At 71.0% G+C, this 57671-nt stretch carries 34 protein-coding genes and 4 pseudogenes (2 of these 38 cut by a window edge); 5 read left to right on the top strand and 33 right to left on the bottom strand.

From position 1 onward, the window contains the following. Nucleotides 1–97, top strand: a pseudogene (locus JNW87_RS00375) (IS481 family transposase) (its annotated part extends 50 nt beyond the left edge of the window); the annotation flags it as partial. A 115-nt stretch (nucleotides 98–212) separates the two neighbouring features. On the opposite strand, the gene JNW87_RS00370 reads toward JNW87_RS00375, so the two are convergent. The 4 genes from JNW87_RS00370 to JNW87_RS00355 form a co-directional block, all read right to left on the bottom strand. Beyond that, nucleotides 213–1343, bottom strand: a complete 1131-nt coding sequence (locus tag JNW87_RS00370; RefSeq protein ID WP_238452683.1) for an epoxide hydrolase family protein — start codon at nucleotides 1341–1343, stop codon at nucleotides 213–215. A gap of 346 nt (nucleotides 1344–1689) precedes the next feature. Further along, the gene (locus JNW87_RS00365) at nucleotides 1690–2703 is read right to left on the bottom strand and encodes a DUF5937 family protein (protein WP_109803380.1); all 1014 of its coding nucleotides are present in this window, start codon (nucleotides 2701–2703) and stop codon (nucleotides 1690–1692) included. A gap of 304 nt (nucleotides 2704–3007) precedes the next feature. Continuing rightward, entirely contained in the window at nucleotides 3008–3997 is a 990-nt protein-coding gene (locus JNW87_RS00360) for a family 16 glycoside hydrolase (protein ID WP_201749783.1), read from the bottom strand. A gap of 407 nt (nucleotides 3998–4404) precedes the next feature. Next, entirely contained in the window at nucleotides 4405–6831 is a 2427-nt protein-coding gene (locus JNW87_RS00355) for a M14 family metallopeptidase (protein ID WP_109803379.1), read from the bottom strand. A gap of 472 nt (nucleotides 6832–7303) precedes the next feature. Here JNW87_RS00355 and JNW87_RS00350 point away from each other — a divergent pair, with 472 nt between their 5' ends. Continuing rightward, entirely contained in the window at nucleotides 7304–9238 is a 1935-nt protein-coding gene (locus JNW87_RS00350; RefSeq protein WP_109803378.1) for a Na+/H+ antiporter NhaA, read from the top strand. A gap of 56 nt (nucleotides 9239–9294) precedes the next feature. Here JNW87_RS00350 and JNW87_RS00345 read toward each other — a convergent pair. From JNW87_RS00345 to JNW87_RS40170, 6 genes and pseudogenes are all read right to left on the bottom strand, one after another. Beyond that, nucleotides 9295–9831, bottom strand: a pseudogene (locus JNW87_RS00345) (aminotransferase class III-fold pyridoxal phosphate-dependent enzyme); the annotation flags it as partial. Nucleotides 9832–9859: 28 nt separating this feature from the next. Next, entirely contained in the window at nucleotides 9860–10303 is a 444-nt protein-coding gene (locus JNW87_RS00340) for an SRPBCC domain-containing protein (protein ID WP_109802201.1), read from the bottom strand. 14 nt (nucleotides 10304–10317) lie between these two features. Continuing rightward, nucleotides 10318–10680 (bottom strand): winged helix-turn-helix domain-containing protein, encoded by a 363-nt coding sequence (locus tag JNW87_RS00335; protein ID WP_109802202.1) that lies wholly within the window; start codon nucleotides 10678–10680, stop codon nucleotides 10318–10320. Then, nucleotides 10677–11138, bottom strand: a complete 462-nt coding sequence (locus JNW87_RS00330; protein ID WP_109802203.1) for an SRPBCC domain-containing protein — start codon at nucleotides 11136–11138, stop codon at nucleotides 10677–10679. Before JNW87_RS00330 ends, JNW87_RS00335 begins: the two co-directional genes overlap by 4 nt. A gap of 647 nt (nucleotides 11139–11785) precedes the next feature. Beyond that, entirely contained in the window at nucleotides 11786–12442 is a 657-nt protein-coding gene (locus tag JNW87_RS40175) for an HAD-IC family P-type ATPase (protein WP_309233868.1), read from the bottom strand. 26 nt (nucleotides 12443–12468) lie between these two features. Beyond that, complete coding sequence (locus tag JNW87_RS40170) at nucleotides 12469–13761, bottom strand: heavy metal translocating P-type ATPase (protein WP_309233867.1); 1293 nt, start codon at nucleotides 13759–13761, stop codon at nucleotides 12469–12471. Nucleotides 13762–13870: 109 nt separating this feature from the next. Here JNW87_RS40170 and JNW87_RS00320 point away from each other — a divergent pair, with 109 nt between their 5' ends. Beyond that, on the top strand, nucleotides 13871–14230 hold the full coding sequence (locus JNW87_RS00320) for a metalloregulator ArsR/SmtB family transcription factor (RefSeq protein ID WP_255543239.1): 360 nt from the start codon (nucleotides 13871–13873) through the stop codon (nucleotides 14228–14230). Between the two features lie 494 nt (nucleotides 14231–14724). Here the strand turns inward: JNW87_RS00320 and JNW87_RS00315 are convergent, their stop codons facing one another. From JNW87_RS00315 to JNW87_RS00270, 11 genes and pseudogenes are all read right to left on the bottom strand, one after another. Beyond that, nucleotides 14725–15894 (bottom strand): LVIVD repeat-containing protein, encoded by a 1170-nt coding sequence (locus JNW87_RS00315; protein ID WP_161557845.1) that lies wholly within the window; start codon nucleotides 15892–15894, stop codon nucleotides 14725–14727. Between the two features lie 640 nt (nucleotides 15895–16534). After that, the gene (locus tag JNW87_RS00310; RefSeq protein WP_109802207.1) at nucleotides 16535–17158 is read right to left on the bottom strand and encodes an LUD domain-containing protein; all 624 of its coding nucleotides are present in this window, start codon (nucleotides 17156–17158) and stop codon (nucleotides 16535–16537) included. Beyond that, entirely contained in the window at nucleotides 17155–18597 is a 1443-nt protein-coding gene (locus JNW87_RS00305) for a LutB/LldF family L-lactate oxidation iron-sulfur protein (protein ID WP_238452681.1), read from the bottom strand. Before JNW87_RS00305 ends, JNW87_RS00310 begins: the two co-directional genes overlap by 4 nt. Continuing rightward, nucleotides 18594–19327: pseudogene (locus tag JNW87_RS00300) on the bottom strand ((Fe-S)-binding protein). The gene JNW87_RS00305 and the pseudogene JNW87_RS00300 overlap by 4 nt, the downstream one beginning before the upstream one ends. Nucleotides 19328–19329: 2 nt before the next feature. Beyond that, nucleotides 19330–20808: a rhamnulokinase family protein gene (locus JNW87_RS00295; protein ID WP_236647933.1), complete on the bottom strand. Its 1479-nt coding sequence runs from the start codon at nucleotides 20806–20808 to the stop codon at nucleotides 19330–19332. A gap of 94 nt (nucleotides 20809–20902) precedes the next feature. Beyond that, nucleotides 20903–25033 (bottom strand): glycosylhydrolase-like jelly roll fold domain-containing protein, encoded by a 4131-nt coding sequence (locus JNW87_RS00290; protein WP_109802210.1) that lies wholly within the window; start codon nucleotides 25031–25033, stop codon nucleotides 20903–20905. Nucleotides 25034–25037: 4 nt separating this feature from the next. Continuing rightward, on the bottom strand, nucleotides 25038–27338 hold the full coding sequence (locus JNW87_RS00285; protein ID WP_238452680.1) for an alpha-L-rhamnosidase C-terminal domain-containing protein: 2301 nt from the start codon (nucleotides 27336–27338) through the stop codon (nucleotides 25038–25040). Beyond that, nucleotides 27335–27574: a hypothetical protein gene (locus JNW87_RS00280; RefSeq protein ID WP_238452679.1), complete on the bottom strand. Its 240-nt coding sequence runs from the start codon at nucleotides 27572–27574 to the stop codon at nucleotides 27335–27337. The genes JNW87_RS00285 and JNW87_RS00280 overlap by 4 nt, the downstream gene beginning before the upstream one ends. Nucleotides 27575–27618: 44 nt before the next feature. Continuing rightward, nucleotides 27619–30807 (bottom strand): family 78 glycoside hydrolase catalytic domain, encoded by a 3189-nt coding sequence (locus JNW87_RS00275; RefSeq protein ID WP_109802212.1) that lies wholly within the window; start codon nucleotides 30805–30807, stop codon nucleotides 27619–27621. After that, nucleotides 30804–32204, bottom strand: a complete 1401-nt coding sequence (locus tag JNW87_RS41155; protein ID WP_375373441.1) for a glycosylhydrolase-like jelly roll fold domain-containing protein — start codon at nucleotides 32202–32204, stop codon at nucleotides 30804–30806. Before JNW87_RS41155 ends, JNW87_RS00275 begins: the two co-directional genes overlap by 4 nt. Nucleotides 32205–32437: 233 nt before the next feature. Beyond that, the gene (locus tag JNW87_RS00270) at nucleotides 32438–35125 is read right to left on the bottom strand and encodes a glycosyl hydrolase (RefSeq protein ID WP_238452678.1); all 2688 of its coding nucleotides are present in this window, start codon (nucleotides 35123–35125) and stop codon (nucleotides 32438–32440) included. 108 nt (nucleotides 35126–35233) lie between these two features. On the opposite strand from JNW87_RS00270, the gene JNW87_RS00265 reads away from it, so the two are divergent. Both JNW87_RS00265 and JNW87_RS00260 read left to right on the top strand, forming a co-directional pair. Then, nucleotides 35234–35581 carry a transposase gene (locus JNW87_RS00265; RefSeq protein ID WP_236647934.1) on the top strand — a complete coding sequence of 116 codons (348 nt, stop codon included), beginning with the start codon at nucleotides 35234–35236 and terminating at the stop codon, nucleotides 35579–35581. Further along, on the top strand, nucleotides 35578–36756 hold the full coding sequence (locus JNW87_RS00260; protein ID WP_109802215.1) for an RNA-guided endonuclease TnpB family protein: 1179 nt from the start codon (nucleotides 35578–35580) through the stop codon (nucleotides 36754–36756). Before JNW87_RS00265 ends, JNW87_RS00260 begins: the two co-directional genes overlap by 4 nt. Before the next feature lie 134 nt (nucleotides 36757–36890). Here JNW87_RS00260 and JNW87_RS00255 read toward each other — a convergent pair whose 3' ends face one another. From JNW87_RS00255 to rhaI, 12 genes and pseudogenes are all read right to left on the bottom strand, one after another. Further along, on the bottom strand, nucleotides 36891–40748 hold the full coding sequence (locus JNW87_RS00255; protein WP_238452677.1) for a family 78 glycoside hydrolase catalytic domain: 3858 nt from the start codon (nucleotides 40746–40748) through the stop codon (nucleotides 36891–36893). Continuing rightward, nucleotides 40670–41620: an alpha-L-rhamnosidase N-terminal domain-containing protein gene (locus JNW87_RS00250; protein WP_238452676.1), complete on the bottom strand. Its 951-nt coding sequence runs from the start codon at nucleotides 41618–41620 to the stop codon at nucleotides 40670–40672. The genes JNW87_RS00255 and JNW87_RS00250 overlap by 79 nt, the downstream gene beginning before the upstream one ends. Continuing rightward, a complete protein-coding gene (locus JNW87_RS00245) occupies nucleotides 41617–45675 on the bottom strand; it encodes a family 78 glycoside hydrolase catalytic domain (protein ID WP_109802217.1) in 4059 nt (1352 codons plus the stop codon). Before JNW87_RS00245 ends, JNW87_RS00250 begins: the two co-directional genes overlap by 4 nt. Before the next feature lie 65 nt (nucleotides 45676–45740). After that, nucleotides 45741–46850, bottom strand: coding sequence for an alpha-L-rhamnosidase C-terminal domain-containing protein (locus JNW87_RS00240; protein WP_238452696.1), 1110 nt, complete (start codon nucleotides 46848–46850; stop codon nucleotides 45741–45743). 24 nt (nucleotides 46851–46874) lie between these two features. Beyond that, nucleotides 46875–48688, bottom strand: a pseudogene (locus JNW87_RS00235) (family 78 glycoside hydrolase catalytic domain); the annotation flags it as partial. A gap of 1137 nt (nucleotides 48689–49825) precedes the next feature. Beyond that, the gene (locus JNW87_RS00230) at nucleotides 49826–50956 is read right to left on the bottom strand and encodes a hypothetical protein (protein WP_238452675.1); all 1131 of its coding nucleotides are present in this window, start codon (nucleotides 50954–50956) and stop codon (nucleotides 49826–49828) included. A gap of 11 nt (nucleotides 50957–50967) precedes the next feature. Continuing rightward, entirely contained in the window at nucleotides 50968–51705 is a 738-nt protein-coding gene (locus JNW87_RS00225) for a LamG-like jellyroll fold domain-containing protein (protein ID WP_238452674.1), read from the bottom strand. Beyond that, nucleotides 51702–52679 (bottom strand): family 43 glycosylhydrolase, encoded by a 978-nt coding sequence (locus tag JNW87_RS00220; RefSeq protein ID WP_146231090.1) that lies wholly within the window; start codon nucleotides 52677–52679, stop codon nucleotides 51702–51704. Before JNW87_RS00220 ends, JNW87_RS00225 begins: the two co-directional genes overlap by 4 nt. 118 nt (nucleotides 52680–52797) lie before the next feature. Beyond that, nucleotides 52798–53013: a helix-turn-helix domain-containing protein gene (locus JNW87_RS00215; RefSeq protein ID WP_109802221.1), complete on the bottom strand. Its 216-nt coding sequence runs from the start codon at nucleotides 53011–53013 to the stop codon at nucleotides 52798–52800. Nucleotides 53014–53031: 18 nt separating this feature from the next. After that, nucleotides 53032–54486: an L-fucose/L-arabinose isomerase family protein gene (locus tag JNW87_RS00210; RefSeq protein WP_109802222.1), complete on the bottom strand. Its 1455-nt coding sequence runs from the start codon at nucleotides 54484–54486 to the stop codon at nucleotides 53032–53034. Nucleotides 54487–54620: 134 nt separating this feature from the next. Beyond that, nucleotides 54621–56672 (bottom strand): bifunctional aldolase/short-chain dehydrogenase, encoded by a 2052-nt coding sequence (locus JNW87_RS00205; RefSeq protein ID WP_109802223.1) that lies wholly within the window; start codon nucleotides 56670–56672, stop codon nucleotides 54621–54623. 61 nt (nucleotides 56673–56733) lie between these two features. Further along, nucleotides 56734–57671 carry the 3' portion of an L-rhamnose isomerase gene (gene rhaI / locus JNW87_RS00200; protein ID WP_109802224.1) on the bottom strand. It continues 229 nt past the right edge of the window, so the window shows 938 of its 1167 coding nt (coding positions 230–1167); its start codon lies beyond the right edge, outside the window; it ends in the stop codon at nucleotides 56734–56736.

Raw genomic sequence — 57671 nt, 5'->3', positions numbered from 1 at the left:
CTGGCTACACACCTACAATCACCACCGCAGCCACACCTCACCCGGCGGCCAACCACCCATCAGCCGCATCAACAACGGTGCTGGGCAATACACCTAGCCAAACACCTACATCATGATCAGGTGCAGCAGCCGAAACACCATCACCCGATCGTCCACCACCAGACAACACCGCAGTTCACAACCCCTGCGACCAGTTATGGCACGGCACAGGGTCAACGGACCAAGCGAGCGAACCTCCGCAGCTCCTCGGCAAGAATTTCTGGTTGTTCAAACGCGGCGAAATGGCCACCACGGGGGACCGTGTTGAAGTAGATGAGCTTGGACTTGTAGACGCGTTCGGCCCAGATTCTCGGAGTTGGGATGATCTCGCGGGGAAAGACCGTGAATCCGACCGGGACCTTGAAGTCGTCGGCTGTGCCAGTGGCCCGCGCGTCCTCCCAATAGATTCGCGCCGAGGAGGCCGCGGTGCCAGGCAGCCAGTACAGCATGATGTCGTCGAGCATCCGGTCGACGCCGAGGACCCGTTCGGGATTGCCGTCGCTGTCGGTCCACTCCATGAACTTCTCGTAGATCCACGCCGCCTGCCCCACCGGGGAGTCGGTCAACGCATACCCCACCGTCTGGGGGCGCGTGGACTGCTCGTAGATGAAGCCGGCGCCGTCGTTGAAGAACCGCTGCAGCTTGTCCAGCGCCTCCTGCTCCTCCGGCGTGGGCGGGTCGCTGATCGGGGGCTGGAATACGGGGAAGAAGTTGAGGTGGATCCCGGCGAGTCCGGCGGGCCCGAGCTTGGCGAGTTCGTGCGTCACGGAGCCGCCCAGGTCGCCGCCCTGAGCGAGCCAGCGACGGTAGCCGAGACGGGACATGAGTTCCGCCCAGGCTCCCGCGATGCGCTGGATGTTCCACCCGGCCGTGGCCGGCTTGTCGGAGAATCCGAAGCCCGGTAGGGACGGCACCACGACATGGAACGCGTCCACAGCGCTCCCGCCGAAGGCCGTGGGATCCGTCAACGGCCCGATCACGTCGAGGAACTCCACCACCGAACCCGGCCAGCCATGGGTCAACACCACCGGTACGGCGTTGGCGTGCCGGGAACGTACGTGCAGAAAATGGATTCCCATCCCGTCGATCTGGGTGCGGAACTGGCCGAACCCGTTCAGCCGCGCCTCGACCTGACGCCAGTCATACCGCGTCCGCCAGTGCTCGACCAGGCCGCGTACCCGCTCCAGCGGCACGCCCTGGGACCCGTCGGGAACGGGTTCCCGCTCCGGCAGCCGGGCCGCCGCCAACCGCCGCTGCAGATCGCGCAGCGTGGTGTCCGACACCGACAGCCGGAACGGTGTCACGTCCGTTGTGGCCGCCGGCAACGTCACCCCGGGCTCGGCAAACGCCGGCGAGGTCGTTGTTCCCGCCAACCCGAAGGGGCCTGCGACGGCGCCGACCGTGACGGCCGCCCGCAGGGCCCCGCGACGAGTCAGGCCACGAGTGTCTTCGTTCCGCACGATTCCTGCCTTCCCTGTCCGAATGATCGACGACATTCGACGCTTGCGGCGGTGGTCGTGATGAACGCCAGGTTGCGAATCAACCGGGCACCGTAGCGCGTCGAATGCGTGCGTCCGCTCACGGTCGCAGGCCTCCTAGGAGGTCACCAACGATTCGATGGCGCTGGAATCCAGCGTCGCCGTCGGAACCTCACGCGGGATCCGGACAGTCCCGCTCGAACCCCGAACCACTAGCCCCGAGCAGTCCGCTGGCCAGCGGCGTGTGCCGGTACAACACCCGGCGCCCGGAACGCCACGACGTCACCAAGCCATTGCGGCGCAGCACCGACAGGTGGAAGCTGACCGACGGCGCGCTTTGACCGAGCTCACGGGCGAGGTCGGTGGTCGACTTCGGCAGCGCCAGACAGCTGAGGATCGCCGCGCGGCTGTGACCCAGCAGCGCACCCAGCGCGTCGTCGGCGTAGTCGGCGTCTCGGGAGTCGCCTCCCCACATCGTGCCGACTCCTCGGCAGGCATAGATGAGGCTCGCGGGTCGATCGGGGCCCTTGTCCACCACCAGGTTCGGCCACGCGAACACCGACGGCACCAGCACGAGTCCGTCACCGGCCAGGTCATGGTCCACCGAGTGCCGGGGCATGTCGATCCGCAGGATCTCACCCCGCACGCTGACCTCCGGGTGCAAGCTCGACAACAGCGCATCGACACCACCGCCGGTCAGCCGGCCAGCCCGATACGCGACGTCATCCTCCAGCACCGCGCGTAGCTCCCGCCAGTGCGGCTCGATCGCCACCGACCAGTACCGCCACAGCGCGTCGGCCAACCGCCGAGCACCAGCCGCCCCTTCGGAAGCCAACGCCCGTGCCGGCGCCGGCATCGGCTCCCGACCCCACACCGCCGCCAGGTCGGCACGGATTCCCGCCACGGGCGACTCGGCAACCAACCGCAGCTGGTCGTCGATGGTGCCGGCGTCGGTGGCCGCCACGAACAGGAAATCCGCCACGTACGCGCTCGCAGGCACCACCGCGCCCAGCAGCGCCATGTCCACACCACGCAGGCCGTCCCGCGTCGCCTCCAACCAGCCCTGGTGCAGCGGCGACACCCGCCCCGACGACAATTGGTACAGGCTCTCAATCACCTCGGCGAGAGGCGATAACGCAAACCGCATCCTCGCCACATCAGCCAGACCCATCCGGAGCCGGATCACCCCGCCATCCTACGCAGTCGCGGACGCTGAACCTTCGCCCTTGACCACCTCACGGGCCGGGGCGAACGCGGGCGTCATCGGCGCCGCGGCGACGGTCGTCCAGCATGCCCTCTCCCCCAGCGCACTGGACCGCGAGCTGGCCTGAACCATTCGTGGTGAGCGCTCACCCGACACTCACCTCGCTGAGGAGGACGGCGCTCAAGTCGGCACCTGCGTGCCCTGCTCAGTGGGGCCGAGGCTCTGCTGCGGACGGCCGGGCTGACGAACCGGTACCCGGCCGTCCACGTTCTGACCGCTGGCGAAGCTACCGGTCCAGCGGCTCGATCCAGATGTTGCGGTACTGGACCGGATTGCCGTGGTCCTGAAGTCGGATGGCACCCGTCGCCGGGCCCTCGGGCCGGCTGTCGCCAGTCGGGCCGAGGATCTCGACGTCGTCGTGCACCCTGACGCCGTTCCACACCACGGTGACGCGGGGGTTGTCGACCTTGTTCCCGGATGCGTCGTAGCGGGCCTGCCGGTAGACGATGTCGTACGTCTGCCAGGTCTGCGGCGGCAGCGCCGCGTTCACGTCGGGGGCCTTCTGGGTGTAGATGGCCGCGGCGTCGTTGGTCTGCGGCGGGCCGACGCCGAAGGAGTCCAGCACCTGGATCTCGTAGCGGTCCTGCAGGTACACCCCACTGTTGGCGCGCGCCTGGCCGGTCACGTCCGGCGGGTACAGCGGCAGGTTGAACTCCACGTGCAGCCGGAAGTCGCCGAAGGCCTGCACCGTGCGCAGGTCCCCGTTGCGCACCGTCATGGCGCCGTCGGCGATCGCCCACTCCGGTTCGCGCCCGTCGCTGTGCTGCCACTCGGTGAGCGCGCCACCGTTGAACAGCGTGATGCGTTTGCCGTGCGGCCGGACGGCGAGCACGTCCAGGTTCACGTGCCCGGAGTCCGCAGCCTCCTTGCGGTACTCGACCACGTTGCGACCCTTGTTCAAGTGTGCGGTGGTGGTGACGGTGCCCCACTCTTCCCAGGTCACGGTGGAGGGGAAGACCGTCTGCTCGACCCGTTCACCGTTGACGTACAGGCTCAGCTGCTTCTCGCCGGAGTAGGGATTCGGGCCGTTGCTGTAGCGCATCGCCAGGTCGTACGTCCCGGCCTCGCGGACATCGACGGGGAGTCTGGTCGACGAGCCCTCCTGGGCGAACCCGGCGGCGAAGCCGGCGCCGGAGTAGGCGGCGTGGTCGGTCGCCATGCCGACGGCGGCCGTACGGCCCTCCTCGGCCTCGAAGAAGGTTTGCGGCTGCACCACCCGGCCCGGGATCTCATTGAGCGTGTACCAGGCCTCAGTGTTCCACAGCTCTCGCCGCCGGCGGACGAGAACGGCGGGGAGCGGGTACTACGCGCCGACAAAACCGCACCAGGGCGCGACGGTGGCGCTGCGTCTCGGCACCGACCACGCGCCCCGGGTCGGCCGGCTCGTGCTGGCGTCGGTGAGCTTCCATCAGGGGGGCGTGTACCCGGGGCTGCTCGACGGCATCCAGGATCTGCAGCCCGAACACCTGCACGGGTCCGAGTTCCACGAGGAGTACCTGCACCGCACCCGACCCCGGGCGGCTGGCCCAACCTGGTCCGGGCCCAGCTCCATCGTCGAGCCGCTGCCCAGCCGGCGGCCGCGACGCCGGACAGCGCCGCGGCCGTCGACCGTACCGTCGCTGATCAGCCCGTCGGTAGGACCACCTGACCCTTGCGGTAGTTCCTGGCCCCGCCGTCGGCGAGGTAGTTGTTCTCGACGTTGCCCGCCGAGTCCACCGAGAACCAGTGGATCTCCGTGCCCACCGGCAGGGTCAGCATCTCCCCGCCCTCGCGGATGCCCGCCGAGCCGTAGAGCATCGACGAGTACGTGGGTGCGCTGCCGTCGACGGTGTAGAAGAGCGCCGCCGGCTCGGTGACGCCGAAGCTCACGTTCACCATCCCCGGCGTCGAGCTCGGGGTGACCGACAGGCTGCTCTCCGGCCGGGTGTGGTCCCGGTCGAAGTCCCGCGCCACCCGCATGAGCTCTACCAGGCCGTTGGCGAACTCCATCGTCTCGGCGTGCGCCTCGTCCCACTCCGGCTGGAACTCGGTGCCGACCTCGAAGTTCCAGGCGTAGATGCCGTACTTGTACCAGAGCATGTCGCCGGAGTTGCCCGCCGCCGAGTAGAGCACGTCGGAGATCGGGCCGGTCCGCGCCGGGGTGACCGCCATGTTCCGGTGTCGCTTGATCGCGGTCAGGATCCGCGACGAGGCGCCCCAGAACGCCGACTCCTGGGCGAGCGTCGGGCGCGGCGCCGAGATCCGGTCGGGCAGGGCGTACGCGCCGGGTGACCACATGAAGTAGTTGCCCGACGAGTGCAGGTTCATGGAGAACGCGATGTTCGGTCGGGCAGCCAGCCAGTCGAGGTTCCTGTTCTCCGGTTCGGACAGTTCGCTCGGCCCGGCGTACGTGCCGCTGGTGCAGCTCGCGGACGCACCGGAGTAGCCGTCGAAGAGGCTGTACTCGGTGTAGTTGCGGTTGTTGTCCACGCCCCACGAATTGCGGCCGAGGTAGTCGGCGGCTCCGGTGAGCGGGCAGTGGTTGGTCATGTTCTTGCGCTGGGAGTTGAAGTCGTAGAAGGAGTAGTGGCCACCGTCGGGGTTGACCGACGGCGCGATCCAGATGTCGAGGTTGTTCAGCAGCTGCTTGGTCTGCCCGTCGTGCGCGTAGTTGCGCAGCAGCCGCTCGGCGGTCTCGATGGCGACCAGCGGCGGCACCCATTCCCGGGCGTGTTCCTGCGCGTAGGCGAGCACGCCCGGCTTCGACCCGTCGCGCTGCTTGCCGATTCGGATGGCGTACACCGGCTGCGGATCGCGGGAGACGCTGGCCGGCGCGCTGAGGCCGTCGCTGAGCGACGTCCGCGGTGCCGGCGCGACCACGCCGGTGCCCGCGCTCCCCCGATAGGTGTACGCCCGGACCAGCGACCCGGCGCCGGCGTTGAGGGCCGCGACGACCTGGGCTGCCGTGCTGGTCACCGCGCCGGCGGCGTCGGTGGCCAGGTTCACCCGGATGACCTTGCCGGCCACGGTCACCGACAACGCGGCGTTGGCGGCGCCGGGGTTGACCAGCTCGACGGAGATGTCGTTGCCGCCCTGGTGCCCCCAGGCCAGGGAGTCGACCGCGACGCGGCTGGCGTTGGCGGTGCCGAACACCGCCTGCGCGTGGCGCCGGTAGCCGTTGGTCCGGTACGGCAGTTCGACGATCTCGGCCAGGTCCGGGAACGCGGCGGCGAGCTGAAGGATCCGCCCGTACAGCTCGGTGGGCGTCAGGTAGCTGGTGACGAAGTCCTTCTGGTACCCCGGGCCCTCCGGGTTGGTGTCCGGAATGGGCAGCCACTCCTGCACCTTGGCCACAGCGACGTCGCCGGTGGGGCTGGTGATCCGGACGTAGTCGGGGCGGCTCGTCACCAGCGAGGCGCCGCGGAGGTAGAGGTAGACGCCGGCGTCGACGAAGCGGGAGATGGCCTGCGTCCCGCCGGAGCCGATCTCGGTGCCCGGGCCGCTGTCCCGCTCGACGACGAGGGTGTTGCTGGCCGTCTGACCCTGCGCCCACTTCGCCTCCACGGACAGGACCTGGCTGGTCCCCGAGGTGTAGTAGTCGGCGCGGATGATCTTGATGTCGGAGACGTCCGCTGCCGTTGCCGCCGTGGAGAACTCCCGGTTCTCCGCGACGTGCTCCGCGATGGTCGCCTCCCGTTCGGCGACGCGGGCCCGCGCGTCGCCGGGGCGGTGCACGACCCCGCCCAGGGTGAACCCGGCGGCGGCCAGTGCCGCGGCCTCGTTGGGTGTGATCACGGCGTGCGCGACCACGCCGTTCTCCGTCCGTGCGACGTCGTGGTCGAGGTCGACGCCGGTGGCGACGAGTGCGTCGAGCTGCGCGGTGTCGGCGAGCAGCACCTCGACGACGCTTGCCTCCTCGTCGGCGACACGGCCGAGGTCGGCAGCGGGTGGAGCCGCCTGCGGCACGATCGCCGCGGCCGGGCTGACCAGCAGCACGACGGCCGCGGCGGCGGCCAGCGCGGCCGGGACGGGAAGGCGGCGTCGCCACCGTGGACCTAGGGGATCATGCATTGTCATGTCCACCCATCTCGGTTTTCTCGGCATGGATGGCCGGTTGACGTGCCGAGGGTCCCGCCCGGGGTACGCGGTTCCGCTCTGGTTGGTCGCGTGTGGTCGCTGCGGGGTCGGCAGCGCCCACGACACGGGGAGAGGGAAGGTGGTGGTGTCCGGCTGCGGCGGACCGAGCTGCCCGCATCGCCGACCTGCGGACAGCGGGTGCCGATCTGGTGAACGAGAGGCTGTTCCGGTGACGGTCAGTGGACTGACCCAATCCTCAGCGTGCCGAAAGTGATCTGTCAATCCCCTGGTGGGCCGCCGTTGGTGCAGTAGCAGTCCACGGGATGCGCCGGGTCCCGCGTTCCAGTGGCGGTGCAGGCGACCCGGGGAGCGAGCGCTGCGGATCACTCACCCGGTCCCGTCTCAGCCGGTTACCGTGTGCCGGAATCCGAACCAGGTGGCGAGCAGGTCGAGGAGGATCGTCCACGTGACGAGTCACAACCCCCACCGGGGATGGTCCGGCCGGACCGCCTGGGTCGGCCGGTTCAACGCCCCGCTGCGCTCGTTCCTGCACACCGAGACCGGCAGCGCACGGGTGGTGCTGGTCGCCGCGGTGGTCGCGCTCGTCTGGGCCAACCTCCACCTGAGGTCGTACGAGTCGCTCTGGAGCACCTCCTTCTCCGTCCAGCTCGGCGACTGGCGCGTGTCACACGACCTGCGTACCTGGGTCAACAGCGGCCTCATGACGTTCTTCTTCCTGGTCGCCGGGCTGGAGCTGCGCCGCGACTTCGACATCGGAGAGCTGCGGGAGCGGCGTCGGCTGACGTTGCCGATGCTGGCCGGGCTCGGCGGCGTACTCCTGCCGATCGCGATCTACCTCGCGTTCAACGCCGGGCGCACCACGGCCGCGGGCTGGGGCGCGGTGATGGCCACGGACACCGCGCTCGCGCTCGGCGCACTGGCCGTCTTCGGGCCGCGCTTCTCGGATCGGTTGCGGGGTTTCCTGCTGACGGTCTCCGTCGTCGACGACGTAGTCGCGATCGCGGTGCTGGCGATCGCCTACCCGGAACATCCCTCGGCGACGGCGCTGCTTGCCGCGGCTGGAATCTTCGGCGTCGTCCTGCTCATCCGGGCGTACGGCGTGCGGTACGGGCCGGTCTACGCGCTGTTGGGGTTGGCGGCCTGGCTCGCGGTCTCGGAGTCCGGTGTCGACCCGGTCGCGGTGGGCCTGGTGATGGGTCTGCTCACCTACGCCTATGCCCCCGGCCGCACCGAACTGCAGCGGGCGAGCGACCTTTTCCGCCTCTTCCGGGAACAGCCCACCCCGCAGCTCGCCCGTTCGGCCCGGGCCGGGCTCGCCTCAGCGCTGTCGCCGAACGAGCGGTTGCAGCTCCTCTACCACCCGTGGGCCAGCTACGTGGTCGTGCCGCTCTTCGCGCTGGCGAACGTCGGGATCGTGATCGACGGCGAGCTCCTGGCCAGGGCCGTCACCTCCCCGGTCACGCTTGGCATCGTGGTGGGGTACGTGGTCGGCAAGCCGGCCGGGATCGTGGCCACCTCGTGGCTGGTAACCCGGCTCAGCCGCAACCGGTTCCGGCCGCCGGTCGGCTGGGTCGCCGTCGCCGGGGTGGGCACGGTCTCCGGCATCGGGTTCACCGTCGCCCTCCTGATCGCCACCCACGCGGTGAGCGGCCCGACCCTGGAGGAGGCGAAGCTCGGCATCCTCGTCGCGACGGTTGGTTCGTCCGTCGTCACCGGGCTGGTGTTCCGTTCCGCCGCCCGGCTCTCACCGGCGCGGCGGGCCCGCGCGCTGCTGGGTGCCGCCGAGGGGATCGTCGACCTGATGGTTCCGGTCGATCCGGAGCGCGACCACGTGCGCGGGCCGCGGGAAGCGCCGGTGACGGTCGTGGAGTACGGCGACTTCGAATGCCCCTACTGCGGGCAGGCCGAGCCGGTGGTCCGGGAACTGCTGACCGACTTCGCGAACATCCGGTACGTCTGGCGGCACCTGCCGCTCACCGACGTCCACCCGCATGCCCAACTCGCCGCCGAGGCCGCCGAGGCGGCGGGCGAGCAGAGCGCGTTCTGGGAGATGCACGACCTGCTTCTCGCGCACCAGGACGCACTCAAGCCCACCGATGTGCTCAGCTACGCAGAACGGCTCGGCCTGGACCTCGACCGATTCCGGGAGCACCTCGCCGAGCTCAAGGGCGCCGACCGGATCGCCGAGGACATCGACTCCGCCGACCTCAGCGGCGTCACCGGAACCCCGACCTTCTTCATCAACGGCCGGCGCCACCACGGCGCGTACGACATCGCCGCGCTCTCGGCCGCGGTGAAGGCGGCGTTCGCCAGCGCGAAGCTTCGCCCCGCGTACCGTCGGGATCCCGGGCACCGCCGCGAGGGCGGACCGGAGAGTTGAACGCCGAGCAGCGGGCCCCTGCCGTGCGGCAGTGCTTGGCTCACCGCTCACCGGGTTCACGCCAGCAGCTCGGCGACCGCCGCCGCGAACACCACGGAGTGACGGTCGACGTCCGCGGCACTCGTCGCGGGCGACATCAGCGCCATGTTGTGGAACGGAGTGAGCAGCACGCCGCGGTTTGCGAGGTACAGGTGCAGGTAGTCCTCCAGCTCGGCGTCGGCCGCTCGGGCCGAGGAGGTCCCGTCGCGGGGGGCCGGGCGCACGAACCGGTACTCCGCCCGCGCGCCGAGCTGGCTGATCGACCACGGCAGGTCATGGGCCTCGATGACCTTGGTGACCGCGTCGGTGAACCGGGTCGCGAGCGCCGTCATCTGCGTGAACGCGGAGTCGGTGAGCACGTGCTCCAGCGTGGCTCGCGCGGCGGCGACCGACAGCGCGTTCCCCGCGAGAGTCCCACCCACCCCGCCCATGTCGACCAGGTCCAGGTCATCGCGGTCGAGAATCGCGGCGGCCAACTCGGCGGACAGGCCGTACGCCCCGACGGGCACGCCTCCGCCGATGGCCTTGCCGATGGTGACGACGTCCGGCACCGGGCCGTGGCCGTGCTTGGGCGTCGCCGGGTCAGTGCCAGTCGCTGATCTTCACGTCGCGCGGCTCGGGGGCACCTTCCCCGGTCTCGAGGAACTGCTTGAGGCTCATCAGGAAGGTGCCCCACTTGGTGCTGCAGTGGTGCATGAACTCGACCGGCTCACGCCAGCCCTCGTGCTTGAACAGCACGATCGTGTAGTCGCCGTCCTGACGGAGGTCCCACTGCACGCTGGTGCCGATCCACTCCTGCGGTCCGTCCACGACGTCCCAGCGGACGAGCCGGCCCGGATCCAGCTCGGCGACCTTCATGTCGAACCCGCCCGGCCCGAACCGGAACTCGATCACGCCGCCGAGGTCGGTCTCCCCCGACGTCTTCTCGGTCCACCAGCCGGACAAGCCGTCCAGGGTGGTGAGCGCGTCGTACACCTGCTCCGGCGAGGACTGCTCGACGCCGATGCGGTGAAGGATGTCTGCCATGCCCGTGTTCCTCTCTACTGCTTCTTCTCGGTCTCGTTGTTGGTGTCCTTGCCGCGCTGGATCGTCTCCGCGATGCGCTTGATGCGCTGGAGACGGGAGTCCCAAGCAGCGCCGACGTCGGCGAGCTGGGCGACCGCGCGGGCGAGCTGGGCCTGATCGACGCGGAACTGCTTCTCGCGGCCGGCGGTGGTGGCGTGCACCAGGCCGACCCGGTCGAGGACGACGAGGTGCTTCGTCACCGCCTGACGGGTCACGGGCAGGTGCTCGCTCAGGCTGGTCGCCGTCCCGCTGCCTTCGCTCAGCAGCAGGTCGAGCATCCGGCGCCGGGTCGGGTCGCCGACCGCCGACCAGAGGTCGTCGTCCACCATCACGCTCATGCGCCCGCTCCGACCTTCGCGGAGTACGCCGGCAGCCGCGGCAGGTAGAAGTCCCAGCCGGTGACGTGCGCGGCGTACTCGGCGGCGACCTTCGCCTCGTCCCAGCCGCGCTCACGGAAGCCGCTCTCGGTCATCCGCAGGAGCGTCCCGCTCCCGTCGGGCTCGAGCTCGAAGACGACCAGGAACGAGTTGCCCGGGCCGGCGGACTCCTCCTCCGCGTGGGTCCACCGGAAGGAGAAGAGCCGCGGCGGCACGGCGTCGACGACCGCGAGCTGCACCCAGGTGCCGCCCTGCGAGCAGTCCCCGAAGCCGATCCGCCCCGCTCCCCCGGGCACGGCCGGGAACTCCGCCTCGTCCGGCCACCACTCGCGCAGGTGCTCGGGACTGCTCACCACGTCGAAGACGACCTCGGGTGAGGCGTCGATGTGGATCTCCCGCTCGATCGTTCCGAATTCCATGCTCGCCACCTTCTGCAACGTTTGGTTGCGCATCACGCTAGCCGACCTGCCGGACATGCGCAACCGTTAGTTGCATGACGACGTGACCCGGCTCGGCGAGATCGTTGGCACAGAGAGGCGCGGGTCACCGGAGGTGTCCATGGCCCGTCGTCCCGCCGCAGTGCTGGCTGCCGATCGCCGGCGTCGCCGCGGTTCTCCCCTCCGCGCCGCCGGCTTTCGCAGCCGGGACCAGAGCCTCGTCCCGTACTACGCTCCCCCTCTCGCCGACCGGTGCACGGTGCACTCCTTCGGTGAGGGCGAGGCGCCGGAACTGACCGCCTACCCGGCCGACTCCAGGCCTCCGGGGTGCCGCGGTGTTCGGAGCCGTTGGGTGCAGTTGGCTGCCGTTCGGTACACGCGGCTGCTCCCACCCCGCTCCCCCGATACCGGCCCCGCCATCAGTAGATCCGGAGCAGTCCCGTCAGTCCGGTTCCCGCAGGCAAGGCCTGCGTGGATCACGCGTTCGTTGCCCCCATCGGCTTCGCCGCGGCCGGCCCTTCGCCCATGCAATGTGGCCCAGTGCGCCCGAACCGCTCCCGGGTGCCCGAATCAGCGCACGGCCAACGTGCAGGGCGTGGCCGCCGGTCTCGCCTGTCCGGCGCGGCGGCTCATCTACCGTCCCGTGCCCTACGCCAGGCGCGGGAGTGCAGCAGCCGCAGACCGTTGAGGCCGACGATGACGGTGGAACCCTCGTGTCCGGCGACGCCGAGCGGGAGTGGGAGGTGGCCGAACAGGTCCCAGGCGACGAGCACGGTGATGAACGTGCCGGCGATGACAAGGTTGGTGGTGACCAGGCGGCGGGCGCGGCGGGACAGGGCGATGACGGCGGGCAGTGTGGTCAGGTCGTCGCGGACCAGGACCGCGTCGGCGGTCTGCAGGGCGAGGTCGGAGCCGTGCCGGCCCATCGCCACGCCGGTGTCGGCGGCGGCGAGGGCGGGGGCGTCGTTGACGCCGTCGCCGACCAGCAGAACTCGCTGGCCGTCGCGCTGCAGGGCGCGTACCCGATCGACCTTGCCGGCGGGTAGCAGACCGGCGTGCACCTCGGTGATACCGGTTTCGGCGGCGAGCCGGCCGGCCGCTCCTGGATTGTCGCCGGTGAGCAGTACCGGCGTCGCGCCGGTCAACGTGGTCAGTGCGGTGACGGTGGCTGCGGCGTGCGGGCGGACCCGGTCGGCGAGGGCAAGGACCCCGGAGGGCACGTCGTCGACGATCACCACCACTGCGGTACGCCCGGCGGCCTGCGTGGTGCTGACGACCGTGTGCACAGGCGGATCCACGTGCGGGAGGTCGTTCAGAAGGGCGGGGCTGCGACGCGTACGCGGCGCCCGTCGACGGTGGCGGTGACGCCTCGGCCGGGCGTGGAGGTGAAGTCGTGGACCGCGGGTACGGTCAGCGCCCGTTCGCGGGCGGCGGCAAGCACGGCGGCAGCCAGGGGATGTTCGCTGGGGTGTTCGGCGGCGGCGGCCAGCCGCAGCAGGGTGTCCTGGGTGTAACCGCCGCCGGGGACGAGGTGGATTTCCGCGATTCGGGGGGTGCCCTCGGTGAGGGTGCCGGTCTTGTCGAACGCGACCACGTCGGTGTCGGCGAGCTGTTCCATGACCACGGCGGACTTGACCAGGACGCCGTGCCGGCCGGCGAGGGCGATGGCCGACAGCAGCGGTGGCATGGTGGCCAGTACCACCGCGCACGGCGAGGCGACGATCATGAAGGCCATCGCTCGCAGCAGTGTCGGCTGCAGGGCCGCGCCGAGCGCCAAGGGGACGGTGAACAGGGCGAGGGTCGCCAGGACCACGCCGACGGAGTAGCGCTGCTCGACTTTCTCGATGAACAGCTGGGTGCGGGCCTTGGTGGCCGAGGCCTCCTCGACCAGGGCGACGATGCGGGCGATCACCGATTCGGCGGCCGGGCGGTGCACCCGGGCCAGCAGTGCGCCGGCACCGTTGACGGTGCCCGCATACACCTCGTCCCCGGGGTGTTTGGCTACCGGCAGCGGTTCGCCGGTGATGCTGGCCTGGTCGACGTCGCTAGCCCCGTCGATGACCAGGGCGTCGGCGCCGATCCGCTCGCCTGGCCGTACCCAGATGACGTCGCCGATGGTGATGTCCGTGGTGTCGACGGCTTCCTCGTTGCCGTCGTTGCGGACCCGGGTGGCCCGCTCGGGGGCGAGGTTGAGCAGCGCGCGGACCGAGTCAGCGGTCCGGGCTGTCGCGAACGCCTCCAGCGCGCCGGAGGTGGCGAAGATGACGATCAGCAGCGCGCCGTCGAAGACCTGCCCGATGCCGGCCGCGCCGAGCGCGGCCACGATCATCAGCAGATCCACGTCCAGGGTCTTCTCGCGCAGCGCCCGCAGCCCAGCCAGCGCCGGCTCCCATCCGCCGACGGCATAGCAGGTCAGGTACAGGGTCCACCACAGCGGTGCCGGGGCGTGCGCAAGCTGCGCGATGCCGCCGAGGGCGAACAGTACGGTGGCCGCCATCGCCCAGCGGACCTCGGCGAGGACCCACAGTCGGGTGCCCCATCGTCTGGGGGCGTGGATCGCTCTGGTCGCTGGCGGCGCGGGAGTGGTGTCGGCCGTGAGGGTCACGACGAACAACCTTACCTGCGTCACTTCGAAGGTACGAAGGCAGCTAGGCAGGCAGTCAGCGAAGGAACGCTAGGCTGGATGGGTGCACACCTCGTTGCCGGACTTCCAGATGCCCAACGACGAGCAGGTCCACCTGGCCGCCGAGGGATTCCGGCTGCTCGCCGACCCGACCCGGATCAAGATCCTCTGGGCGTTGCTGCAGGGCGAGTCGTCGGTCGCCTGCCTCGCCGACCTGGTGGGCGCCGCGCCCACCGCCGTCAGCCAGCACCTGGCCAAGCTGCGCCTGGCCGGGCTGGTGCGCGGGCGCCGGGAGGGCACCTTCGTCTACTACTCCGCCGCCGACGTGCACGTCCAGGCGCTGCTCGCCGAGGCGTTGTTTCACGCCGACCACACCGACCGCGACCTGCCCGACCACCCGCGCGGCGACCTGCTCCCCCATACCCGGCCCACCGCGCATCCAGCAAGCTGAGCCGTAGCGCGGGAAGGGCGGGGACCCGGCAGCCCTCCGGCCCGTGGGGCACGAGCTCCTCGAGACCCGATGACCCCGCGGGTGTTCGGGCGGCGGGTTGGTCCGGCTGGCGCGGCGTCAACCGCCTGCCGTCCGCGTGACCTCCTGCCCTCGTCAGCACCCTGAGGTTCACCCTGGTCCCGAGGCACTGCTGGTCGGGAAGGTCCGGCAACTCACTCATCAGCCGGGTTTGCTCTACGCCCACGTCATCACGATCCACCGCCACCCGGTCCCCCGTTTCGCCGGGCGTTTCCGCCGCAGCAGGAGGACGAGGGCGCCGAGGACGGAGACTTCCGTCGCGGTGAGGGTGTCGCGCGGGTCGGGGGACAGGTAGGGCCGCGACGTGCCGCGCTCCTCCGAGCGGCTCGCTGCCGCAGAAGTGCCTGTTGCTCTGCACGTGAACCAGCCGACGCCGGGCGCGGGAGCGACGCTCCCGCCCGCCCCTCGGAGCGCGGTCAGTTGAGCAGGAACGTCTGCGTCTGCGGGTTGAGCATCGGCAGTTGCTTTGCGCTGGCGGTCTCGCGCGTGCTCAAGCGCAGCACGTCGACCCCTCGGGAGATGTCGTTGGCGATGATCAGGCCGTTGTACCAGTAGGTGGACCACTGGTTGGACTGCATGTCGTAATAGCCGATCTCCTTCGGGCTGGTGGGGTCGGTCAGGTCGACCACCGAGGTGCCCGAGCCGTACGCGGAGGAGACCAGGATGTTGCGTCCGGCCACCGGTACGTAGTTGAAGTTGTGGTAGGTGCTGGGTTGATCGCGCGGGATCCGCAGGTGGCTCAGCGGCGTGGCGAGGTTGTCCACGGCGTACGTCCAGATCGCCCCGAAGGGTTCCTGCGCCGGCCCGAAGTACTCGTCGCCGAACGTCACGTACTTCCCGTCGTGGGTGAACGCGGCGCTGTGCCAGATGTCCACGTCGGGCGTGTCGATGTTGGCGGTGACCTGGGGTGCCAGCGGGTTGCTGATGTCCCACAGCTGCCCCTGGGACAGGCAGGCGGCGGCGGCGAGTTTGCGGGGGGTCAGCACTTGGATGTCGTGGCAGGCGAAGAAGTCGCCGGACGACCCGCTGAAGAGGTCGACCCCCTTGATGGTGGGCTCCGCGGCCACCCTCGCGGCGAGGCCAGCCGCGCGGTCCTTGCCCGGCACGTCGATGACCGAGATCCGCTCGAACGGGGCCTGGCAGTCGGGGCCGATGTTGCTGGCGCTCAGCGGGTACGAGGCGACGTAGATGTAGGTGCCGCCGTCCTCCCTGGGCACCAGCGTGTGGGTGTGCGAGCCGCAGTCGGTGCGGATCGCCTGCAGGAACTGCGGCGCGCTGGGGTCGCTGACATCGAAGACGCGCACCCCTTCCCAGGCGCCCGGGGTCGACGCGGTGACGTTGCGGGACCCCTCGCAGCCCGGCGTGCTCTGCGGGGTGTCCACCGACAGGAACAGCAGGTCCCCCCACACGGAGACGTCGCCCTGCGGTCCGTTGCAGTGCACATCGGCCAACTCGACCGGCTCGCCGGGCTCGGAGATGTCGATGATCCGGAAGCCACCGTAGTGACCTGCGTAGACAAGGTTGCCGGAGAAGGCCAGGTCGGAGTTGACACCGCCGGTGTGGGCCGCTGTGGAAAGCAGGTGCATGTTGCGGCTGTAGCCGTCAGCCGGGCTGCTCGGCGGCGGCGGCGGAACGGAACCGTCGTCCCAGGGCTCATGGGCCAGCACAGGGGAAGGCGCAGCGGCAAGCAGGGCTGCCACCCCCGCGACGACAAGCGATCGGACTTTGGTTGATCTCCGCATCGGACGCCCCCTCAAAGCAAATGTGTCCCTGATGTGTCATGGGACACCGTTCGGCGTCACATTGCCAGACATTTGCACAGGTCGCTACCCCGCGAGGGCGGCGCCATGTCGCAGCACCTGAGCGCAGGTACGGCAACGGGCTGTCAGGACTGGCTCCTGCCTACCGGGCTGCACGCCGCCGGTCCCGAGCAAGCCCTCAGCCTGCGCCTGCGGCCTCTACCTCGACGACCCCACGGCTTGGGGATACCAGCCCCGACGAATTAACGGCGAGCGGCGCTTAGCCCGGCCCGGGTGACGGTGACGAGGCGGTGGACGGCGTCCTGGCTGGGGATGGCGCCGGCCGCCGTAGCAGCGCCGACGTGGTGGTGGGATAGCAATTCAGCACACCCCGTTGCTCCCAGCCCGCTCCACCGCCCTTCATCGGTAGGCCGTGGACTCATGCGCCTACTTCCGCGGCCGCATCGCGCTGCCTACTCGTGACTCATCAAGCGCCGGGCGGGAGGTCGCCGCGAGGAACGATAACGACATGCAGGTTCCGGGGCCCGTGGACGCCCTCGACCCGGTTGAGTTCGATGTCGCTGGTGGCGGAGGGTCCGCTGATCCAGGTCTGCGGCCGGCGCGGGTCGAGCTGGTCGAGGGCGTCCGGCACGCCTGCCACGACCTGGTCGGTCCGCAGCACGCAGACATGCACGTCGGGCAGGAGCGTGATGACCCGGCGGCCCTGGTCCGGGGCTGCGTCAAGGACGACGGTACCGGTTTCGGCGATGGCCACGGCGACCGCGGTCACGACCCCGTCGCAGGCGGCGATTTGCTCCGTGGTGAGGTTCTCGTCGGTCACCGCGGCGACGGTGGCGGGCAGCCAATGCCGTGGCAGTCCGGGCGGGACCACGACGCGCCGGCCACCGAGGATCGCTTCGACTACCTGTGCGACCTGGCCGTCGGTGCATCGGTGCACGGTGGCCCGGTAGTCGGTGAGCCGGTGCACCAGCAGGTCGAGTTCCACTTCGGCACCGGCGGGCCGGTAGTCCCGTGGCACCTCGGCCGGTGCGGCCGCCCGGTCGCCGAGGGCAGCGCGGATTCGGCCGAGGACCCGGTGGCGTGAGTTCACAGCTCGGCCCACCACTCGCGGAAGGTCTGCGGTGGCGGCTGCGGCAGGTCGCGGCTGACGGTCCAGCCGGACAGCGGTGGTGGTAGGCCGCGACCGCGCCTGCCAACGACCTTGCCGAGCCGCGCAGCGCGCTGCGCCGCCGCGTACAGCGCCGGGTGGTCCATGGTGTACGCGGCGGCGGCCATCGCGATGGACTCGGCGGTGGGTCGCCGTCGGTCGGTGACGTGTTCGGCGCGTAGGTGGACCAGCAGCTCGGGAATGTTGATCATCACGGGGCAGGCGTCGAAGCACGCGCCGCAGAGCGACGACGCGTACGGCAGGGAGGCATTGTCGGCGACCCCGGTCAGCTGCGGGGAGAGCACCGCCCCGATCGGCCCCGGATAGACCGACCCGTACGCGTGCCCGCCGGTGCGCTCGTACACCGGGCAGACGTTGAGGCACGCCGAGCAGCGGATGCAGTGCAGCACCTGCCGGCCCACCTCGTCGGCGAGCACCGCGCTGCGGCCGTTGTCCAGCAGCACCAGGTGCACCTGTTGCGGCCCGTCGCCCGGGGTGACCCCGGTCCACATCGAGGTGTACGGGTTCATCCGCTCCCCGGTCGACGCCCGGGGCAGCAACTGGAGGAACACCTCGAGGTCCCGCCAGGTGGGCACCACCTTCTCGATGCCCATCACGGTGATCAGGGTGTCGGGCAGGGTGAGGCACATCCGCCCGTTGCCCTCGGATTCAACGACGGCGAGGGTGCCGGTCTCGGCGACGGCGAAGTTCGCCCCCGAGATGGCCACCGGGGTGTGCAGGAACGTCTGCCGCAGGTAACGGCGCGCGGCGGCGGCCAGGGCCGCCGGGTCGTCGGTGAGCGCCGGGTCCACCCCCGGCATCGCGCGCAGGAAGATCTCCCGGATCTCGGCGCGGTTGCGGTGGATGGCGGGCACCAGGATGTGGCTGGGCCGGTCGTCGCCGAGCTGGACGATCAGCTCCGCGAGGTCGGTCTCCACCGGGGTGATCCCGGCGGCTTCGAGGGCCTCGTTGAGGCCGATCTCCTGGGTGGCCATCGACTTGACCTTGATGACCCGGTCGCTGCCGGTCCCGGCGACCAGCTCGGTCACGATCCTGTTGGCCTCCACCGCGTCGGCCGCCCAGTGCACGGTCCCGCCGGCCCGGGTGACAGCGGCCTCGAGCTGTTCGAGCAGCTCGGGTAGCCGGCTCATGACGTCGGCTTTGATCGCCGCTCCGGCGTCGCGCAGCTGTTGCCAGTCAGGGGCTTCGGCGATGACCGCGGCGGACTTGGCCCGGATCGTGGTTGTGGCGTGCCGCAGGTTTCGGCGTAGCTGCGGGTCGGCGAGGCTGCGCCGGGCGGCCGCGGGGAAGGGCTGGTCGCCGCGCAGGTGCCCGACGCCACGGGGGGCCGTGGCCGGCATTCCGAGGAAGGTGCTGGTCATGACGCCTCCGTACTGGCCAGGATCTCGGCGAGGTGCACGGTGCTTACTCCTGCACGCAGCCGGGACAGGCCCCCACCGATGTGCATAAGGCAGGAGACGTCCCCAGCGGTGCAGACGTCCGCGCCGGTGGCGAGGACGTGGCGCATCTTGTCCGCCATCATCGCCGTGGAGGTGTCGGCGTTCTTCACGGCGAAGGTGCCACCGAAGCCGCAGCACTGCTCCGCCGCGGGCAGCTCCACCAGCGTCAAGCCGCGGACCCGCCGCAGCAACCGCAGCGGCCGGTCCCCCACCCGCAACATGCGCAGGGAATGGCAGGTCGGGTGGTAGGTGACCCGGTGCGGGTAGTAGGCGCCCACGTCCTCGATCCCGAGCACGTCGGTGAGCAGCTCCGACAGTTCGTAGGTGCGTGCCGACACGGCCTCGGCCTGGCTGGCGAGCCGCTCGTCGCCGGCCCGCCGGGCGACCATGGCGTGCTGGTGGCGCACGACCCGACGCACGAGCCGGACGGGGCGACCACCACGTCGTACGGGTCGAAGGTGCGTACGTGCCGGCGCACCAGCGGCAGCGCTTCGTCCAGGTAGCCGGTGTTGACGTGCATCTGCCCGCAGCAGGTCTGGCCTTCGGGGAAAACGACCTCGTGGCCGAGGCGTTCGAGCAGCCGTACGGTGGCCTTTGCCGCCTCGGGGAACATGGTGTCCGCCAGGCAGGTGACGAACAAGGCGATGCGCATCCTTACCTCCCGATCCGTGCGGCGGCGGCCCGCCACGGCTCGTCGTTGCCCTGCGGCTCGTACACGGTCAGCTGTTGCGTGCTGCGCAGCAGCTGACGCAGCGCGCGCAGGTCCCCGTGCACCACGCCGGCGGCCCGGGCCTGCACAAGCAGGTTGCCGAGGGCCGCGGCCTCGACCGGCCCGGCCACGACGGGCCGGCGGCAGGCGTCCGCGGTGAGCTGGCACAGCAGCCCGTTACGGGCGCCGCCGCCGACGATGTGCACGGCGTCGACGCCGCGTCCCGACAGCCGTACCGCGTCGTGGACGGCGGTCCGGTAGGCGAGGGCGAGGCTGTCCAGGATGCAGCGGACCGTCTCGGCCTGGCTCTGCGGTGGTGTCTGGCCGGTGCGCCGGCATGCGGCGGCGATACGCGCCGGCATGTCGCCCGGCGGAAGGAACGCCGGATCGTTGGCGTCCACGACCGCCGAGAAGGCCGGTACGCGGGCGGCGTCGTGCAGCAGCGACGCCAGGTCGGCGGGGAGCCCGGCCGCGTTCCACGTGCGGATTGATTCCTGCAGCAGCCACAGGCCCATGACGTTGCGCAGGTAGCGGGTGGTGCCGTCGACGCCGCCTTCGTTGCTGAAGTTGGCGCGCCGGCTGTCCTCGGTCAGCACCGGCGTATCGAGCTCGACCCCGACGAGTGACCAGGTGCCGCACGACACGTACGCGAACCGCTCACCGGCCGCCGGCACGCCGACCACCGCGGAGGCCGTGTCGTGCGACCCGACGGCGGTGACCGGCACCGGACCGGTCAGACCGGTTTCGTCGAGGACGTCGGGCAGTAGTTCTCCCGCCCCGTCGCCGGGCTGGCGCAGCGGCGGGAAGAGGCCGGCCGACACGCCGGCCGCGGCGAGAAGCCGGTCGGACCAGGTGCGGGTCCGGACGTCGAGAAGCTGGGTGGTGGAGGCGTTCGTGACCTCGGTGCCGGCGATGCCGGTGAGCCAGTAGCTCAGCAGGTCGGGGACGAGGAGCAGGTTCCGCGCCGCGGCGAGCTGCGGTGACTCCGCGCACGCCGCGAGCTGGTAGAGCGTGTTGAACGGCAGGAACTGCAGCCCGGTGATCCGGTAGATCTCCTCTGCCGGCACGGCGGCGAGCACCTTGTCCATGGCACCGTCGGTGCGCCCGTCGCGGTAGTGCACCGGGTTGCCGAGCAGGGAGCCCCCCGCGTCGAGCAGACCGTAGTCGACCGCCCATGAGTCGATCCCGATGGAGGTGATCCGGCCGGCGTCCCGTCCCGCCGCCCGCAGCCCCTCCAGGACGCCCCGGTACAGCGCGAGGACGTCCCAGTGCAGGGTCCCTGCGACCCGTACCGGCACGTTGGGAAACCGGTTGACCTCGACGAGGTCCAGCCGATCTGGCGCCACCCGGCCAAGCATCACCCGCCCGCTGGACGCGCCGAGATCAACCGCGGCGATCGTCGCCGTGCCATCCACAACTGTCACGCCGTCACCTCGGTCCCGAGCCGGTCCGGTACCGCCGGACAGGGAGCGACCATGCCGACCACGCCGAGCGGGAACGTCGGTGCTGGATGCGGGCTCACTGCGGGTATCCCTCCAGCTCGACAATGCGGGAGTAGGCGTTGTCGTTGGCGGACCGGACGATAACGCGCAGCGCGGTCGCGGTGACCGGCTCGAAGGTTCGGCGCACCAGCCCGTCGGTGTTGCCGCGGATCTGCGCGACGGTACGCCACTGGCCACCGACCAGCGCCTGCACGTCGGCGTCGCGTACCCCCCACCCGCTTGCGGGGAACTGCGAGGAATCGATCGTGTACAGGTCGACCCGACCGACCGGCGCCCCCGCGGTGAAGTCGACGGTCAGTGTGTCGGGGAAAGCGCCCTGCGTCGCGTCGTTCCAGCCGTTCCCCTGGCCCCACCGCTGCGAGCTGCGGTCCCCGTCGATCGCCCCCTCAGGGCGGAAGGAGGGGTGGGTGGATGAGGCGCTGGCCTGGCCGAGCCGCGTCGCAAGGTCGACGGTCACCGGCACGTCCCGTCGCTCACCGCCGACCGTCACGGTGAGAGCACCGGTGCCGGGCACCGTCGCGTCCACCGGAGCAGTCAGCGTGACCTGGAGGGTCGCCTCGCCGGCGCGGTCGAACTTCACGTCGGTTCGGGCCGGCGTGACGGTCAGCCCACCGCTGGCGGCGAGCTCGACCGTTGCGGTGTCTTGGGAGCCGCCGAAGCGGCGTACCCGAACCTGCAGCTCACGGGATTGGCCCGGCGACACGCTCGGCGCCGCTGGCAGGCCGACGTCGTACACCGGCTCGTCCCCGACCGGTGCGAGCTCGGCGGAGACGGGCCGCTGCGGGCGCAGCGCCACCGGGCCGAGCAGGCCTGCCGGGCGGTGGTCGCCGTGCCGGTTGGCGAGGGTGTTCGTGACCCTCACCTGGATCTCGTTGCGTCCCGCGCGCAGCGCCGCAGTGATGTCCTGCCGGTACGGCTTCCACAGCAGCGGGTCGAACGCCTGCCCGTTGACCGTGACCTCCGCGACATCTCGCACATCGCCCAGGTCAAGGACGAATCGGCGCCCGTCGAGGGTGGCCGCGTCCAGGTCGACCGCTCGGGAGTACGTGGCCGATCCGGAGTACGCCGGGTCGATCGCGGTCCACGACCCGAGCGGCCGGTCCTGCGGCTGCGCGCCGGGTTTGTCCAGCCGCACCGTCCAGTCGCCGTTCAGCAGTACCGGGGTGAGCGGGTCGTCGGTGGCGAGCGTGCCGCCGAACAGCTGGCCGTCCCAGGCGCCGACCACCCGGTGGCTGCCCGGTGCGTCGAGCAGGGCGTCGACCCGCAGTGTGCCGGACGTGCCTGGGCTCACGGCCGTGGCGGTGATGTCGCCGGAGATCAGGTGCGGCACCGCGGCCGGCGGCCGCGCCGCGGACCGGAAGGCGACCACCACGGTCTGGTAGGGCTGCAGTTCCAGCGGTACGGCGGTGCCCAGGCGGCCGGGCGCGTTCCGGAAGGTCGTGGCGGTCGCCGTCCGTCCGGTTTCCGGTTGCCACAGCTCCGGAGTGCCCTTCGCGGGGAACGTCGCGGTGGAGCGGACGACCACCCCGCTCTCGTTGGTGACCAGGAACGCCTGATCCTTGCCGGTCTCGAGCCGGAGCACCCGCACCGCACGCTGAGCCGGTTCGAGCACGGCCGCGGCGACCCCCGCCGAGCGGGTCACCTCCCCGAGCCCGCCCGGGGCGGCCAGGCGCACGATGCGGCCGGCGCCGTATGCGCGCTCGCCCGGCGCGGTGCCGTCTCCGAACAGGGCCGTGAGTGCGTCGCGGAGTTCACCATCGCGGCCGGCGGCTTCCTCCCCTGGGAGGTCGCCGACCGCGACGAGCGTGCCGCCGGTGCGGACGAACTCGGTCAGCGTCCGGACGGTTGCCACATCCAGGGTCGGGGCCTGCGGGAGCACTGCGAGGCGATAGGACTGCTCCCCCACATGCAGCCGCCCGCCGCGCGCCTGCGCGCGGGCGCGGATCGCCGGGTCGCCGGCGAGCGCGCCCTCGTCGAGCAGGTCGAAGTCGACCTGCGCGTCCTCCAGCGCGTATGCGGCGGCGGTGAAGTCGCGGTCGATCGCATCCTGGGTGGGTGTGCCCTGCCAGGCCTCGGCGGCGCGCTGCGGCTGGATGAGCACGGTCTGGGCGGCGGCCCGGCCGCGGGCGACCTCCATCACCCGGCCGATCCAGTCCGTGAGTGGTTTGGCGGTGCGCCACCACGGGTTGCCTGAGCCGAACGGCGGTGGGTAGACGATGTTGTTCTCGTCGGTCCACATCGCGTGCATCACGGTCAGGTTGATTCCCCGGGCGGCGAACGCGCCGAGCAGCGCGTGCGAGAACTCGGGCGACACCTGCCAGCCCATCGCGCCGAACGCCTCCAGCAGGACGCGTTCCTGGCCGTTCTGGTGGGCGTCGCTCGCCGCGTACCGGGGCAGCATCGTGCGCCCGCCGGCCGCGTAGTGGTCGAACACGACGTCGGTGCCGGGCACCTGCGCCCACTGGTTCTCCTTGTGCAGGTCGCCGGTGCTCGCGATCTGCTCGGCGGGGCCGTACTCGTCCCAGAGCGGGTTGGAGATGTAGCCGACGTCGTGGTCGGCCATCCAGCGCGCCTGCTGGGCGTAGTACGCCTCGCCGAAGCGGTCGGCGACGGCGCGCCAGTACCGTCCGCGCTCGGTCCGCCCGTCGCGGCCGAGGTCGTCGAAGAGGGCCGCGTACGCCACACCGGGCTTGGTGCCGACGTCCTTCAGCGCGGCGTGCAGGCTCGGCGACCACGGTTTCTGTTGGAAGTGGGCGTCGGCGGAGGCGATGAACGGTTCGTCGTCCCAGAAGCCGCGCAGCACGGTGCCGAACGCCCAGGGGAACCGCCGGTAGTACTCGCCGGGCACGGCGTCCAGCATGCGGGCCACGGCATCGTCGTCCAGCAGGTCGAGGTAGTTCCGGCGGAACGACCACGAGTTGTCGTCGGCCAGCGGCTTCGCGGTGAAGGTGTCCACCCGCCACTGCCCGGCGGGCGCCGGCCAGGCCCGCCCGGCCGTCACGTAGTCGGTCAGGTCGACGAAGTCGCCGACGTCGTTCGAGCCGGCCGGTCGGGCGACCGCGGAGACCACCTTCGCCGCGGACTGCCGGGGTCGGAAATCGGTGAGGGCGGCCGTTCCGTCGAACGTCTGCCGGTACAGCGGCTGCCCACCGGGTCCGGTCACGGAGAACTCGTCGTACGTCGAACGCTGGTCGGCGACCGCGCGGACCCCGACGGTGCCGCGCGGGAAGGCGCCGTCGGTGGCCGATGGCTGGGCCTTGCCGTCCACGTACGGGGTGATCGTGTTCCCGGCGACCACCACCTTGATCTCGTGCTCGGCGGCTGGGTCCCAGCCGGGCACCCCGCCGGGGTTGCTGAGCAGGGTGAATGACCCGTTCTGCTGGCGCCAGATGTCGACGCCGCCGTCGTCGCGGCGGGTGTCGACGAGGTATCCGTTGCGCTCGTCGGTGGCGCGGACGACGATGCCGGCGGTGCCGCGGTCCAGGCGGGCCTGGGCGGTGAGCGTGTAGTCGCTCCACTCCGCTCCGGTCTTCAGCACCGCGACGCCGTTCAACGTGGTTGCGTCGACGACGAGGCGGCCGCCCACGACGTCCAGCCCGGTTGTGTCGCCGCCGAGGTCGACCTGTGCGGGGCCGGTCACGGTCCTGCTGGTACGTCCGAGCCCCGTCGGGCGCAGCTCGGGGTGCGGCTCGTAGGTCCGGTCGCCGACCTTGCCCCCGTTGATGACGAGGCCGCCGCCGCGGCCGCTGGGAAAGAAGTCGTCGTTGAACAGCCACAGGTGCATGCCGGTGCGCTGCGCCTCGCGCAGCGTGTGCTCGATGATGGCGAACCATTCCTCGCTGAAGAACGCCGGCTTCAGCGCGGTGGTGTCGAACGGGAACACGATCGCCTCGTACACGCCCTGCGCCCGCAGCTCGCCGAGCTGCCGGTCGACCAGCGCCGGCGTCACGGTGCCGTTCCAGAACCAGAGCACGCTCGGCCGGCTGTCCGGGCGCGGCTCGGCGAACCGCGCCGCGTCCAGGCCGCTCAGCGGCTGAGCGATCCCGTCCGGCTGGGCGACCGCGGCTGACTGGGGAACGGTGACGGTGGCGACCGAGCACAGCACGGCGAGCGCGGCCGCGGCGACTCGTCCGGCGAACGGCTGCATGGCGTTACTCCTCATCGGCGGGGTGAGCGCTGATCGTGTGGGCGCCGGCGGGCAGGCCGCTGAGGTAGACGTACCGGCCGTCGGTGTGGGCGCCGTACGCCTTGGCCTTGTCGCCGTTCCAGGCGAGCCGCCCGTCGACGATGACCGTCGTCGGGCCGTCGGCCGGGACGGCGATCGTGCCGGTGGTGCCCTGCGGGGTGGTCAGGTCCATGACAAAGCGGTCGCGTCCGCGGTCCTGGCGCCAGGACACCCAGATCGCGCCGTGCGGGGTCGGCACCCGGCCCTGCGCCCACTCCAGGTCTCCCGGATGCGGCTTCACCGTGTACGTGGCGAACCCGGGGCCGGCCGGCCGGACGCCGAGGACCTCGTTGGTGAGCAGTGCGGTGCCGCCGGCGGACCACGGGTGGGACATGCTGCCGTCGCCGTGCCGGTAGGGGCTGCCATCGAGGTTGATGTGTTCCCAGGCGCCGGTCGCCGGCGGTTCCTCGACCCCGTTGATCGGCTTGCGCTGGGCGAACTGGTAGACCCAGACGGTGCGCAGCAGGTGCCAGGCCTCGGCGTCGCGTCCTTCGTCGAACCGGGCGAGCGCCTCCCAGTAGTTCATGAACGGACCGACCAGTTGCGGCATCGACCCGGTTCCGGACTTCGAGCCGTACGCGGTCCAGAGCTGGTCCTTAAGGGTGTCCAGGGCCCGGGCGGCACGGTCGGCGGGAGCGACCCCGGAGAGGACCGCGAACACGTTGCCGTCCTGGGCGATGTTGCCGGGCTGGCCGGTGGACTGCCGGTAAGCCCCTGCGGTCTCGTTCCACAGCTGGTCGTTGACCCCGCGCACCACCTCGGGGATCAGCTCCCGCCAGTGGGTGGCCTTAGGGTTGTCGTTCTGCAGCTCGGCGAACGCCGCCGCGTCGCGCAGCACCTCGACGTACAGGGCGTTGACCTCGGTCTCCTTGCCGGAGTCGCCGTAGATCCAGTGCCCGCCCTGGTCGTAGAGGTCGAGCAGCCGGGTCCGGTCGTCGCTGACCGTCGCGATCCGCAGGGTGCGGTCGCCGGCGATCGGCTTCCCGTCGGTCAGGGCGGTGCCCTGCGGGTACGCGTCGGTGGAGTTGGTCCACCAGGCGACGGTGCCCGAGGGGTCGGACTGCTCGAGGTAGTAGGCGCCGGGGGCGGCCGCCTCCGGCAGGTCGATCATGAGCCACGCGTTGTCCACCACGTCCTCGAACCGCTTGCTCGCGACGAGTTGACCCGCGCCGGGTTGCCCGCGGTAGAGCGACAGCGTCATGTCCGCACCCGTGGTGTTGTACGTCGGGAACCTGCCACCGGCGGCGGTGAACGGCGACGTGGCGGTGAACGTCTGGCCCTGGGTGTGGCCGGGCAGCAGCTTCGGCGCCGAATCCTGCGCCTCGGTGCCCTCGAAACCCTCGGCGGTCAGCCGGGTCTCCAGGAACGCCATGGCTCTGGTGAACGTCGGCCACATCTCGGCGACGAATGCTGTGTCACCGGTGTAGAGGTAGTACTCCTGAAGCCCGCGCAGCCACCACAGGTGGTATTCGAGGAAGCCCTGGCAGACCGGGGCGCCCAGCCCGTTGGGCGAGCAGGCCGAGAGGTAGCCGTCGCCGCGCTGGGTGCGGGCGATGCTGCGCAACGAGTCACGCATGGCCTGCCGGTCGTCCGTGGAGACGTACGCGATGCGCCCGGTGATCGCGAGGTCACCGTTCCACACCAGCCGGTCGCGCTTGGCGCCGTCGACGATAACCCGCTCGCCCACACCGATCGTCTCGGTGCCGTTCTCGATGCCCTGGGTCGGGTCGATCGTGCCGTTGACGATCGTGTGCGCGCCCCCGTACCAGATCTTGTTCAACGCGTCGTCGGAGGAGAGGAACCAGCCGGGCAGCAGCGCGTCGCGGTCGGCCAGGTTGATGCCGGGCGCGGCCGTGTACCGGACACGGACGGCGTCGACGCTCACGCTGGACCCGGCGGGCGCTTCGGGCGCGAGCCGAATCATCAGGTAGCGGAACCCGCCGCGCAGCTCCGGGTCTTGCCAGGTGCCGGCACCGGCCGGTGCCTGCTCGTGCGGGCTTTCGAACCGGCGCTCGCGCTGTGGCTTGGACGCGTCGCCGTTGGCGATCCAGCTCGTCGTGCCGAAGGTGTCGCCCCAGTCGCCCAGGTAGCCGAGCGTCTCGCTGAATGCGAAGAGGGTTGTCGGTGCGGCGCCGGCGAAGTCGACGCTGAGGTAGCCGGAGACTTCGCGTCCGAAGTCGACGATCAACCGGGGGTCGGCGCCGGCACCGGTCTTGGTGATCTTCATCGGTTGTCCGTCGCGGCCAGCAACCCGGCCGGGTTGGTGATCTCCCCGCCGCGGCTGTCCGCCGAGACCACCCGGAGCGGCGCGACGCCGCGGGTCTGCGGGGTGAGCACGTATCGCTGCCAGTCCCCGGGCGCCGGGGCGGCGAGACCACCAGATTCGGCGCTGGCCACACCCGTGCTGGCAACGAGTACGGCCGCGGTGGTCAGCGAGATGGCGGCGAAGCGGGTACGTCTCATGGTGGTCACCTCGTCGATCGCTTGCGGGAAGATGCGGTGGTCTGTCATCCGTTAGCGGCGGACTCGCGGCGCTGGTCGAGGAACACGGTCGTGCGTCCCGGTGCCACGCCGCTCAGTACGACGTGACCGTCGACGACGGTGCGGTCCGGGTGCGGGCCCGCGCCGATGACGCGGAAGGCCTGCGGCGGCGAGCCGTCGAGCGGCACCAGGATGCGGCCACGGACGTTCGGCGGCAGGTCGACGTCGAGCCGGTAGCCGTCGCGGTGGTCGATGCGCACCCCGACCGGTCCCCGGATCGTCGGCACCCGGCCCTGCGCCCACTCCAGCGGACCGGGCTGTGGTCGTACCTCCACCTGTGCCGCCCCCGGCGCCGTGACGGTGACCCCGAGGAGGCGACGCATCACCACGTTGGCGGGCGCCGAACCCCAGGCGTGCGAGAACGTCATGTTCGGCTTGAGCGCCGGGTCCCATGCCTCCCCGACGATCGTCGCGCCGAGATCGTCCATCAGGTGCAGCCAGCTCTCCCGGGCGCGGCTGGTCATGAGCGCGTACCCGGCATCGCCCCGCCCACCGAGGTAGAGCGCGTCGAGGAGGAACTGGGCGCCGTACACGCTCATCCGCATCCCGCCGGCGGCCAGCGCGGCGGCCAGCGCGGACACCTCGGCCTCGTCGGCCACACCCAGCGCGATCGGGAACGCGGTGGCGTGCTGGGCCCGGTGCGCGGTGCTGAGCCCGTCCCGGTAGGCCGCGGCCGGCCGATCGAGCAGCTGGTCGTTGACCGCCTGCCGGAGCCGTCCCGCCAGGTCGGCGAACCGGCGTTCCTCCTCGGCCTTGCCCAGGACCCGCGCCACCTCGGCGCACGTCGCGAACGCGGCGCACTGGAAGGCGTTGACCACCGTGTTGACGGTGGTGAGCACGTATCCGTCGCGGTTGCTGACCGGCCAGTCGACGAGGTCTGAGACACCGCCGATGGACGTCGGCTTGTCCAGCAGGCCGTCCGCGGCAAGGAACTCGTCGAAGTTCTTCGCGACGTACAGCGGCCAGTCGCGGGCCAGCTGATCCGCGTCGCCGGTGTGCAGGTAGTCCTGCCACGCCGACAGCACCGACATCAGCCGGTACTCGGATGGCCACGTCGGGCGCCGCGCGAGGTAGGAGTTCGACCAGCGGGCGAGCGCGTACGAGCGCTGTGTCGCGTACTCGGAGAGTTCGTTGACGTACGCGTCGCCCTCGTACGGCCCGCGCTCCCTGGTGGGGGTGTCCTGGTAGAGGTCCAGCCGGGTCGCCTCGATGGAGTAGCGACACATCTCCCAGACCCGGTTGAGGTCGTCGTCGGAGCAGCGGAAGGCGGCATCGTCCGCCCGCCACGGCAGCCGGATCGCGACTCCCCGTACCGCGCCGGTGAGATCCAGCGTCGGGTCCGTGATCAGCTCGGCGTAGCGGAAGCCCCGGTAGCCCCAGTGCTCCAGGTGCTGGGCGCCGTCCCGCAGGGTCCACACCTCGCGGTAGACGTTGCCGCCGCGCAACTGGTAGCGGACCGTGTCCGGCCCGGACAGCTCCTCCCCCAGCCGCACCTCCACGGTCTGGCCGGCGCGTGCCTCGGTGAGGTCGAGCGCGAGGCCGCCGACGATCTCCCGCCCGAGGTCGACGATCCATCGGCCGTCGCCGACCGGTCGTACCGCGGCCGGGGCGACCGTCTCGCGCAGCAGGTTCGGCGTCTGGGCCGGCAGTAGCCCCTCGATCGGCGCCCGCTCGGCTGCCGGCGTCCAGGACGAGTCGTCGAAGCCGGGGGACAGCCAGCCGACCGGCTCCTCCCGGGCGTCGATGAACTCCTGCGGGGCGGTGTAGTAGCCGCCGCGAAGGTCACCGGCGGGTGGGAGCCAGCGATCGCCGGTCCGGGCCCGCCAGCCCGCGCCGGTGCCCAAGGTGAGGCGGGAGCCGTCGGCGTATCGGATCTCCAGTTGGGCGAGGAAGCGCTTGTCGGTCGGTGTGTAGCAGAGGGCTGCGAGCGCGTTGGTCTCGCCGCGGCGCAGCAACGCGGTCACCTCGTAGGTGTGGTACCGGGGTTCGCTGGCCGGCGCACGCGTCGGGCCCGAACCGACGAACGCGCCGTTGACCCAGGCGGAGTAGACGTACTGCCGGATGGGATCCGGGGACTGTCCGGTCACGTAGAGGACCGCCGACTCGATCGGCTTGTCGGCCAGCCGCACCTCGGTGCGCAGCGCGGCCCAGTGCTCCGGTGCCGGGCCGGCCAGGAGTTGCTGGCTGCGGCCGACGGCCAGCGCGCCGTTCTGCACGGTCCCGCCGGGGAAAGCGCCAGGTCCGCGGGAGAAGTCCTCGGCGAGCAGCACCGTGCCGGACGGGTCGGTGAATGTGATGTCGTCGTACGTCTGTGACTCCGAGCCGCCGTTGCGGAAGCCGACGGTGCCGCTCGCGTACGTCGCGTCGTCGATCGTGTCGACCAGGTCGCCGTCGACGTAGGTGCGGATGCGCGTGCCTGCGAGCTCGATGTCGACCCGCACCGGGGTGCCGAGTGGGACGGCGCGGCCGATCGGGCGCTCGGCCAGCACCCGGTAGGCCCCGTTGACCTGCACGTGGGTCTTCAGCACACCGGCCGGTCCGGCGAGGAGCTGCCACAGGTAGTTGTTGCGGTCGTCGGCCGCCCGGAACACCAGGCCCGCCGACTTCTCCTTGATCACTGTCCTGACCGCGAACCGCCCGTCGCGCAGGACCGGCGGGGGCGGCGGCGCGGGGGCCCACACCGGGGTGGCCGCCCAGTCGGGGCCGATTCCGGTGGCGACGCGCTGCGGCTGCGACCACCCCGACGGCTTGTCGCCGTTGGTCCAGGTGCGCACCCGCCACCAGTACACGCCGCGTGGCTCCAGCGGCGGGCCCCCGAGCGACACGGCTGTCGACTCGGCCGAGGCGACCCGCTCACTGTCCCAGAGCAGGTCTTCGTCGAGCAGGCGGCCACGAGTGCGGGCGACCTGAACCTGGTAGGCGCTCTGCAACGCCTGCGGCCCGTTGGCGGGAACAACCCAGGACAGCCGCGGGTGGGGGTCGCCCACGCCCAGTGGGTCGTCGAGGAGCGCGGTGAGCAGCCCGCTGGGGACATCCGCGGGCGCCTGCGCCACGGCCGCCAGTGACATCAGCGGGTTGAGCCCGCCGAGCGCGGCGGCGGCGCCGCCGGCAACCCCGGTCTGCATGAACCGGCGGCGACTCATCGACGGGCTCATGCGCCACCTCCCGGGAGGATCCTGATCGCCTCGATGCGGATGTCGCCCTGGGTCGTCGTGGGATCGAGCCGCAGGCCGGTGAGCCGGGTGCCCTGGGCAGGAATCGTGATGGTGTAGGTGCGGGTGGGCCCGCCGGTCACGACGAACCTGGCGCTCTTGTCCTCGGAGAACCCGCCCTGCGCGGCGGTCGTCCAGAAGACCTGCCCCTGGCTGCTCACGGACGTTGACATGGTCACCTCGACGATGAGGCCTTGTGCCAGGTCCTGCGAGAGCGGTTGGCTCTGGACCAGGAACGGATCACCGCCGGTGGCGGAGGTGGCGAGCACGCCGCCGGAGACGGTGAACGGCGTCAGCTGGTTGGCTGCCGTCCAGCCCTCGGCGTCCCCGTCCCTGGCGAACTCCCACGCCACCAGAGAATGCGTCACCACCACCTGCACCGTCGCGGTCGCCGTGCGCCCGTCGTCGCCGGTCGCGGTCAGCCTCACCTCGTAGGTGCCGTCCGCGGTTGACTTCCCGGCGGTGACTGTCACGGTGGGCCGCAGCGTCACCGGCGTTCCTGACGAGGCGACGTCGTAGCGTTGCGATGCCGGTTGGACCGTCCAGCCGTCGGGCGCGGAGACGGCGAGCGCGCCGGAGAGCCGGTCCGGGGCTATCCCGTCGATCACCGCGGTGACCTGCACGCTGCCGCCGGGGAGCACTCGCGCCGACGCGGGCGCCGCCGCCAGGGCGAGCGACCGGACCTGCTCCCCCGCGCCGAGCGTGACGTCGAGGACGCGCTGCGGACGCAGGACCACCGGCCCGAGCAGGCCGGACGGATTGGCCCGGCCCTCGAACGCGTTGGTCTGGGTGTTGGTCACCCGCACCTCGACCGTGTTCGTGCCCTCCCTGAGCAGGTCGGTCACGTCCAGCGTGTACGGCTGCCAGTCGACGTGCCGCGGCGGCGATCCGTTAACCGAGACCGCGGCCAGGTCCCGCACCGAGCCCAGGTCGAGGAGCACGCGCAGCCCGTCGGTGCGGAAGCCGTCGGGGATGTCGACGTCGCGGCGGTATACGCCGGTGCCGGAGAACGCCGGGTCGAGCGCGGTCCACGACCCGAGCGGCCGGGCCACGGTCTGCGCGCCCTCCCGGTCGAACCGGAACTGCCACGGACCGTCGAGCGCGATCGGGGTGAGCGGGTCGTCGACCGTCACGGTCCCCCCGTACGTCTCCCCGCGGTACCGTCCGGTCACGTAGACGTCGCCGGGCTGGTCCACGGCGACCCGCGCCCGCAACGCCTCGCCGTCGACGGCGATCCCGGAAACGGGGGCGTTGCTGGCCGTGGCGTGCGGCGTCTGGCCGATCGGATGCGCCCCAGGCCGCAAGACCAGCCAGGTGGCCTGGTACGGCCGCAACTGCATCGCCACCGTCACCCGGTCGTCGGCGAGCCGGAACACGGGCGCGACGTCCGTGCGGCCCGTCTCCGGGTCCCAGATCTCGGGCACCTGCGGCACGCTGACCGTCACGTCGGTGCGTACGGTCGCGGCCGAGAGGTTGGTGACGAGCACCGCGTCGTCCGCCGCCCGCTTCACATGCCGTACCCGGATGTCGGGGCTGGCCGGCGAGAGGGTGACGCCGGGGTCGATCCGCTCCTTCAGCGTCGCGGCGAGGTCGGCGCGGGACGGCAGGTAGACGGCGAGGCCGCCGGCGCCGCTGGTCCTACGGGCGGCCGACGGCGCGGCGGGGTCGGTGCCGAACAGGGCCGCCAGCCGCTGGCGCAACTCGGCGTCCCGGCCCTCCGCCTCCCGCGTCGGCAGCCGTCGACGGCCACGAGCGTGCCGCCCTGGGCGACCAGCCGCTCCGCAGCGGCGAGCGCCTCCAGCGACAGCACGGTCGTCTTCGGCATGACCAGGGCCTGGAAGGTCTGGTCGTGCAGCCGCAACCGGCCCTCGTCGACGGTGAGCCCGACGTTGAGGTCCGGGTCCCCGGCCAGCGCGAGTTCGTCGAGATAGTCGAAGTCCAGCTGCGCGGCGAGCAGTGCCTTGGACGTGCCCTTCCACGAGCCGTCGACCTCGCTCAGGCCGGGACCGTTGCCGGCGAAGCCGCGGACCGTCCACGGCGTTCCTTCGGCCATCACCGATGAGCTGGGATAGAGCAGGCCGACCGGGTTGACCGGTGTGGCTCCCCGGGCCGGCTCGACGAGCCGGCCGGTGAACGATGCGTACGCGCCGAAGCGCGGCCAGAACGTGTTCTGGAAGAACTCGCTCGGCTGCGACTCGTAGCGCCGCTGCCCGTCGATCGAGTAGTAGAAGGCGTGGTTGTCGATGAGGTCGACACCGCCGGCCACCTCCCAGGCGACCGTACGCTTCATCTCCTCCATCGACAGGTCCCACCCGAACGCGCCGAAGGTCTCCGCGAGGTTGCGCTTGCGGTCGAACAGGTGCGCCACCGACGAGTTCAGCTTCGGCGTGATGACGTTGGTGTCCAGGCCGCTGATCAGGTCCATGCCGGGTAGCTGGTAGTGCTTGCTCATCTCGAACCAGCTGCCGCCCTCGATCAGCCGGTGGCTGCCGAGGTCCTCCTCGACGAGCGGGTTGGAGATCAGCGCGATGTGGTGCCCCTCCGCCCAGTCGGCCAGCGGCTTGGTGTGCGCCTCGTTGTAGCGGTCGGACAGCGCGTCGTAGTAGTCGATCCTGGTCTTCGTGGTCGCCGCGCCGGTGTCGTACCAGAGCGCAGCAAGCCGCCCGGTGAGGTCGTAACCCGCGTTGCCGGTCAGGTATTCGCGGAACCCGGGCGTCCACGGGATGGAGCCGAGCGAGTCGGCGCCTCCCCGGTTGTCCGGGAAGTTGTTGTAGAAGCCCGGCTCGTCGTTGAAGATGCCCTGGATCGTCGAGCCGAAGTCGTCGCCGAACCGGCGCGCGTACGTCTCGTGGGTGATGTCGATGAACTTCTGGGTCGCCTGGGGGTTGAGCATGTCGACGTACGGCTGGTCGGGCTCGAGGTCCGGGTGGTAGTTGACCAGCGGCCGCTGCACGAGGTGCAGCAGGCACCAGTGGCCTTCCGGCACGTCCCAGCGCAGCCGGCCGTCGGCGCCCACCTTGCCGGTCAGCTCGACGGCCGAGTCGCCGTCAAGGGCGCTGCCGCGGGCCTGCCCGCTGGTCACGCAGCTGCCGTCGCCGCGCTTGCGCAGGGCGACGGCGGCGACGAGCGAGGACGCCGGCGACTGGGTGACGTCCCAGCGGGCGAGGCCGGCGGAAAAGTCGTCCGCCAGCAGGGTGGCTCCGCCGTCGAGCGCGGTGACCTTCAGGTTGTCGAAGCGGGCCCGTTCGTCCTGGCCGGAGCGCAGGCCGACGCGACCCTTGGCGAGCGCGCCGATGCGGGGGTCGCTGCGGCTGCCGACCTCGCGGCCGTCGAGGAAGAGCGTCACCGTGTCGCCGCGGACGTCGGTCGCGACGTGGTGCCGCTCGCCGTCGCGCATCGTCCTTCCGGCCGGGATGCGGGCGCCGACGAGCTGGTACGCCCCGTTCACCCGGACATGCACGCCGAACGTCGAGGCGGCCTCCGGGTTGTACGGGGAGGTCGTGGTCAGGTTGACCATGACGAGGTTGGCGGCGCCGCGGCTGTGCATGGTCCACCCGCCAGAAAGCGCGTCAACGGTCAGGTCGAACTCCATCCGGTAGCCCGACCAGTCGGCCCCGTCCTTGGCCAGGCCGACCTCTCCGCCGTTGACGGTGAGGACCCCTTCGCTGACTGACCAGCCGCTCGGCACCGACACCGGTACCGGCTGGTCGTAGTCGACCGGGCCGGTGACGTCCTTGGCGACCGGGGTGAGATACCACGGCAGGTAGTCGGGATCGGCGGGCACGGTCCTTCCGTCGACGTCGCCGCCGGAGACCGTGCGGCCGCCGGCGAAGCCGCTCGGCCAGTTGAGGTCGTCGTAGAGCCAGGCCTTCATGCCGCGGCGCTTGGCCTCCGCGAGGGCGAAACCGACCTTGTCGAAGTAGTCCTTCGACAGGTAGTAGCTGTTCTCGGTGACGCCGAAATCCCCGCCCAGCCCCTGCCGCGGATGGATGAAGAACTCCTCGATGCCCTTGGCCTTCATCTCGTCGAGCTGCCGGGACAACTCGTCCTCGGTGAGCTTGCCGTTCCAGAACCAGAAGGCATGCGGCCGATCCGTCGCCGGCGGGTTTGTGAACGTGGCCGGATCCAGCCGCCCGGTCTTCGCGTCCCACCCGGCCTGCCCGGTGCCGCTAGGGCTGGCCGCCGCGGCCAACGGAACGGTAGCTGCGAGCAGCAGCGCCGCCACGCCACCCGCCGTCCAGCTGATGAACCGTCGCGCCATCAGGATCGCGCGGAGGGGACCGGCGCCTTCAGGTGTCGGGTGGATCCGCGCTCCCTCCCTTCACTGCTAGTTGTGGACTGTCGGTACCTTGGTGGTGTGGTTCGTGGGGTGCGGGCTTCCGCCGGGGGTGGGTACGACCACGGGTACCACGTGGTGTGGTGCCCGGGGTACCGTCGAGTGCTGACCGGCCTGGTCGCGGTCCGCCGTGAGGAACTGATCCGCGCCAGGTGCGACGAGCACGGCTGGCGGGACTTACCGTCGTACATCGCGAGCCAGCTGAAGGGCTTCACGTCCCGGACGTTGGGGGAGGAGATTCCGTCGCTGCGGTCCCGGCTGCCGACCCTGTGGTTCGGGTCGTTGTTCGTGGCGACCGTCGGCGCGGTGTCCGCCGCGACGGCACGGCGGTACCTCGACACGCAGTACGAACGCCCCTGGCTTAAGGGCGGGCCGTCGTGAGGCGGGCGTACAAGTTCCTGTTGCGTCCTACCGTCAAGCAGGCCGCCGCCATCGCGGCCTGCTTGAACGATCACCGGCACCTGTACAACGCCGCCCTGGAGGAACGTCGCGAGGCGTACCGGCGAGCCCGCACCACGATCCGCTACGGCCACCAGTCCGGACAGCTCAAGGACATCCGCCGGACCGACCCGGACGGGCAGGGCCGTTGGTCGTTCTCGTCCCAGCAGGCCACCCTTCGCCGGCTCGACAAGGCGTTCGCGGCGTTCTTCCGCCGCGTCGAAGCCGGACAGACCCCGGGATATCCGCGCTACAAGGGCGTCGGCTGGTTCGACACCGTCGAATGGCCGAAAGACCGCGACGGGTGCCGGTGGAACTCTGCTCCCGACTCCGGACAAACCCGCGTCTACCTGCAAGGCGTCGGGCACGTCCGGGTCCACACCCACCGCAAGGTCGACGGCACCGTCAAGACGATCAGCGTGAAACGCGACGGGCGCCGCTGGTATCTCATCCTGTCCTGTGACCAGGTGCCAGTCGAACCGCTGCCCGCCACCGGCAGGGCGGTCGGTGTCGACATGGGTGTCGCCTCGTTCCTCACCACCTCCGACGAGATTGAGGTCGTCAACCCCCGACTCCTCGCCGCTTCGGCCGCCCGGCTCGCGGCCGGCCAGCAGGCGTTGGCCAGGTGCAAGCGTGGCTCCGGCAGGCGCCGTAAAGCCCGTGAGCGGGTCGCCGCCCTGCACGGCACGGTGCGCCGGCAGCGCCTCGACCACGCCCACAAGACAGCCCGGTGGCTGGTGCGCCACCACGACCTGATCTGCCACGAAGCGCTGCAGATCCGCAACATGACCCGCTCCGCCGCCGGCACCGTCGACACACCCGGTGTCAACGTGGCCGCGAAATCCGGGCTGAACCGTTCGATCCTCGACGCGGGTTGGGGGGTGTTCCTCACCGTGCTGCACGCCAAGGCTGAAAGCGCCGGACGTACCGTCGTCGAGGTCGACCCCCGCAACACCTCCCGCACCTGCCATGAGTGCGGACACTGCGCCCGGGAGAACCGCGTCACCCAAGCCGAGTTCCGATGCGTCGCCTGCGGGCATACCGCGCACGCAGACGTGAACGCGGCCAGGAACATCTTGCGGGCAGGGCTTGCCCGTCAGACCGCCGCGGCGGTCTGAGAAGCCGGTGCCTTCAAGCATCGGAGGAGTCACGACATCCCCTCTGGTCACTCGGACACTGTCGGCTGATCGGGTCCGTCGCCACCGGCTGCGGCGGTGCGGCGCCGACGAGCTCCCCGGCTGAACTCGGGCGCTCATGGTTTGACCTGCGCCCCGTACGCCTCGAGCTCGGCGAGTTGGAGCCGGTACAGGCCCCGCTGGGCGTCGTCGCCCGCCGGCTCGCCGAGCACCGTCACGTACACGCGGACGTAGCGTGCGGTCACGGCGCCGTCGAACGTGTACGCCTGCGGTGTCGTGCCCTGCTGCACGTGATCCGTTACGGTCCGGACGGCTTTCCACGTCGACCCGTCGTCGGACGTCTGGATCTGGAACGTGCGCGGGAAGGCGGCCCCGTCCGCCGGCACACCGTTGTCGTTCGGTGTCTGCGTGCGCGGATGGAGCACGACCCGGTCCAGGGAGGTCGGCGCACCGAGGTCGACCGAAAGCCACTCGACGGTGTCGCGGCTGTTCGCGGGCGGGTCGCTGGTGTAGCCCTTCGCCGAGTCCTCGCTGCGGCGTTTACCGTCCACGAGCAGGCTCTTGGACCAGTTGGCGACCTCCAGGCTGTGCGCGGCGGCGACCGGCCGGCCACGGGCCAGGTTTCCCAGCCTTACCGTGGCCGGCAGGCGCAGCTCATCCGTACGCCCCTCGGGCTGCAACGTCAGGGACAGGGCAATGTCCGCGCTCGCCGGTACGGCGGCCCCGGTTGGCGTCAGCCGGAGCTGCACGTCTGCTGCGCCGCCGGCCGGGACGCGCAGCTGCGCTGTCGCCGGTGACACCGTCCAGCCTTGGGGGGCGCTCGCCTCCGCCGTGCCCGCCAGTGCCACGTCGGCCGCGTTGGCCACCGGCACGTCGACGGTCACCGGCGTGCCGGGTTGATCGGGCCAGGCGCCGGCGCGGGGAGTCCCGACCGTGACGGCGGGCCGCACGGCGAGGAACTCGTCGTATGCGGTGTCCGCGGTGCCGCCGCCGGCGGTCCAGCCCAGCGTGAGATGCAGCGGGACGCTGTCGGCGGACGCGGACAGCGGCGCGGTCACGTCCAGCGGCACGGAGAAGGCGTCCCCGGGGCGGATGGCACCGGTGCCGGTGTCACCGCCGGCCCGGACCGTCCAGCCGTCCGGTGCGCCCGCCGCCACGCCCACGTCGCGCACCGGCGCCGCGCCGCTGTTGCGTACGACCGCGGTGAGCCGCGTCGTGCTGCCCGCGACGAGCGGCTCGTCGACCCCGGTCAGCTCGACGGTGATGCCGAGCAGCACAGCGGACGCCTCCGACAGCGCCTTGTGCAGCGCGGTGAGCGTCTGGCCCAGGCGCTGCCGATCCGCGTCGGGCAGCCCGTCCTGGCGGTCGAGCCACCGGGACATGTGCGCCTCGGCGGCCAGAGTCTGCTGCACGAGCTGGCCGGCCACGTCGATGTCGCCCCGCGCGGTCTTCTCCAGCGACTGGCGCAGCGCGTCGGCAATGCTGCGCGTGCGCGCGTCGGCGTAGCCGCGCTGACCCGGGTTGAGCTGCGCGTCGGTGACGGCGTCGCCCAGCGCCGAGGCGGCATCGGTCGCCGCGCCGATCCGGGCAGCCTGGGGGCCGGTTCGGAAGGCGTACGTGCCGGAGCCGACGGAGAACACCGCTCGCCCGCCTGCGAACTTGACGAACGTGACGCCGGGCGAGTCCGCCGCGGGCCGTCCGCTCTCGATCACGGCCCAGCGGTTGGCGGCGGGGACGGAGACCGTCGCGGTGGCCCCCACCGGCACGGTCACGTCCAGGTCGAGAGCGCCACCATCGCGCTTGCGCCAGCCGCTCGCCACCACGCCGCGTACCGTGTTGAGACGCGCCGACGCGGAGGTGAGGTCGCCGACCAGCTGGGGCGCCACGTCGAAGCGCTCGTAGCCGGGCGCGGTCGGCCGGATGCCCGCCAGGTCTTCGTAGAACCACTCGCCGATGGCGCCGCCGAGGAAGGCGTGGTCACGAGAGCGCGCACCGAGGTCCCACCGTTCCCACAGCGACGTCGCGCCGTTGTCGATCCAGTAGCCCCAGGAGGGGTAGGTGCGCTGCGTGGCGATCCGGTAGGCCAGGTCGCCGTAGCCGCGGCGGGTCAGCTCGGTGAGCAGGAACTTCGTTCCCAACGCGCCGGTGTCGAGATGGTCGCCCTTGACGCCGATCTCACGCACGAGACGGGCCACGACGGCGTCCACCTCGTCCGCCGGCACCATGTCGAAGGCGAGCGGCAGGAGGTTGTTCGTCTGCCGGTAGCCCGGGTCGGAGGACGTCACGTACGCGTCTCCGCGCAGGAACGCCGCGTTGAAAGCGTCCCGGATCTTCGCCGCCGCTGCCCGGTAGCGCCCGGCATCGGCGTCCTTGCCGAGGGCGTCCGCGATCTGAGCCATCGCCGAGACGTTCGCGTAGGCGTACGCGGTGCCGGCCAGGGTCGGGTCCTCGGGGCTGTTCCCGCCGTAGCCGGGAGCGAGGTAGTCGTTGAGCGAGCTCGAGTGCAGACCAGCCGGCGCGCGCCCGATCTCGTACTCGATGTACTCGCGAATGTCGGGGTAGTGCGCCGCGAGGATGTCCCGGTCGCCGTAGCGCTCGTACATCGCCCACGGGATCAGCACGTACGCCGCATCCCAGGGCGGCGCCTGGCCGGGCCACCCCAGCCCCCAACCATTGTCCGGCGCGATGCCCGGCACCAGGCCGTCCGCGCCCTGACTGTCCCGGATGTCGCCCAGCCACTTCTCGTAGAGCCGCCGCATGTCGAACTCGAACATGTCGGTCTCGGCCATGAGCTGCGCGTCGCCGGCCCAGCCGTTCTTCTCGTACATCGGGGTATCGGTGGGGATGCCGTGGGTGTTGTTGAGAACCGTGTGCCGGGTCAGCTCACGCACCGTCTCGAACAGCGGCTGGGAGCTCGACCAGTCTCCGACCGAGGCGAGGTCGCTGTGCACGACCCGGGCGTCGAGGTCTTCGATGGTCGGGGTGCCGGGCCAGCCGGTCACCTCGACGTACTGGAAGCCCTTGTAGGTGTAGCGGGACTCCCATTGCTCCGGCTCGGCGCGCCCGGCGAGCACGTACTCGTCGGTCTGGAAGCGGCCGGTGACGAGACCGTTGGCGGACACGAGGTTGCCGCCGGCGTCGAGCATTTCGCCGTAGCGCAAGGTGACCTTGGTGCCGCCCGCGCCTTGCACGCGGACGCGCGCCCAGCCCGCGACGTTGCGCGGCAGGTGGAACACGTACACACCGGAGCGCGGTGAGGTGACCTTGGTCGGGCGCAGCGTCTCGGTGACCCGGATCGGCTCCTGGCTCTCGGCGACGAGTCGCCCGGCCGGGGCGGTGACCACCACGGCCGGCCGCCAGGCGCCGGCGTCGAAGCCCGGCGCGTCCCAGCCCGGCTGCTCGGTGCGGGCGTCGTAGGTCTCGCCACCGTAGAGCGAGTCGTACCGCACCGGCCCCTCGGCCGTGCGCCAGGACCCGTCGGTGGCGATCACCTGCCGCGTGCCGTCGGTGTACTCGATCTCCAGTTGGCCGAGCACCCGCGGTTCGCCCGTCCACTGCGTGGTGTGCCAGTTCCAGACGTTGGCCTGGGTCATGCCGTAGAAGCCGCGGCCGAGCCGTACGCCCAGCGCGTTCGTCCCCGGCCGCAGGTTGCCGGTGACGTCCCGGGTGACGTACTGGACGGTGCGGTCGTAGCGGGTGAAGCCCGGTTCGAGCACGGTGTCGGTGGTCGGCCGGCCGTTGAGCGTGGCCTCGGCGTACGCGACGCCGCTGAGGTAGAGGCGCGCCCGGCGTACGGGCGTGTCACGGACGGCGAACTCCTTGCGCAGCAACGGCTCCGGAGCCGTCGGGGCCGCCGGCGAAACCTGGCCCCACGGGCTGCCGCCCCAGGCGGTGATCACCTTCGCGGCCGGCCACGCCGTGTCGTCGAATCCCACCTGCTGCCAGCCGTCGGTCGGCCCGGTGGCCGACGCCACGTCCCGTCCGTGTCCACCCGGGTCGTCGTTCCGTCGGCGTAGCGCAGCTCCAGCCGGCCGAGCAGCCCGGCGGGGCTGACCCGGCCGTTGGTCGCGGCCACCGCGAGCACGTTCGCACCGTCGCGGACCGCGGAGGTGACGTCGGTGACGACGGGGCTACGCCAGCTTTCCAGCTCCGGACGCGGGTCGGCGCTGGCCACCTGGGTGCCGTCGATCCAGGCGGTGAAGCCGTCGTCGCCGGTCATGACCAGCCGGGCCGAGGTCAGCTCCGCGACCGAGGGCACCGAGAAGCCGCGCCGGAATACGCGGGTGGCCGCGGGCGCGGAATTTCCCGGCTCGCCCTCCGGATACCAGATCCAGGACGCGCCCTGCAGGTTCGGCTTGTCGGCGGTGGCTACCGGGGCGCCGATCCACGAGCCGGTCCACTGGTTCGCGTCGAGGAAGGCGGTCTCGAACGAGGCCGGAGGGCTGAAGCCGGAGGCGCGGCCCTGCGCGTCCCAGGAGCGGACCCGCCACCAGTAGCGGGTCCGCGACGCGAGGTCCGGCCCGGCGTAGCGCACGTCGAACGTGGCACTTGAGCTGACGCGACCGCTGTCCCAGACGTCCGCCTCGCCCGGCTCGAGCCGGCCCGGCGAGGTGGCGACGAGGATCTCGTAGCCGGTCTGGCGCTGACCGCGCTCGGACGATGACAGGGTCCAGCCGAGCCGTGGGCGGGCCGCGTCGATGCCGAGCGGGTTGTGGGCGTGCTCGGTCTCCAGGGCAGTCACGCTCAGCGCGGGAGCGCTCGCGGCGACCGCTGGGGGCGGTGCCAGTGAGACGACCAGGGCGACGAGCGACAAGGCGAGGAAGGCGTTTCGGGGGCGTGAGCTCATGACGAGTAGGCCTCCAGCTCCAGGATGCGGCTGTACGTGTGGTCGTTGGAGTCCGTAACGACGAGCCGCAGCGCGGTCGCCTGGACCGGTGCAAAGGTGCGCTCGAGAAGCCCGGCCGTGTTGCTGGCGATCGTCGCGACCGGGCGCCAGGTGCCGTCAACCAGCGCCTCCACCGTGCCGTCGCGCACCCCGACGCGCTCCGCTGGGTACTGGGCGCTGTCGAGGGTGAACAGTCGAACGCGGGACAACGTCACCGGGTGGCTCCACGTGGCGGTGAGCGCGTCCGGGAATACCGTGGGGGTGTCGTCGTTCCAGCCGCCGACGCCGTTGCTCCAGGCCGCAGAATCGGTGATCCCGTCGTTGGTGAACGCCGGCGACGATCCTGAGTGGACGCTGGATGCGCTCATCGTCGCGCCCCGCACCCAGTTTTCGGTGGCGATGATGGAGGCGGTGGCCGCGTCGTCCCCGGCTGTCAGGTCCACCCGCCCGGACAGCGCCGAAGCATCTGTCCGCTCTACCCGGACCGGCACGGGCACCGTCGTGTGCGGCGGGACCGTAAGGGTTCTCGCCTCGGCCGTTGCGACGAAGCCGGTGCTGGCTTCGACGCCGAGTCGTACGGTGGCCGGATCGTCCATGAGGTTGTGCACGGAGAACGTGGCGGTGGCCGCCTCGCCGGGAACCAGGGCAACCTCCGCGGCGGGAGCGTCGACCGCTAGTTGCTCGCGATCCGCGGGCACAGCACCGTCGGTGTGCGCAACGAAAGACCACGTCCCCGAGCCGACCTCGTAGGTCGCGCGGTCCTCGGTGGTCTGCACCGGCTGGGCGCCGGCGGTCGCGCTCGCACCCCCGTGGCCCGCCCAGAGGGGCACCTCAACCCTCGCCGTCGTGCCGGGTGGCACCGCGACGTCAAGCTGGAATGTGCTGCCCGTTCGCCGCCACGCGGTACGCACCTCGCCGTACGGCGTGCGGACGGAGGACTGGGCGTGGGTGAGGCGCCCGACCACGCTCGGACGTATCTCCAGGCGGCGGAAGCCGACCGAGTCCTCGGCCTGCCGGATGCCCCCGATGCCCGCCGTGAACCATTCGTCGAGCGCCCCGAGCATGAAATGGTTCTGCGAGCCGTAGCCGGTCGGGCCGTCCCAGTACTCGGCGAGCGCGGTGGCCCCGTGGACCACCTGGTAGCCGTAGCTCGGGTTCGAGGTCTGGCTGGCGATGTCGTAGACGACGTCGTCGCGCCCGGCTGCGGAGAGGACCCGCAGCAACGAAGGCAGCGCCACCTCGCCGACCGTGACGTGGTTGCCGGCGGCGCGGATGCTGTCGACGAGGTGCGCCAGGACGGGACCCCGCAGCCCCTCGGGCACGACGCCCATGTCCAGGGCGAGCGCGTCACTGGCCTGGCTACCGGTGGCGTAGGTGCCGGTGTTCGAGTGCAGGAAAGCGGCGTTGAACGCTGCCGCGACCCGCTCGGCAACCGCCTCGTAACGGGCCGCATCGCTGTCGTGGCCGAGCAGGCGGGCGATCGCCGCGAGCGTGACGGCGTCGCGGTGGTAGGCAAATGTCGCCGTCACGCCGTCGGGCGTGCTCTTGTCAATCGCGGCCCAGTCGCCCAGCCCGTAGTCGAGCAGGCCGCCCTTCATCTTGCTGGACAGGTAGTCGAAGTACCGCTGCATCGCGCCGTAGGCGAAGCGCAGGGTGTCGATGTCATCGTACGCGCGGTACATCTGCCAGGGCGCCAGGATGAGGGCGCTGCCCCAGTTCGGCTCGTCGTGGACGTCGCCGGAGAACATCACGTACTGCGGAGCGATGTCGGGGACCACCCCGCTCGGTTCCTGCGCCTCGACCATGTTTCGCACGAGCTCGCGGTAGTAGGCCGCCACGTCGTAGTTGCGGCTCACCGCGCCGAGGACGAGATGGGTCTCCTCCAGCCAGCCGAGCTTTTCCCGGTCTGGGCAGTCGGTCAGGATGCTGTACATGTTGCCCTGGATGGCCCGGTTGATGATCCGCTGGATGCCGTCCAGCAGGGCGCTGGACGAGGAAAACGATCCGGACTCTTCGTTGGCGGCGCGCAGGATGATGCCGCTCACCGTCTCCCGGGTGGGTGGCGACGGTAGGCCGGTGATCTGCAGGTAGCGGAACCCGTGGTAGACGAAGTTCGGGTGCCAGACCTCATCCCCCCGACCCGCCAGGGTGTAGTGGTCGAGGATCGGCGGATAGGTGGCTCCGCCCCGGATCATCGTGGACTGGTCGACCAGGCCGTCGACGCCGAGCCGCTCGCCCGGCTGCAGCGTCACCGTGGTGCCGGCCGGGCCACTGACGTGCAGCTCCGGCCAGCCGGCAATGTTGACTCCGAGGTCGAACAGGTACGTGCCGGGTTCCGGCTCGGTGACCTTCACGGTGGAAACCCGTCCCACCGGTTGGATCGGCGGTGCCATCTGCGCGGCAAGCCGCACGCCGGACGTCGGTGCGTCGGTTTCTCCGGCCGCCCTCCACCGGGAGAGGTCGGCGTGGGGCAGGTCCCAGCCGGGCTGCTCCAGTCGGGCGTCGGCGTCCTCGCCGCCGTACCACTGGGTGAAGGTCGTCGGGCCGAGCGCGGTGCGCCAGGAATGGTCGGAGGCGATCCGCTCGACGCGGCCGTCCGCGTAGGTAAGTTCGAGCTGGGCGAGGAGCTTCGGCGGTCCCAGCACTCCAGACCACTTCGTGTAGCGATCCGGGCTGTCCGGGACGATCGAAGTACCGGCTCCGAGTCGGACCGACAACGCGTTCTCGCCCTCCCGCAGCAGGCCGGTGACATCGGCCGTCGAGTAGACCAGGCGCGCGTGGTAGTCGGTGTTCGGCGGCTGCAGCACCGCTTGGCTCACCGTTCGGCCGTTGAGCCGCGCGTCGTAGATGCCGAGGCCGGTGGCGTAGAGGCGGGCGCTGCGAACCGGGGCGTCGAGCGTGAACTGCTTCGCGAACAGCGGCATCGCCGGGAAGTCGAGATTGAACGGGGGCGGCGCCACCTGACCCGACACGGTAGCCCCGGTGGCATAGCCCGTCCCGTCCGCGCCCGCCGTCGCCACGGCGAAGTCGACCGGGAAGTTCGGAGTGCGTCCGTCGTCGGTCACGGTGTCGGTCCGCGGGTAGAGCAGCACGCGGTCCAGGTGGCGGACCTGGCCGAGGTCGACGGTCATGCTGATCGGTTTGGTCGGCACCGGCCCGGAGTAGCCGGCACTGGAATATCCGAAAGGCTGCTGGTTGGTGGTGAGCACGCCGTCGGTGGCGAACCTGGGCTCCCACTTGCCGGGGTAGGTCTTCGGGTCGCTGGAGCTGATCGCCGCGCCCTGCGCCAGGTTGGCACCGTGCGCACCGTCCTGAACGACCACCTCGGCGAGCTGAAGCCGGTAGAGCAGCGAGCTGCCCTCCTTGAGGGGCAGGCCGAGCTTGGTCGTGGTGATGCGGACGTACCGGGCGTCCTGCGGTGGCAGCGTGACCACCACCGGCTTGGGCTTGCGGTCGAGCCAGTCGGGGTTGCCGATCCAGCGCGCCGACCAGTCGTTCGCATCGAGCAGTCCCATCTCCCAGGACGCCGGCTCGCTCCACCGCGACACCCGGCCGGCGGAGTCCCAGATCCGCGCCTGCCAAACCACGCGCTGACGCGAGCGCAGCTGCGCGCCCGCCCAGGGCACGCCGGTCGACTGGTCGGAATCGACCCGGCCGGACTCCCACAGATCCGGGTCGTCGAGCCGCTCCGCCGATGTGGCGGCGCGGACTTCGTAGGCGGTCTGCGTCACGGACCGCCCGGACGAGACCAGTTCCCAACTCAGGTGGGGGCTGGTGTCGTCGATCCCGATCGGCTCGGTGAGCGCGTCGACCCGCAGTCGCTCGACGGTGGTGTTCGCCGCGGTAGCCGCCGCCGAAGGCACCGGGCACCAGACGGCGAGCAGGAGGCCGGCGACCGGCGCGCCGAGGACTCTGGCCATGAGTGTGCCTGGCCGGCGCACCGGATCCCCTCGGCGCAGCCTTGGGATGTGCCGCACCTGCTGGCGCCGGGCGCGCCGCAGCGATCGGGATGCCATCGGGAAACACCTCCTCGGAGTTGGACCGGTCGAAGGGACGTGGAGAGCGAGGGCCGTCGTGGTCCTCACGCGGGGGGCCCGGAGGTGCCCGGGGCGTACGCCTCGAGTTCGATCACCCGGCTGAACTGGCCGTCGTTGCTGCCGAGCGCGACCAGCCGAAGTGCCGTCGTGCTGATGGCGGCGAACGTGGTGTCCACCCGGCCCGCGGTGTTGCCGCGCACCGACGCCACCGTTCGCCACTGGCCGTCGGCGAACGCCTGGACGTCGAAGTCCCGCAGTGAGTAGCGGGCGTCGGGGTGGGTGTGGAGCCGGGCCCGGTCGAGGGTGACCGGACGGCTCCACGTCGCGGTAAGCGTGTCCGGGAAGCTTTGGAAGGTGCCGTCGTTCCAGCCGGCGCCACCGTCCCAGCGCGCCGCGGAGGTGTCGCCGTCGTTCGCCTTGGCGGCCGAGAAGCCGGGCCAGGTGCTGGAGGCGGTCATCGTCGCGACGCGGGTGAGGTTGCCACTCGCCACGAGCGGCACGCTCGCCGTGCTCGTGCCCACGGCGAGACTCACCGTGCCGCTCGTCGAGCCCTGGTCGGTCCGCTCGACCGCGACGGGAACCTCCACGCCCTGCCCGGCGGGCACGGTGACCGAGTCGGCGTCCATGGTCGCGGTGAAGCCGGCGGACGCCGTGACGTGTGGCCGCGCGGTCACCTCGGCGTCGCCGAGGTTGACCAGCCGGAAGGTCGCGGTCGAGGGCCAGCCCGGTACGACCGCGGCCTGGCCGGTGGACGCCTCGACGACCACCGGGCTCGTCTGCGGCGCCGTGTCAGGGGTGCGGGTGATGAACGACCACCGGCCCGAGCCGACCCGGTAGAGCGCGCGGTCACCCTCGATGCCGACGAACGTGGCGCCCGCTGTCGCCGAGGCACGCCAGCGAGCGGAGCCCTCCCCGAACAGTGGCACCGATACAGTGGCGCTGCTGTTGACCGGCACCTCGACGTCGAGGTGCAGACTCTTCCCGTCGCGGCGCCACTCGCTGACGATCCGGCCGTACGGCGAGCGCTGCTCGGCTCGTACGTGGGACATGCCGCCGGTGATCTCCGGCTGCACCAGGAAGGTCTGGTAGCCGGGTGCCGTGGAGCGGATGCCGCCGAGGTACCGGTAGTACCAGCCATCGATGGCGCCGAGCATGAAGTGGTTCTGCGAGGCGCCCGCCGTCGGTCCGTCCCACAGTTCGGTGAGCGTGGTCGCGCCGTGCAGCACCTGGTAGGCGTAGCTCGGGCTGCTCGGATTGTTGGCCAGCGCCTGGACCAGGTCGGCGTGACCGCCGTCGGCGAGCACGTCCAGCAGGGCGGGCAGTCCTATCTCGCCCGTGGACAGATGGTTGCCGCGCGCCTTGACGTCGTCGACGACGTGCTGGAGGACGGCCGCCTGGGCGTCGGCGGGAACCATGCCGGCCCAGAGCGGCAGCGCGTTACTGGCCTGGCTACCGGAGGCGTAGCTGTTCGTCTCGGCGTGGAAGTACTTGGCGTTGAACGCGCCGCGGATCTGTTCGGCCCGCTCTGCGTACGCAGCCTTGCCCGCCGTGTCGCCGACCGCCTCGGCGATCTGCGTCATGGCGGTGGCGAAGCGGTAGTACGCGGTGGTCGCGGTGACAGCAAGCGGGGTGCTCGTGTCGAAGGCGACCCAGTCGCCGAGCCCGTAGGAGAGGATGTGCCCATTCGCCTTGGTGGCGAGGTAGTCCAGGTAGCGTTTCATCGCCGGGTAGTGCTCGCGCAGCACCCGCGCGTCGCCGTACGAGCGGTACATCTGCCACGGCACCAGGATGAGAGCACCGCCCCAGTTCGGGTCGTCGCGGAAACCGCCGGAGAAGACGGTGTATTCCGGTGCGATGTCCGGGACCATGCCGTTGGCGAGTTGGGCGTCCTCGACGTCCCGCACGATCTTGTTGTAGTACGCGCCGAGGTCGAAGTTGGCAGTGAGGGCGTCGCCGACCAGGTGCGACTCCTCCAGCCAGCCGAGCTTCTCCCGGTGGGGCAGTCGGTGAGAACGGAGAACATGTTGCCGTCGATGGCGGTGTTCACGATGTCGTGGATCCGGTTGACCATCGGGTCGGATGTGTCGAGGCTGCCGGTGCGCTCATTGTCGGCCCGCAGCACGATCCCCTGCACGTCGGCGAGGGCGGGTGGGGTGTCCGCTCCGGAGATCTCGATATAGCGGAAGCCGTAATACATGAAGCGGGGGTGCCAGGTGAAGGCGGCATTCGTGGCGGGCGTGACGTCGAAATAGACCGGGGAGCCGACCTGACTCTGGTCGACCCGGCCGTTGGTCAGCGACTCCGCGGGACGCAGCCGCACCTTTGAGCCGGCGGCGCCGCGCAGCGTGACCTGCGGCCAACCGGCGATGTTGCGGCCGAGGTCGTAGAGCCAGGTGCCTGCGGTGACCTCGGTGCGGGAAACGGCGTTGAGGGTCGTCTGCGCACGGATCGGCGGTGCCGCGCGGGCGGTGAGGCGGCTGCCCGCCGTGGGCGCGGTGGTCTCCTCCGCCGGCACCCAGCCGGTTCGGTCACCGTCCGGACGGTCCCAACCGGCGGCCTCCCGCCGAGCATCGTAGTCCTCGCCGCCGTACCAGCTGGAGAAGGTGGTCGGGCCGGCAGCGGTCAGCCACGAGTCGTCGGAGGCGACCACCGCGTCGGTGCCGTCGGTGTACGTGATCTCCAGTTGGGCGACGAGCTTGGGCGCGCCCGTCGAGCCGGTGAACTTCTGGTACCGGCCCGGCGTCGATGGCACGTTGTAGATGCCGTTGCCCAGCTCGAAGCCGAGGGCATTCGCGCCCTGGCGGAGCTGGCCGGTCACGTCGTGGGTCGCGTACTCGACGCGGGTGCGGTAGTCGGTGTTGGCCGGCTCCAGCACCGCATCCCCGACCTTGGCGCCGTTGAGACGCGCCTCGTAGACGCCGAGGCCGGTGGCGTAGAGCCTGGCCCGCGCGATCGGCTTGTCCACGGTGAAGGTCTTCGCGAACAGCGGCATCGCGCCGGGCTTGGCCGGCGGCTTCGGTGCGGCCTGACCGGTCACGGCGGCCACGACGGTGGCCGCGGCCTCGTCGGCGGCCCGCACCTGCACCGTGTAGTTCTCCGGGAAGTTCGGCGTGGAGCCGTCCGCCGTGAGCGTGTCCGTGCGCGGGTACAGCACCAGCTTGTCGACGTCGGTGTCGCGGCCGAGGTCGAGTTCGAGCCAGATCGAGCCGTCCAGGTCCTGGTACTGCCGCTCGTAGCTGGTGTAGCCCATCGGTGGGCCGTCGGTGGTCAGCCGGCCGTCGTGGATGGCCTGCAGGGTCCAGCTGCCGGGGATCTCGAAGGACTCGGAGGCCTTCGCGACGGCGTCGCCGGAGAGCAGCTGACCGGCGCCGTACACCTGCATCTCCGCCAGTTGGAGCCGCGAGACGGGGTACGGCCAGCCTTCCTTGATCGGCTTTCCGAGCCGGGTGACGTCGAGCCGTACGTAACGCCCGTGTCGGGCGGGGAACGTGACGGTGACGGGGTTGGTGTGCGCGAGCCAGGCGGGGTTGGCGATCCAGTGGGCCGACCAGTCGGTGGGCTGGAGCAGCCCGGTCTCCCAGGAGCCGATACCGCTCCAGGGCGACGGACGGTCCTCGGCGTCCCAGGCGCGCACGCCCCAGTAGACCCGCTGACGGGAGTGGAGCGGTCTGCCCTCGTAGCGGACGCCGACGGATCGGTTCGAGGCAACTTTTCCGCTGTCCCACACGTCCCCGTCGCCGGCGGCGAGCCGCTGCGGGCTGGACGCCACGAGCGTCTGGTAGGCGGTCTGGACGGCATCGCGCCGCGTGGCGGACAGCTGCCAGCTCAGCGAGGGTGTCGGGTCCTCGATGCCGAGCGGGTCGGCGAGTGAGTCCACCGTGAGCGCGCCGACCGAGAGGACCGACGCGGTGGCGGCGGGAGCCGCCGCGACGGGCACCGCCCACGCCACCGCGGCGGCGAAGACGCCGGCGGCGAAGACCGCCAGGGGGATGCGGATCCGGCCCGATGCAAGCCTCATACCCGCGGTCCTCTCACTCGATCCTCGAATTAGAACGTTTCAAAGTGACGCCGGTCACTTCTTAACCGACCGGAAACACGTAGCACAACCCCTTGTCCAGATCCGGCCACCTCAGGCGTAGCCCTCCAGCTCCACGACCCGGCTGTAGCCGCGGTCGTTGGAGGCGGTGACCACCAGACGAAGCGCACCGGCCACGACCTGGGGGAACACAACGTCCACAGTGGCCGATATGTTGCCGGAGACACGGCCGACCATCCGCCAGACCCCGTCGACCAGCGCGAGCACCGCGAAGTCGCGCACGCCGTACTGGTCCGCCGGCTGCTGGGGAGCGTCGATCGTGCGCACCCGCACGCTGCCCACCCGCACGGGCGAATCCCAGGCCGCGGTGAGGGTATCCGGGAAGATGCTCTTGTCGTCGTCGTTCCAGCCGCCGCCGCCGTTCCAGAGGGCGTACCCGTGCTGTGCCTGGATCTGGCCATCGTTGACGCGGCTCGGGTGCCAGCCGTCGTGGGTGCTCGATGCGCTCACCACCGCCGTACGCAGCAGGTTGTCGCTCGGGGTGACCGGTGCGGTGACCGACCCGGACCCGGCCCGGACCCGGATGACCCCGGCGGCAGGATCGGTAGCGGCCCGGCTCACCGCTACCGCCCCCGGCGCTGTCTCGCCCACCCCGATGTTGACGGTGCTGGTCTCCGGGGAGGCCGCATAACCGGCAGGCGGCTCGACCTCAACGGGTACGCGTATCGGGTCGTCGGTGAGGTTCGCGACCCGGAACACCGCTCGGGTCGGTTGTCCGGGCAGCACCGGTACGTCGGGGTGTGGGGCGAGCACCGTGGTCCCGGCAGCGGGGTCTAGCCGCACGGGCCGGACGGCGGGCGCGCCGATGGTTGTGCGGAATCTGACGTCCGAGCCCGCGACTGGCACGAGAGTCTGGTCGTCACCGACAAGCCCGGCACCACCCGCATACGGGTCGCCGGGATCGCGTTCGACTCCGTAACAACCCTGCGGGCTCGCCGTGGCCAGCACGAGCGCGAGACGCTGGCCCTCGACCACCTTGAGTCCCGGTTGGAGGACGAGTTGACGCGGCGACCAGCCGATCCGCTCCGGACGGACCGAGGCCGACCACAGTGTCCGGTCGGGCACACCGTCGGACGTGAGCGCGGTGAGGCGCACATCGAGCGGCGCCGTCGGCGGGTTGCGCAGGACCCGTCCGGCCTCCGTTCCGTCCTTGAAGACGGTCACGGCGATCGACGTCAGCGGGCCCGACGGCCGACGCTGAACGTCTGCCCGTAGCGCGCGCCGAGCGCGACCGGGCACGCGTGGGAAAATGCACCTGACTCGCTGGACTGGTCCAGGCCGGGCACCGGATCGGCCTGACCGGGATGCCCGGAGGCCAAGGCCACGACGCTGTTGTCGCAGCGCAGCGGCTGGATCATGCCGTCCGCGTCGAAGCGCAGCGGCTCCCAGTGGTAGTTGGCGAGCGCCTCGTTGGTGTGAAAGTCCCAGAGGTCGCTGAAGTACATGTACACCGGCCGGCCGTCGACCCCGGTCAGCGGCGCGACGTGGGCGGGCTGGCCGCCACAGGAGTTGTCGCTGATCTTGTTGCCGGCGAGCGGCGGCACCCAGGACGCGAGGTCGGACGAGGAAAAGTCGTCGGCGAGCAGCACGCTGCCATCCGGCGCGACGACCTTCGCGTTGTCGAAGCGGGCCGACTCCAGGTTCGCGCCGTTCCATTCACGGAAGCCGACCCCGCCCGCCGGGTAGGTGCCGTCGGTGAAGCTGTCGACCTGGAGACCATTCAGCGTCGTGGTGATGCGCTGACCCGCGACCGTGACCGAGACGTGGTGCCACTCGCCGGGGTGGATCGGATACGGCAACGTCACCGCGTGGCTGTTCACGGTCGCGCCGGCACGCTCCAGCACCGTGAGCTTGCCCTTGGTCTCACCCGACCCGGACAGCAGGAACAGATACCCGTTGTCCGAGGTTTTCATCCGCACCGACCAGCCAGCCTGGGAGCCCGTTGCGTCCTTTTTCGCAGGGGCGCCGTGTCGAACGAAAAGGTGTAGTCCGTCCAGTCGTCGCTGCGCGCCGACAGCCCGTAGAGGCCGCCGCGGACGTCCAGCACCCCGTCCCGCACCGTCCACGCGTCCACGCCGGTCCACGGACCGAGCGGGGTCGGCGCGGTGAGGTACGACGTGCCGGTCCCGGTGCAGTAGCCGCAGTTCGGGTCGGACATCGTGAGGTAGTAGGTGCCGTTGCGCGCGAACAACGCGGGCGCCTCAACCTTGGTCACGCCGACCACGCTGTAGGTGTCGGTCGGCTGAAGGTAATCGGCGGCGAGCCGGAGGACGGCGACGTGCCAGCCCGCGTTGCTACACGTGAGGTAGCCGGTGTCGTCGCGATCGACAAACAGCCCGAGGTCGGCGGTACAAGGGGTCATCGACGGCAGGTCGGGCTCGGGCTGCTCGGCGAACGGTCCGGTCGGACTGTCAGCGGTGAAAACCCGGAAGTTGTCCAGGGCGTCCTGGTCATTCACCCACATCACGTAGCGGCGGCTGGCGCGGTTGAAGACCACGTGCGGACGGAAGCAGAAGGTGCAGTCCCGGGGCGGTACCACGTAGCCGCGGTCGGTCCAGTTCCGCAGGTCGGGCGAGGAGTAGACCTTGAACCCGCAGAAGTCGTGGTTGAACCGCCACTGGTAGCCGCAGTCGTAGCTGGTGCCGTAGAGGTAGTAGGTGCCGCCGAACTGGGCGATCTGGCCGTCGTGTGCGTCGACGGCGTTGCCCGCGGTGTCGAAGCGGGTCTGCTGGCGACCATCCGGGGTGAAGTTGCCCAGGCTCGCCGTGACTTCGGCCCGGGCCGGCTGGGACGGCGTGGCCAGGAATCCTGCCGCCAGCACGAGCACCGCCGTCCAGGCCGCCACGGTCGCTCGCGCGGTACGCGTGCTCCAAATCCGGTGATGCATGGCCACATCTCCAGGTGTCTGAATCGTTTCAAGCAGCCTACGAGCTGGCTGCCCGGCTGTGAAGAAGCTGCGGATGTCCACAAGCGGCCAGGTTGGCCCGGGCTCGGACGCAGCCCGGTCAGACCAGATGGCGGCGCGCCGCCCAGACCACCGCCTCGATCGGCGTGGTCACGCCCAGTCGGTCGCAGATCATCCGAGTGCGCCGGCGCACCGTCCGCTCCGACATGTCGAGGCGCCGGGCCACGGCGTCCAGCGACAGTCCTCGCGCGAGCAGCGCGAGGAGCGCCACGTCGTCCTGGGACAGATCAGGACGTGGCACGCCCGCGGCGTCCACGTGCCGGCCTCCCTCCGGTCATACCCGCAGGTCGCGGAACTCGACGTCGAGCAGCTCCGCGACCGCCCTCAGCTCGGCCACCCGGTGCCCGGTCCCGAGCGCCCAGTGATGCCCCACACCGCTCGCGCTCCACGCGTCGGTCCACTCACCCGGGTCGCATCCGAAGTCCACCCGCGAGGTGGTGTTCCCGATCTGCAGCAGCGGCCCGGCGACGACCGTGCCCTCGGACGCCAGGAACGTGTACCGCCCGTCGCGGGTCTGCCCGACGCCGAAGGCGGTCACCGGGCCGTGCTTCACGTCGAACTCGACCGATACGCCCCAGCCCCGCTTACCGTGGTACACGCCCAGCCCCCGCAGCAGCGGCTTGCCGTCGCTGATCGCGAGATGCGCCGGGCCGTCATGGCCCATCTCCACCACGTTGTCGAAGAAGTTCAGTGCCTGCAGCTCGGTGAACGACCCGCCGGCGCCGAGCCGGTCCATGACGAGCATCGCCAAAGACGTGCGCAGCTCGTACTCCCCGGCCGCGGGGATGCCACGCGCGGTGAGCAGGGATGCCCCGAGGATCATGCCGGCGCCGAGCCGCTCGTGCAGCTCGCCCTCAAGGCCCCGGTGGTAGTAGGCGAGGCTGTCCAGCTCGAAGTCCTCGACCAGCCGGTCGAGCCCGACCGACACGCGCGCGGCCCACTGGAAGTCCTCGTCGACGACAGAGTCGTCGACGGCGAAGATCTCCCGCGCCTGCTCCATCTTGGCCCGGACCTGCTCCTCGGTCGCGTCGTTGACGCGTGCGCGCAGGTCGTCGAACTCGACGACCTCCATGTGCCCCCCGAAGTTGGCCGGCACCATGGTCAGGTCGGTGGACACGTCCAGCATGCCGGGATAGAGATGCCCCATCAGGCCGTGGCGGCCGTGCCGCAGGGCAGCGCGTACGCCGGCCGCCTTCACCCAGCGGGCGATCCGCGTCCAGGCTCGTTCGTCCTCGAGGTAACCGGAGACGGAGCGGAACGGGATGCCGCAGCGGGTGAACGTGTTGGCCATTTCCGGCAGTGGGCAAACGCCGCAGTAGGCCAGCCACTGCCCGGTGTCGAAGGTCGCATGGTCCATCGCCTCGGTCGGCTGCAGGTTGATGAGCAGCACCGGCGCATCGCTGCGCTGGGCGATCGGCAGGAGCATCGTCGCGGTCATGTAGGTGGTGAGGAAGCCGACGATGATGTCGCAGCCGGCGAACCGCAGCTTTTCCGCCGCTGCCGCACCCTCCTGCGCATCGGAGATGAAGCCGACATCGACGACGTCCGCGCCGAGGGCATGCATCTTCTCGCTCACCCGAGCCGCCGACTTCTGCAGTTGCGGCAGCAGATCGGGAAACTGTGGCCAGTACGCCCCGAGCCCGCCGGCGACGAGCCCGACCTTGACGCGGCGGTGCGGGATACGGGCCAGCGTGGGGCTGGCGGCGACCGGCTCGGTCGTGGTGGTCATGTCCGTGGTCCTTTCGGGTCAGGGTGTCGGGGTGCCGCGTCCAGGAGCCCCGCGACCAGCCCGGTCGCCAGGACCAGACGCAGCGGGTTGCGTAACCGGGACAGGGCCACAGGAGCTCCTTTCTGGACGGACGATCAGCGGAGGAACGCCGCCGCCACGCCGGCGTCGACGGGGATGTGCAGACCGGTGGTCAGGGACAGGTCGCCACCGGTCAGCGCGAAGACCGCCGCGGCCACATGCTCGGGCAGCACCTCCCGCTTGAGCAGCGTGCGCCCCGCGTAGTACTCACCGAGCTTCTCCTCGGGCACCCCGTAGACCGCGGCGCGCCGAGCGCCCCAGCCGCCGGCGAAGATCCCCGAACCGCGCACCACGCCGTCCGGGTTGACGCCGTTGACCCGGATGCGGTGGGCGCCCAACTCGGCCGCGAGGAGCCGCACCTGGTGCGCCTGGTCGGCCTTTGCCGCACCGTACGCGACGTTGTTGGGGCCGGCGAAGACCGCGTTCTTGCTGGCGATGTAGACGATGTCGCCGCCCATCCCCTGATCGACCATGATCTTCGCGGCTGCCTTGGCGACCAGGAACGAACCGCGGGCCATGACCCGGTGCTGCAGGTCCCAATCGGCCTCGTCGGTCTCCAACAGCGGTTTGGAGATCGACAGACCGGCGTTGTTCACGACCAGGTCGACCCCGCCGAACGCCAGCGCGGCGGCCGCGAACGCCACGTCGATCTGCTCGGCTTCGGTGACGTCCATGCGCACCGGCACGGCGACGTCCGCGCCCACGTCGTGCCGAATCTCGCCGGCGACCGCCGACGCGGCATCCTCGTTCAGGTCGGCGACCACGACGCAGGCGCCCTCCGCGGCCAGCCGCGTCGCGATCGCCTTGCCGATGCCCGAACCTGCCCCGGTGACGAGCGCGACACGCGTCGCCAGCGGCTTCGGCGCGGGCAACCGGCGGAGCTTGGCCTCCTCCAACTCCCAGTACTCGATCCGGAACTTCTCCGACTCAGGGATCGGGGCGTACGTCGAGATCGCCTCGGCGCCGCGCATCACGTTGATCGCGTTGAGGTAGAACTCGCCGGCGACCCGCGCCGTCTGCTTGTCCTTGCCGAAGGAGAACATGCCGACGCCGGGCACGAGGACGATTGCCGGGTCGGCACCGCGCATCGGCGGCGAATCCGCCGTCGCGTGCCGGGAGTAGTACGCCTGGTACTCCTCCCGGTAGCCGGTGTGCAGCTCACGCAGGCGCGCGATCACATCCTCGAGCGGCGCGGTCGCCGGCAGGTCGACCACGAGCGGGCGCACTTTGGTCCGCAGGAAGTGATCCGGGCAGGAGGTGCCGAGCTCGACCATCGCCGGATGCCTTTCCCGGGCCAGGAAATCGAGCACCCCGTCGGTGTCGGTGAAGTGCCCCACCTGGGCCGCGTCGGTCGAGGCGAGCCCCCGGATGACCGGCGCGAGCGCAGCCGCCCGGGCCCGCCGCTCCGCCTCGGGCAGTGGCCCGTACCCCTCCAGCGGCGCACCGAACGGCTCGGCCGCTCCCCGGGTGTCGATGAACGCCTGCGCGCTGCGGATGATCTCCAGCGACCTGGCCTCGCACTCCTGCGAGGTGTCGCCCCACGCGGTGATGCCGTGCCCGCCCAGGATCACGCCGATCGCCTGCGGGTTCTCCGCCTTGATCTTCGCGATGTCGAGCCCGAGCTGGAACCCCGGACGGCGCCACGGTACCCAAACCACCCGGTCGCCGAAGCACTCCTTGACGAGCGCCTCGCCCTCGGCGGCGGTGGCGAACGCGATGCCAGCGTCTGGGTGCAGGTGGTCGACGTGAGCGGTGTCGACCAGGCCGTGCATGGCGGTGTCGATCGACGGGGCCGCGCCACCCTTTCCGTGCAGGCAGTAGTCGAAGGCCGACACCATCTCGTCCTCCCGGTCGACGCCGGGGTAGACGTCGACGAGCGCGCGCAGGCGATCCAGCCGCAGGACGGCCAGGCCCGCCTCGGTGAGCGTGCCGAGGTCACCGCCGGACCCCTTCACCCACATCAGCTCGGCGTCCTCCCGGGTGACCGGGTCGTTCGCGGTCGCCTTGCAGGAGGCGTTGCCGCCGGCGTAGTTCGTGTTCCTCGGATCGGCACCGAGTCGGTGCGCGCGATCGAGCAGAGCGGCGACGGTCGGGTGGGTCGTACTCATGGTGGCCCTTCTCCGGTCTTCTCTTACGGCGGCTGCCTGGTAGTGGACGTGCGGACGACTGTCAGGCGCCCCAGCCCGCCTGCGAGCCGCCCTGCCGCTCGGCGACGAGCCGCTCATGGTGACCGGACCGGCGGTAGGCGGCGATCGGGTCGGGGTCGATGCCCATCTCCTCGCGCAGCTCTGCGAGGATCGGCCGGACGTCGGTGTTGAACGCGTCCATCAGCACGGCGTTGGCGTCGAGCACGTCACCGCTGTCCTGGGCGGCCCGCAGCGCGTCGGAGTCGACCAGCAGCGCCTTCGCGGTGGCCTCCTGCACGTTGAGCACCGACCGGATCATCGCGGGGATCTTCGGCTCGATGTTGTGGCACTGGTCGAGCATGAACGCCACGTCCGCGGCGGGGTCCAGAGCACCGGCCTGCACGATCTCGTGCATGATCCGGAACAGCTGGAACGGGTCCGCGGCGCCGACCATGAGGTCATCGTCGGCGTAGAAGCGGCTGTTGAAGTGGAAGCCGCCGAGCCGGCCGGCGCGCAGCAGCAGCGCCACGATGAACTCGATGTTGGTGCCCGGCGCGTGGTGGCCGGTGTCGACGAGCACCTGGGCCCGGTCCCCGAGCTGCAGGCAATGCGCATACGACGTTCCCCAGTCGGGGACGTCCATCGTGTAGAACGATGGCTCGAAGAGCTTGTACTCCAGCAGCATCCGCATCCCCGCGGGCATCGCGGCGTACGTCGCCTCGAGCGCCTCGGCCAGGCGGTCCTGACGGGCCCGGATGCTGTCCTGCCCGGGGTAGTTCGTGCCGTCGGCGAACCACAGGCTGAGGATCGTCGAGCCGGCGGCAGCGCCGACCTCCACGCACTCCAGCAGGTGCTCCAGCGCCTTTCGGCGGACGATCGGGTCGGGGTTGCAGACGCTGCCGAGTCGGTAGTCGTCCTCCTGGAAGACGTTCGGGTTGATCGCGCCGATCCGGATCCCGGCATCGCCCGCGTGCTTGGCAA

It is taken from the genome of Micromonospora sp. ATA51, assembly GCF_016802855.1.
Classification (GTDB): Bacteria; Actinomycetota; Actinomycetes; order Mycobacteriales; family Micromonosporaceae; genus Micromonospora; species Micromonospora sicca.
This window is presented reverse-complemented; position numbering and strand designations above follow the sequence as displayed.

Bases quoted from the DNA above. Each gene is read 5' to 3' on its own strand.
- JNW87_RS00290 (WP_109802210.1), bottom strand. From the start codon at position 25,033: ATGCAGCCGTTCGCCGGACGAGTCGCCGCGGCCGCGCTCGCCGTGCTG.
- JNW87_RS00285 (WP_238452680.1), bottom strand. From the start codon at position 27,338: ATGAAGATCACCAAGACCGGTGCCGGCGCCGACCCCCGGTTGATCGTC.
- JNW87_RS00250 (WP_238452676.1), bottom strand. From the start codon at position 41,620: ATGAGCTCACGCCCCCGAAACGCCTTCCTCGCCTTGTCGCTCGTCGCC.
- JNW87_RS00205 (WP_109802223.1), bottom strand. From the start codon at position 56,672: ATGAGTACGACCCACCCGACCGTCGCCGCTCTGCTCGATCGCGCGCAC.
- JNW87_RS00320 (WP_255543239.1), top strand. From the start codon at position 13,871: ATGCCCAACGACGAGCAGGTCCACCTGGCCGCCGAGGGATTCCGGCTG.
- JNW87_RS00280 (WP_238452679.1), bottom strand. From the start codon at position 27,574: ATGAGACGTACCCGCTTCGCCGCCATCTCGCTGACCACCGCGGCCGTA.
- JNW87_RS00210 (WP_109802222.1), bottom strand. From the start codon at position 54,486: ATGACCACCACGACCGAGCCGGTCGCCGCCAGCCCCACGCTGGCCCGT.
- JNW87_RS00315 (WP_161557845.1), bottom strand. From the start codon at position 15,894: ATGCACCTGCTTTCCACAGCGGCCCACACCGGCGGTGTCAACTCCGAC.
- JNW87_RS00355 (WP_109803379.1), bottom strand. From the start codon at position 6,831: ATGCATGATCCCCTAGGTCCACGGTGGCGACGCCGCCTTCCCGTCCCG.
- JNW87_RS00225 (WP_238452674.1), bottom strand. From the start codon at position 51,705: ATGAAAACCTCGGACAACGGGTATCTGTTCCTGCTGTCCGGGTCGGGT.
- JNW87_RS00270 (WP_238452678.1), bottom strand. From the start codon at position 35,125: ATGGCGCGACGGTTCATCAGCTGGACGGCGGGTGGCGTGGCGGCGCTG.
- JNW87_RS00245 (WP_109802217.1), bottom strand. From the start codon at position 45,675: ATGGCATCCCGATCGCTGCGGCGCGCCCGGCGCCAGCAGGTGCGGCAC.
- JNW87_RS00220 (WP_146231090.1), bottom strand. From the start codon at position 52,679: ATGCATCACCGGATTTGGAGCACGCGTACCGCGCGAGCGACCGTGGCG.
- JNW87_RS00275 (WP_109802212.1), bottom strand. From the start codon at position 30,807: ATGAGCCCGTCGATGAGTCGCCGCCGGTTCATGCAGACCGGGGTTGCC.
- JNW87_RS00335 (WP_109802202.1), bottom strand. From the start codon at position 10,680: ATGAGCGTGATGGTGGACGACGACCTCTGGTCGGCGGTCGGCGACCCG.
- JNW87_RS00330 (WP_109802203.1), bottom strand. From the start codon at position 11,138: ATGGAATTCGGAACGATCGAGCGGGAGATCCACATCGACGCCTCACCC.
- JNW87_RS41155 (WP_375373441.1), bottom strand. From the start codon at position 32,204: ATGCAGTTGCGGCCGTACCAGGCCACCTGGCTGGTCTTGCGGCCTGGG.
- JNW87_RS00305 (WP_238452681.1), bottom strand. From the start codon at position 18,597: ATGACCAGCACCTTCCTCGGAATGCCGGCCACGGCCCCCCGTGGCGTC.
- JNW87_RS00340 (WP_109802201.1), bottom strand. From the start codon at position 10,303: ATGGCAGACATCCTTCACCGCATCGGCGTCGAGCAGTCCTCGCCGGAG.
- JNW87_RS00240 (WP_238452696.1), bottom strand. From the start codon at position 46,850: ATGCTCGGCGCCATCGATGGCTGGTACTACCGGTACCTCGGCGGCATC.